General features: G+C 60.6%; 55 protein-coding genes (2 of these 55 running past the window's edge). 30 read left to right on the top strand and 25 right to left on the bottom strand.

Annotation, left to right across the window (positions count from 1 at the left end; genetic code table 11):
* Positions 1-15, bottom strand: partial view of an ATP-binding cassette domain-containing protein gene (locus AC1RR7_RS19520; protein ID WP_096818967.1) — the start only. Its footprint begins 795 nt before the window's first position; 15 of the gene's 810 nt are visible here — the first part of the coding sequence; its start codon is at positions 13-15; its stop codon lies off the left edge, out of view.
* A gap of 275 nt (positions 16-290) precedes the next feature.
* Between AC1RR7_RS19520 and AC1RR7_RS19515 the strand changes: the two genes are divergently transcribed.
* The 10 genes from AC1RR7_RS19515 (at position 291) to AC1RR7_RS19470 (ending at position 7317) form a co-directional block, all read left to right on the top strand.
* Positions 291-1265, top strand: a complete 975-nt coding sequence (locus tag AC1RR7_RS19515) for a KpsF/GutQ family sugar-phosphate isomerase (protein ID WP_085729618.1) — start codon at positions 291-293, stop codon at positions 1263-1265.
* A complete protein-coding gene (locus tag AC1RR7_RS19510) occupies positions 1266-1790 on the top strand; it encodes a KdsC family phosphatase (protein ID WP_011332476.1) in 525 nt (174 codons plus the stop codon).
* Between the two features lie 8 nt (positions 1791-1798).
* Positions 1799-2371: an LPS export ABC transporter periplasmic protein LptC gene (lptC, locus tag AC1RR7_RS19505; RefSeq protein WP_085711782.1), complete on the top strand. Its 573-nt coding sequence runs from the start codon at positions 1799-1801 to the stop codon at positions 2369-2371.
* Positions 2358-2903 carry a lipopolysaccharide transport periplasmic protein LptA gene (gene lptA / locus AC1RR7_RS19500; protein ID WP_096818965.1) on the top strand — a complete coding sequence of 182 codons (546 nt, stop codon included), beginning with the start codon at positions 2358-2360 and terminating at the stop codon, positions 2901-2903. Before lptC ends, lptA begins: the two co-directional genes overlap by 14 nt.
* Positions 2903-3628: an LPS export ABC transporter ATP-binding protein gene (gene lptB, locus AC1RR7_RS19495; protein ID WP_007953572.1), complete on the top strand. Its 726-nt coding sequence runs from the start codon at positions 2903-2905 to the stop codon at positions 3626-3628. Before lptA ends, lptB begins: the two co-directional genes overlap by 1 nt.
* Positions 3629-3814: 186 nt before the next feature.
* A complete protein-coding gene (locus AC1RR7_RS19490; RefSeq protein WP_011332472.1) occupies positions 3815-5308 on the top strand; it encodes an RNA polymerase factor sigma-54 in 1494 nt (497 codons plus the stop codon).
* 73 nt (positions 5309-5381) lie between these two features.
* Entirely contained in the window at positions 5382-5690 is a 309-nt protein-coding gene (gene hpf, locus AC1RR7_RS19485; protein WP_007953578.1) for a ribosome hibernation-promoting factor, HPF/YfiA family, read from the top strand.
* An 11-nt stretch (positions 5691-5701) separates the two neighbouring features.
* A complete protein-coding gene (gene ptsN, locus AC1RR7_RS19480; protein ID WP_096818963.1) occupies positions 5702-6166 on the top strand; it encodes a PTS IIA-like nitrogen regulatory protein PtsN in 465 nt (154 codons plus the stop codon).
* Between the two features lie 2 nt (positions 6167-6168).
* Entirely contained in the window at positions 6169-7026 is an 858-nt protein-coding gene (gene rapZ / locus AC1RR7_RS19475) for an RNase adapter RapZ (RefSeq protein WP_096818961.1), read from the top strand.
* A 15-nt stretch (positions 7027-7041) separates the two neighbouring features.
* Entirely contained in the window at positions 7042-7317 is a 276-nt protein-coding gene (locus AC1RR7_RS19470; protein ID WP_096818959.1) for an HPr family phosphocarrier protein, read from the top strand.
* 40 nt (positions 7318-7357) lie between these two features.
* Here AC1RR7_RS19470 and AC1RR7_RS19465 read toward each other — a convergent pair whose 3' ends face one another.
* The 6 genes from AC1RR7_RS19465 to pmbA form a co-directional block, all read right to left on the bottom strand.
* Entirely contained in the window at positions 7358-8251 is an 894-nt protein-coding gene (locus AC1RR7_RS19465; RefSeq protein WP_273539079.1) for a ZIP family metal transporter, read from the bottom strand.
* 30 nt (positions 8252-8281) lie between these two features.
* Positions 8282-8893: a superoxide dismutase gene (locus AC1RR7_RS19460; RefSeq protein WP_096818954.1), complete on the bottom strand. Its 612-nt coding sequence runs from the start codon at positions 8891-8893 to the stop codon at positions 8282-8284.
* A gap of 1 nt (position 8894) precedes the next feature.
* On the bottom strand, positions 8895-9335 hold the full coding sequence (locus AC1RR7_RS19455) for a DUF2753 family protein (protein WP_096818952.1): 441 nt from the start codon (positions 9333-9335) through the stop codon (positions 8895-8897).
* Between the two features lie 27 nt (positions 9336-9362).
* Positions 9363-10739: a class II fumarate hydratase gene (locus AC1RR7_RS19450; protein WP_096818950.1), complete on the bottom strand. Its 1377-nt coding sequence runs from the start codon at positions 10737-10739 to the stop codon at positions 9363-9365.
* Positions 10720-11127, bottom strand: a complete 408-nt coding sequence (locus AC1RR7_RS19445) for a FagA protein (protein WP_085608076.1) — start codon at positions 11125-11127, stop codon at positions 10720-10722. The genes AC1RR7_RS19450 and AC1RR7_RS19445 overlap by 20 nt, the downstream gene beginning before the upstream one ends.
* Positions 11128-11289: 162 nt before the next feature.
* A complete protein-coding gene (gene pmbA / locus AC1RR7_RS19440) occupies positions 11290-12636 on the bottom strand; it encodes a metalloprotease PmbA (RefSeq protein WP_096818948.1) in 1347 nt (448 codons plus the stop codon).
* 108 nt (positions 12637-12744) lie between these two features.
* Between pmbA and yjgA the strand changes: the two genes are divergently transcribed.
* Positions 12745-13269, top strand: a complete 525-nt coding sequence (gene yjgA, locus AC1RR7_RS19435; RefSeq protein WP_096818946.1) for a ribosome biogenesis factor YjgA — start codon at positions 12745-12747, stop codon at positions 13267-13269.
* A gap of 51 nt (positions 13270-13320) precedes the next feature.
* On the opposite strand, the gene tldD is transcribed toward yjgA, so the two are convergent.
* The 8 genes from tldD to mreB form a co-directional block, all read right to left on the bottom strand.
* Positions 13321-14763 (bottom strand): metalloprotease TldD, encoded by a 1443-nt coding sequence (gene tldD / locus AC1RR7_RS19430; RefSeq protein ID WP_085711794.1) that lies wholly within the window; start codon positions 14761-14763, stop codon positions 13321-13323.
* A 5-nt stretch (positions 14764-14768) separates the two neighbouring features.
* Entirely contained in the window at positions 14769-15629 is an 861-nt protein-coding gene (locus AC1RR7_RS19425) for a carbon-nitrogen hydrolase family protein (protein ID WP_493158211.1), read from the bottom strand.
* A gap of 58 nt (positions 15630-15687) precedes the next feature.
* On the bottom strand, positions 15688-19491 hold the full coding sequence (locus tag AC1RR7_RS19420; RefSeq protein WP_493158209.1) for a YhdP family protein: 3804 nt from the start codon (positions 19489-19491) through the stop codon (positions 15688-15690).
* A 75-nt stretch (positions 19492-19566) separates the two neighbouring features.
* Entirely contained in the window at positions 19567-21024 is a 1458-nt protein-coding gene (rng, locus tag AC1RR7_RS19415; RefSeq protein ID WP_096818937.1) for a ribonuclease G, read from the bottom strand.
* 58 nt (positions 21025-21082) lie between these two features.
* Positions 21083-21679 carry a Maf family protein gene (locus tag AC1RR7_RS19410; protein WP_493158207.1) on the bottom strand — a complete coding sequence of 199 codons (597 nt, stop codon included), beginning with the start codon at positions 21677-21679 and terminating at the stop codon, positions 21083-21085.
* Between the two features lie 63 nt (positions 21680-21742).
* On the bottom strand, positions 21743-22234 hold the full coding sequence (gene mreD, locus AC1RR7_RS19405) for a rod shape-determining protein MreD (protein ID WP_085711798.1): 492 nt from the start codon (positions 22232-22234) through the stop codon (positions 21743-21745).
* On the bottom strand, positions 22234-23379 hold the full coding sequence (gene mreC, locus AC1RR7_RS19400; RefSeq protein WP_096818934.1) for a rod shape-determining protein MreC: 1146 nt from the start codon (positions 23377-23379) through the stop codon (positions 22234-22236). The genes mreD and mreC overlap by 1 nt, the downstream gene beginning before the upstream one ends.
* Before the next feature lie 141 nt (positions 23380-23520).
* Positions 23521-24558, bottom strand: coding sequence for a rod shape-determining protein MreB (gene mreB, locus AC1RR7_RS19395; protein ID WP_002555108.1), 1038 nt, complete (start codon positions 24556-24558; stop codon positions 23521-23523).
* A gap of 211 nt (positions 24559-24769) precedes the next feature.
* On the opposite strand from mreB, the gene gatC reads away from it, so the two are divergent.
* The 6 genes from gatC to AC1RR7_RS19365 all read left to right on the top strand — a co-directional run bounded on the left by gatC (position 24770) and on the right by AC1RR7_RS19365 (position 29929).
* Positions 24770-25057 carry an Asp-tRNA(Asn)/Glu-tRNA(Gln) amidotransferase subunit GatC gene (gatC, locus tag AC1RR7_RS19390; RefSeq protein WP_096818932.1) on the top strand — a complete coding sequence of 96 codons (288 nt, stop codon included), beginning with the start codon at positions 24770-24772 and terminating at the stop codon, positions 25055-25057.
* 16 nt (positions 25058-25073) lie between these two features.
* Positions 25074-26525 carry an Asp-tRNA(Asn)/Glu-tRNA(Gln) amidotransferase subunit GatA gene (gene gatA / locus AC1RR7_RS19385; RefSeq protein WP_273537988.1) on the top strand — a complete coding sequence of 484 codons (1452 nt, stop codon included), beginning with the start codon at positions 25074-25076 and terminating at the stop codon, positions 26523-26525.
* 10 nt (positions 26526-26535) lie between these two features.
* A complete protein-coding gene (gene gatB, locus AC1RR7_RS19380) occupies positions 26536-27981 on the top strand; it encodes an Asp-tRNA(Asn)/Glu-tRNA(Gln) amidotransferase subunit GatB (RefSeq protein WP_493158205.1) in 1446 nt (481 codons plus the stop codon).
* Between the two features lie 88 nt (positions 27982-28069).
* Positions 28070-28444, top strand: a complete 375-nt coding sequence (locus AC1RR7_RS19375) for a septal ring lytic transglycosylase RlpA family protein (RefSeq protein WP_085711801.1) — start codon at positions 28070-28072, stop codon at positions 28442-28444.
* 46 nt (positions 28445-28490) lie between these two features.
* Complete coding sequence (locus AC1RR7_RS19370; protein ID WP_096818926.1) at positions 28491-29552, top strand: calcium/sodium antiporter; 1062 nt, start codon at positions 28491-28493, stop codon at positions 29550-29552.
* Complete coding sequence (locus AC1RR7_RS19365) at positions 29549-29929, top strand: carboxymuconolactone decarboxylase family protein (protein WP_085685699.1); 381 nt, start codon at positions 29549-29551, stop codon at positions 29927-29929. The genes AC1RR7_RS19370 and AC1RR7_RS19365 overlap by 4 nt, the downstream gene beginning before the upstream one ends.
* 10 nt (positions 29930-29939) lie before the next feature.
* On the opposite strand, the gene AC1RR7_RS19360 is transcribed toward AC1RR7_RS19365, so the two are convergent.
* The 5 genes from AC1RR7_RS19360 to kdgD all read right to left on the bottom strand — a co-directional run bounded on the left by AC1RR7_RS19360 (position 29940) and on the right by kdgD (position 36417).
* Positions 29940-30881 carry an AEC family transporter gene (locus AC1RR7_RS19360; RefSeq protein ID WP_096818922.1) on the bottom strand — a complete coding sequence of 314 codons (942 nt, stop codon included), beginning with the start codon at positions 30879-30881 and terminating at the stop codon, positions 29940-29942.
* A 95-nt stretch (positions 30882-30976) separates the two neighbouring features.
* Positions 30977-32530, bottom strand: coding sequence for a galactarate dehydratase (gene garD, locus AC1RR7_RS19355; protein ID WP_192559779.1), 1554 nt, complete (start codon positions 32528-32530; stop codon positions 30977-30979).
* An 11-nt stretch (positions 32531-32541) separates the two neighbouring features.
* On the bottom strand, positions 32542-33906 hold the full coding sequence (locus tag AC1RR7_RS19350; RefSeq protein ID WP_102619615.1) for an MFS transporter: 1365 nt from the start codon (positions 33904-33906) through the stop codon (positions 32542-32544).
* Between the two features lie 98 nt (positions 33907-34004).
* Positions 34005-35444, bottom strand: a complete 1440-nt coding sequence (locus AC1RR7_RS19345; RefSeq protein WP_493158203.1) for an aldehyde dehydrogenase family protein — start codon at positions 35442-35444, stop codon at positions 34005-34007.
* A gap of 61 nt (positions 35445-35505) precedes the next feature.
* Entirely contained in the window at positions 35506-36417 is a 912-nt protein-coding gene (gene kdgD, locus AC1RR7_RS19340; protein ID WP_007953624.1) for a 5-dehydro-4-deoxyglucarate dehydratase, read from the bottom strand.
* A gap of 236 nt (positions 36418-36653) precedes the next feature.
* Here kdgD and AC1RR7_RS19335 point away from each other — a divergent pair, with 236 nt between their 5' ends.
* The 3 genes from AC1RR7_RS19335 to AC1RR7_RS19325 all read left to right on the top strand — a co-directional run bounded on the left by AC1RR7_RS19335 (position 36654) and on the right by AC1RR7_RS19325 (position 38632).
* The gene (locus tag AC1RR7_RS19335) at positions 36654-37952 is read left to right on the top strand and encodes a phospholipase (protein ID WP_493158202.1); all 1299 of its coding nucleotides are present in this window, start codon (positions 36654-36656) and stop codon (positions 37950-37952) included.
* An 11-nt stretch (positions 37953-37963) separates the two neighbouring features.
* The gene (locus AC1RR7_RS19330) at positions 37964-38155 is read left to right on the top strand and encodes a hypothetical protein (protein ID WP_493087581.1); all 192 of its coding nucleotides are present in this window, start codon (positions 37964-37966) and stop codon (positions 38153-38155) included.
* A 102-nt stretch (positions 38156-38257) separates the two neighbouring features.
* A complete protein-coding gene (locus AC1RR7_RS19325; protein WP_493158200.1) occupies positions 38258-38632 on the top strand; it encodes a hypothetical protein in 375 nt (124 codons plus the stop codon).
* Between the two features lie 4 nt (positions 38633-38636).
* Here the strand turns inward: AC1RR7_RS19325 and AC1RR7_RS19320 are convergent, their stop codons facing one another.
* The 4 genes from AC1RR7_RS19320 to AC1RR7_RS19305 all read right to left on the bottom strand — a co-directional run bounded on the left by AC1RR7_RS19320 (position 38637) and on the right by AC1RR7_RS19305 (position 43128).
* Positions 38637-39383 (bottom strand): FadR/GntR family transcriptional regulator, encoded by a 747-nt coding sequence (locus tag AC1RR7_RS19320; protein ID WP_096818913.1) that lies wholly within the window; start codon positions 39381-39383, stop codon positions 38637-38639.
* A 105-nt stretch (positions 39384-39488) separates the two neighbouring features.
* Complete coding sequence (locus AC1RR7_RS19315; RefSeq protein ID WP_273540226.1) at positions 39489-41216, bottom strand: ABC transporter ATP-binding protein/permease; 1728 nt, start codon at positions 41214-41216, stop codon at positions 39489-39491.
* A 96-nt stretch (positions 41217-41312) separates the two neighbouring features.
* A complete protein-coding gene (locus AC1RR7_RS19310) occupies positions 41313-41873 on the bottom strand; it encodes a response regulator transcription factor (protein ID WP_003221630.1) in 561 nt (186 codons plus the stop codon).
* Positions 41866-43128, bottom strand: coding sequence for an ATP-binding protein (locus AC1RR7_RS19305; RefSeq protein ID WP_096818909.1), 1263 nt, complete (start codon positions 43126-43128; stop codon positions 41866-41868). Before AC1RR7_RS19305 ends, AC1RR7_RS19310 begins: the two co-directional genes overlap by 8 nt.
* Positions 43129-43354: 226 nt before the next feature.
* Between AC1RR7_RS19305 and AC1RR7_RS19300 the strand changes: the two genes are divergently transcribed.
* On the top strand, positions 43355-44071 hold the full coding sequence (locus AC1RR7_RS19300) for an SIMPL domain-containing protein (protein WP_096818907.1): 717 nt from the start codon (positions 43355-43357) through the stop codon (positions 44069-44071).
* A gap of 74 nt (positions 44072-44145) precedes the next feature.
* Here the strand turns inward: AC1RR7_RS19300 and AC1RR7_RS19295 are convergent, their stop codons facing one another.
* Positions 44146-44508 (bottom strand): DUF6124 family protein, encoded by a 363-nt coding sequence (locus tag AC1RR7_RS19295; protein ID WP_273540228.1) that lies wholly within the window; start codon positions 44506-44508, stop codon positions 44146-44148.
* A gap of 978 nt (positions 44509-45486) precedes the next feature.
* Between AC1RR7_RS19295 and AC1RR7_RS19290 the strand changes: the two genes are divergently transcribed.
* The 9 genes from AC1RR7_RS19290 to AC1RR7_RS19250 all read left to right on the top strand — a co-directional run.
* A complete protein-coding gene (locus tag AC1RR7_RS19290) occupies positions 45487-47088 on the top strand; it encodes an ABC transporter substrate-binding protein (protein WP_493158198.1) in 1602 nt (533 codons plus the stop codon).
* Positions 47089-47348: 260 nt separating this feature from the next.
* Complete coding sequence (locus tag AC1RR7_RS19285; RefSeq protein ID WP_493158197.1) at positions 47349-48971, top strand: ABC transporter substrate-binding protein; 1623 nt, start codon at positions 47349-47351, stop codon at positions 48969-48971.
* Between the two features lie 294 nt (positions 48972-49265).
* Positions 49266-50864: an ABC transporter substrate-binding protein gene (locus tag AC1RR7_RS19280; protein ID WP_493158195.1), complete on the top strand. Its 1599-nt coding sequence runs from the start codon at positions 49266-49268 to the stop codon at positions 50862-50864.
* A gap of 178 nt (positions 50865-51042) precedes the next feature.
* A complete protein-coding gene (locus AC1RR7_RS19275) occupies positions 51043-52455 on the top strand; it encodes an OprD family porin (RefSeq protein WP_096818899.1) in 1413 nt (470 codons plus the stop codon).
* A 78-nt stretch (positions 52456-52533) separates the two neighbouring features.
* Positions 52534-54129 carry an ABC transporter substrate-binding protein gene (locus tag AC1RR7_RS19270; protein ID WP_493065268.1) on the top strand — a complete coding sequence of 532 codons (1596 nt, stop codon included), beginning with the start codon at positions 52534-52536 and terminating at the stop codon, positions 54127-54129.
* 73 nt (positions 54130-54202) lie between these two features.
* A complete protein-coding gene (locus tag AC1RR7_RS19265) occupies positions 54203-55213 on the top strand; it encodes an ABC transporter permease subunit (protein WP_096818896.1) in 1011 nt (336 codons plus the stop codon).
* 11 nt (positions 55214-55224) lie between these two features.
* The gene (locus tag AC1RR7_RS19260; RefSeq protein ID WP_096818895.1) at positions 55225-56151 is read left to right on the top strand and encodes an ABC transporter permease subunit; all 927 of its coding nucleotides are present in this window, start codon (positions 55225-55227) and stop codon (positions 56149-56151) included.
* Positions 56152-56161: 10 nt separating this feature from the next.
* On the top strand, positions 56162-57130 hold the full coding sequence (locus AC1RR7_RS19255) for an ABC transporter ATP-binding protein (protein WP_085711820.1): 969 nt from the start codon (positions 56162-56164) through the stop codon (positions 57128-57130).
* Positions 57130-57209: the 5' end (the start) of a peptide ABC transporter ATP-binding protein gene (locus tag AC1RR7_RS19250; protein ID WP_096818892.1), read on the top strand. Its footprint extends 901 nt past the window's final position; 80 of the gene's 981 nt are visible here — the first part of the coding sequence; its start codon is at positions 57130-57132; the stop codon falls past the right edge of the window. Before AC1RR7_RS19255 ends, AC1RR7_RS19250 begins: the two co-directional genes overlap by 1 nt.

Genomic DNA, 57209 nt, shown 5'->3' with positions numbered 1-57209 from the left:
GTTATCGGCACTCATCTAAACTCCTTGCGATGCAGCCTCTCACTCGGACGCCTGGCTTTCTGAAGAAAGCCCCTACATCCCGGGCAGGCCGAACTGGCGGCGAACTATATCACTGCAAAGGCCAAGCGCCCAAGGCCTCTCCCCGGCCGCGTTCAGCGATATGACAGGCCCAGGGCTTCTATTAGAGGGTTTTGGTAACGAGGAATGACAAAGCACGACGAACTTGCGTGAGGCTTTTCAACATAACCGCTATAATCGCCGCCTTTTCATCGGGCTATACGATTTCTGACATGAGCCAAACCAGCGACCTGATTCAATCGGCACAACGCACCATCCGCCTCGAAGTGGAAGCCGTACAAGGCTTGTTGCCCCATATCGACGCCGATTTCGTACGCGCTTGCGAGATGATTCTGGCCAGCAAGGGCCGTGTCGTCGTGGTCGGCATGGGCAAGTCCGGGCACATCGGCAACAAGATTGCCGCGACCCTGGCCAGCACCGGCACCCCGGCATTTTTCGTGCACCCGGCCGAAGCCAGCCATGGCGACATGGGCATGATCACCCGTGACGACGTGATCCTGGCCCTGTCGAACTCCGGCTCCACCAACGAAATCGTCACCCTGCTGCCGCTGATCAAGCGCCTGGGCATCCAGCTGATCAGCGTGACCGGCAACCCGCAATCGCCTCTGGCAAAAGCGGCCGAGGTCAATCTCAACGTTCACGTCGAGCACGAAGCCTGCCCGCTGAACCTGGCACCGACCTCCTCGACCACCGCCGCACTGGTCATGGGCGACGCCCTGGCCGTGGCGCTGCTGGAAGCCCGCGGTTTCACCGCTGAGGATTTCGCCTTTTCCCACCCGGGTGGCGCACTGGGCCGACGCCTGCTGCTGAAAGTGGAAAACGTCATGCACGCCGGCCAGGAGCTGCCGCAGGTACAACGCGGCACCCTGCTCAAGGACGCACTGATGGAAATGACCCGCAAGGGGCTGGGCATGACCGTGATTCTTGAAGCCGACGGCAAACTCGCCGGGATCTTCACCGACGGCGACTTGCGCCGCACGCTGGATCGCAGCATTGATATACGCAGCGCCACCATCGACCAGGTGATGACCGTGCACGGCAAGACCGCCCGCGCCGAAATGCTCGCCGCCGAGGCCCTGAAAATCATGGAAGACCATCGAATCAACGCGCTTGTCGTCGTGGATGAGGACGATCGCCCGATCGGCGCCTTCAACCTCTCCGACCTGCTGCGCGCAGGAGTGATGTAAATGAGCACCGATCTGCTGCAACGCGGCAAAGCCATCAAGCTGGCGGTTTTCGACGTCGACGGCGTCCTCACCGACGGGCGCCTGTACTTCCTTGAAGACGGCAGCGAGTTCAAGACCTTCAATACGCTCGACGGCCAGGGCATCAAGATGTTGATGAACGCCGGCGTGCAAACGGCCATCATCAGTGGTCGCAAGACCCCGGTGGTCGAACGCCGGGCGAAAAACCTGGGCATTCCGCACCTGTTTCAGGGTCGTGAAGACAAACTCGTCGTCCTCGACGGCCTTCTCGAGCAACTGGGCCTAAGCTATGAACAGGTCGCCTATCTCGGCGACGATCTGCCCGACCTGCCGGTGATTCGCCGGGTGGGGCTGGGGATGGCGGTGGCCAACGCTGCCGCTTTTGTGCGCGAGCACGCCCATGGCGTCACTCAGGCCCGTGGTGGCGAGGGTGCCGCCCGCGAATTCTGCGAACTGATCCTGCGCGCCCAGGGCAGCCTCGATGCCGCCAATAACGCGTATTTGTGAGTCAAACCATGTTTAGCAAAAAGTTTCGCAACATACTGCTGTTCGGTTGCATCGCGGCCATTTTCGGCGCGGTCGGCTACTGGAACATCAGCCCGGAACGCTTCCTCGACAAGCCTCCTGTCTCGGCAGAAGAGAGCCCGATCGACTGGTATGCGACCAACACCCACACCTTGCAATACCTGGAAGACGGCAAGGTGCAGTACGAAATGACTTCCGACAAGGCCGAGCACGTCAAGGCGACCGACATTACACTGGTCACCAAGCCCGACCTGAACATGTATCGCGGCACCGACTTCCCGTGGCACGTGACCAGCGAGCGCGGTGAAGTGAATTCCGGTGGCACCGAGGTCGAGCTGATCGACTCGGTTCGCGTCAAGCGCACCGATGAAAAGAACCGCGACACCCTGATCACCTCCACTCGCATGACAGTGTTCCCGCAGCAACAATATGCGCAGACCCAGCAACCCGTTAGAATCGACGGCGCTGGCGGTGTATCGACCGGCGTGGGAATGAAAGCGTATTTGAAGGAAAGCAGGATACACCTGCTATCGAACGTAAGAGGACAGTATGAGGCTCGTTAAAACCCTCCCTATTTTGCTCAGTCTGGGCGCAGCACTGGGAAGCGTGAGCGCCTGGGCTCTGCCGAACGATCAAGAGCAGCCAATCCGCATTCAGGCCGACGATGCCCAGCTGGACGACAAGAATGGCGTTGCCACCTATAAAGGTGACGTGATCATCACTCAGGGTTCGATGATCGTCAAAGGCAACACCGTGACCATCACCCGCACCCCGACCGGCGATATCGACGTCGTGACCTCGGTGGGCAACCTTGCCTACTTCGAGCAGTTGCAGACGGCTGGCGACACCAAGCCTGTACAGGGCTGGGGCGTGACCATCCAGTACCACGCCGCGCAAAACCGCGTTGTGCTGATCGACAAGGCGAAAGTCGTCGACAAGGACAACAACACCACTCAGGGCGAGAAAATCGTCTATGACACGGTGAAAAAGCTGGCCAGCGCGGGTCGTGCCACCGGCAACAAGGTCACCGAAGCGCGTCCGCGCATTGACATGGTGATCCAGCCGAAGAAGAAAACCGACGAGAAATCCCAGTAATGGCAACTCTGAAAGCCCAGCACCTGGCCAAGGCCTATAAAAGCCGCCAGGTCGTGCGCGATGTCAGCCTGTCGATCGACAGCGGTCAGATCGTCGGCCTGCTCGGCCCCAACGGCGCCGGCAAGACCACCTGCTTCTACATGATCGTCGGCCTGGTGCAGGCCGATCAGGGTCGCGTGCTGATCGACGACCTGGACGTCAGCCACCAGCCGATGCACGGTCGCGCCAAGGCCGGTATCGGCTATCTGCCACAGGAAGCGTCGATCTTTCGCAAACTGTCGGTGGCCGACAACATCATGGCCATCCTCGAGACCCGTCAGGAGCTCGACAAGGCCGGTCGTCGCAAGGAGCTGGAAAGCCTGCTGCAGGAATTCCACATCAGCCACATCCGCGACAACCTCGGCATGAGCCTGTCCGGTGGTGAGCGTCGCCGGGTGGAAATCGCCCGCGCACTGGCCACCGCACCGAAATTCATCCTGCTCGACGAACCGTTCGCCGGTGTCGACCCGATCTCCGTGGGCGACATCAAGCAGATCATTCACCACCTCAAGGCCAAGGGCATCGGTGTGCTGATCACCGACCACAACGTCCGCGAGACGCTGGATATCTGCGAAACGGCCTACATCGTCAATGACGGCCAACTGATCGCCGAAGGCGACTCCGCGACCATCCTCGCCAACGATCTGGTGAAGGAAGTGTATCTGGGTCACGAGTTCCGCCTGTAAGCGCGACAGCATTCGACCAGCCGTCCGGGTGCTGTAACGTTGAAGCGCACTTTTATACGCTTTTATTGTTACAGCGCTCTAGGCAAACACGACAGTTTCAGGCATATAATTTGCTTAAGTTTGGCGCTTCGGCGCCCTGTAGTGGATGGCGCATAGCGCCGGCGAATAAGGTGTTAAGCCCCTGCCATGAAACCATCGCTAGTCTTGAGAATGGGCCAGCAGCTGACGATGACACCGCAGCTGCAACAGGCCATCCGCCTGCTCCAATTGTCGACCCTGGATCTGCAACAGGAAATCCAGGAGGCTCTGGAATCCAATCCGATGCTCGAACGCCAGGAAGACGGCGACGACTTCGACAACTCCGATCCCATGGCCGACAACGCCGAACAGAAGCCCAACACCGAGATCCAGGAACCCTCCTATCAGGAGACCGCACCGACGGTCGACAATCTAGAGGATGGCGAATGGAACGAGCGAATCCCCAACGAACTCCCCGTCGACACCGCCTGGGAAGACGTCTACCAGACCAGCGCCAGCAGCCTGCCGAGCAGCGATGACGACGAGTGGGACTTCACCACCCGTACCTCCGCCGGCGAGAGCCTGCAAAGCCACCTGCTGTGGCAACTGAACCTGGCGCCGATGTCCGACACCGATCGCCTGATCGCCGTCACCCTGATCGACTGCATCAACAATCAGGGCTACCTCGACGAAACCCTCGAAGAAATTCTCGACGCCTTCGATCCGGAGCTCGACATCGAGCTGGACGAGATCGAAGCCGTCCTGCACCGCATCCAGCAATTCGAACCTGCCGGCATCGGCGCACGCAACCTGGGCGAATGCCTGCTGCTGCAATTGCGCCAGCTGTCGGCCAAGACTCCTTGGCTGGCGGAAGCCAAGCGTCTGGTCACCGATTACATCGACCTGCTCGGCAGCCGCGACTACAGCCAGCTGATGCGCCGCATGAAGCTCAAGGAAGATGAACTGCGCCAGGTCATCGAACTGGTGCAGAGCCTCAACCCGCGCCCCGGTTCGCAGATCGAGTCCACCGAAGCCGAGTACGTGGTGCCTGACGTCATCGTGCGCAAGGACAACGAGCGCTGGCTGGTCGAACTGAACCAGGAATCGGTGCCGCGCCTGCGGGTCAACGCCCAGTACGCCGGTTTCGTGCGCCGCGCCGACACCAGCGCCGACAACACCTTCATGCGCAATCAGTTGCAGGAAGCCCGCTGGTTCATCAAGAGCCTGCAGAGCCGCAACGAAACCCTGATGAAAGTGGCCACCCAGATCGTCGAGCATCAGCGCGGCTTTCTTGAATACGGCGACGAAGCCATGAAGCCTCTCGTGCTGCATGACATCGCCGAAGCGGTGGGCATGCACGAGTCGACGATTTCCCGGGTGACCACGCAAAAATTCATGCATACCCCCCGGGGCATTTATGAACTGAAATACTTTTTCTCCAGCCACGTCAGCACCTCCGAAGGCGGCGAATGCTCGTCCACGGCGATCCGCGCGATCATCAAGAAACTGGTTGCCGCGGAAAATCAGAAAAAGCCGTTGAGTGACAGCAAGATCGCTGGTTTACTGGAGGCACAAGGCATTCAGGTGGCTCGCCGCACCGTCGCCAAGTACCGCGAATCCCTCGGGATCGCGCCTTCGAGCGAACGCAAGCGGTTGATGTAAGCCACGTTACAGCGTTCCAGTGGCAGGCTCTTCGGCCTGCCGCTTTATGCACTGGCAACGAAGGAGAAGCTGTATGCAAGTCAACATCAGTGGACACCAACTGGAAGTTACCCAACCTCTCCGTGAGTACGTTGAGCAAAAGCTCAAGAGGCTTGAGGGGCATTTCGACAAGATCACCAACGTGCAAGTCACGATGTGCGTCGAGAAGCTGAAGCAGAAAATCGAAGCCACGCTGCATATTCCCGGTAACGAGGTCGTCGCAAACGCGGAACATACCGATATGTACGCAGCGATCGACGCGCTGACCGACAAGCTTGATAAACAACTCAAAAAGCATAAGGAAAAGACCCAGAGCCTGCTTCAGGGCGCTACCGGTCGATAACCCCCACCCCCATGATCCGACTTGAAAGCATCCTGACCCCCGGCCGTTCCCTCGTGAACGTGCCGGGCGGCAGCAAAAAGAAAGCCCTCGAACAAATTGCCAACCTGATCGCCCGGGAAGTACCGGATCTGGAGATGCAAGATGTCTTCGAGGCACTGATTGCCCGTGAAAAACTCGGCTCGACCGGTTTTGGCAACGGCATCGCCATTCCCCATTGCCGCCTCAAGGGTTGCGAATCCCCCATCAGCGCCTTGATGCACCTTGAAGCGCCCATCGATTTCGACGCCATCGATGGTGCACCGGTCGACCTGCTGTTCGTGCTGCTGGTCCCGGAAGCCGCCACCGATGCGCACCTGGAACTGCTGCGCCAGATCGCCAGCATGCTCGACCGCAAGGACGTACGCGAAAAATTGCGTCGCGCCACCACCAACGAAGCCTTGTATCAGGTTGTCCTGGACGAGCAAAACGGGCACTAAACATGCGCTTGATCATCGTCAGTGGCCGCTCCGGCTCGGGCAAAAGTACCGCTCTGGATGTCCTCGAAGACAACGGCTACTACTGCATCGACAATTTGCCTGCCGGCCTGCTCCCGGAACTGGCGGAGCGCGCACTGATTCATACGGAACTGTCTCAGCCACTGGTCGCGGTATCGATCGATGCGCGCAATCTGCCCAGTCATCTCTCGCGCTTTCCGGAATTGCTTGAAGAAGTCCGCAGCCGGCACATCCAGTGCGACGTCCTGTATCTGGACGCCGATGAAGAAACCCTGCTCAAGCGCTTTTCGGAAACCCGTCGTCGCCACCCGCTGAGCAGCGCCAATCGTTCGCTGGCCGAAGCCATCAACGATGAAACGGCCCTGCTGGGCCCGATCGCCGATCTGGCCGACCTGAAGGTCAACACCACCAATCTGAACCTGTACCAGTTGCGCGACACCATCAAGCTGCGGCTGCTGAACCAGCCGGAGCCGGGCACGGCGTTTCTGGTGGAGTCGTTCGGTTTCAAACGCGGCATGCCGGTGGATGCGGATCTGGTGTTCGATGTACGCTGCCTGCCCAACCCGTACTGGAAACCGGAACTACGCGCGCAATCGGGGCTCGATGAGCCGGTGGCCGAATACCTGGCGGCACAGCCGGAAGTCGAAGAGATGTTCCAGGACATCTATGCGTATCTGTTCAAATGGCTGCCGCGCTTCGCTGCAAGCAATCGCGCCTACGTCACCATTGCCATTGGCTGCACCGGCGGACATCACCGTTCCGTCTACCTGACCGAACGCCTGGGTCAGGCCCTGCAGAAAACCCTGAAGAACGTCCAGGTTCGCCACCGCGACCTCAGCTAAAGGATTCACACCGCGATGCCTGCTCTGGAAATCGAAATCATCAACAAGCTGGGCCTGCATGCCCGGGCGTCGGCAAAGTTCGTTGGCGTGGCGGGGCAGTATCCCGACTGCACGATCAGAGTGGGTCGCACCCCGGAAACCACGGTAGATGGCAAAAGCATCATGGCGATGATGATGCTCGCTGCCGGCAAGGGCACCAAAATCTTCCTGAGCACCGAAGGGCATCAGGAACAGGAAGCCCTGGATGCCTTGGTGGCACTGATCAACAACTACTTCGACGAAGGCGGTTGAAAGCCTTTGGTGGCGAGGGAGCAAGCTTCCCTCCCCCCTCTCATCCCAACGCCGTGTCCATCACCATCATCAGACAGAACCCGATCAACAATCCCAGGCTCGCCAGTTTGTCGTGACCATTGCGTCGCGACTCCGGGATTACTTCGTGGGTCACCACCAGCAACATCGCCCCGGCCGCCAGCGCCAATCCGAGGGGCAACAGCAACTCCGCCAGGCTGACCAGCCATGCACACAGCAGTGCAAACACCGGTTCAACCAGCCCCGATGCCGCCCCGATCAGAAACGCCTTGACCCGCGACATCCCTGCTCCGGCCAGCACCAGCGCAATCACCAACCCTTCCGGCACATCCTGCAAGGCGATGCCCATCGCCAGGCTGTCAGCGTCCGGCATGCCGCCGCCCGCGGAGACGCCGACGGCCATGCCTTCCGGGATGTTATGGGCAATGATGGCAAACACGAACAGCCAGATCCGCGGGGGAATCACTGGATGCTCGACGGTGCCGATGAGCATTTCCGGTGAAGCGCCGGACACCTTGCGGTCCACCAGATACAGACCGAAAGCACCGAGCATGATGCCGAAACAGATCAGACCACTGGCACCCCAAGGGCTCAGGCCAAGGCTTTCTGCGGCGGCAATCCCCGGCACGATCAGCGAAAAAGCAGTCGCCGCCAGCATCACGCCGGCACCAAACCCCAGCAGCGTGTCGCCCAATGCCTGAGGCATGTTGCGGATCACCAGCACCGGAACCGCCCCGAGTGCCGTGCCGAGCGCGCAGATTGCACCGCCCTGCAATGCCCGGGACAGTTTCGGCTCCAGGTCCAGCCATTCGAGTCCGTGAGCCACCAGCAAGGCCATGCCCGCCAACAGCAGCAGCGACCCGAATGCGTAACGAAACATACGCCCACTTCCGATCGCCAGTGTTTCAGTGCCCATAGTCAGCCTTGGATTGTTTTTATAGGAGACTTAAACCAGTGCAGCCTGATAACGCGCAGCGACTTCAGGCCAATTGATCACGTTGTAGAACGCGCTGATGTATTCCGGGCGGCGGTTCTGATAACGCAGGTAGTAGGCGTGTTCCCACACATCAAGTCCGAGAATCGGCGTATTGCCGCCCATCAGCGGGCTGTCCTGGTTGCCGCTGCTTTCCACCACCAGTTTTTTGTCCGGGGTCACGCTGAGCCAGGCCCAGCCGCTGCCGAAACGGGTCAGCGCGGCTTTGGTGAAAGCATCCTTGAAGCTGTCGAGGCCGCCCAGTTGCTCATCGATCGCCCTGGCCAGCGCGCCGTCCGGCTTGCCGCCACCGCCTGGCACCATCACTTCCCAGAACAGCGAATGGTTGGCATGCCCGCCGCCCTGATTGATCACCGCCGCACGCAGTTTTTCAGGCAGTTGCTGGACGCTGGCCACCAGTTTTTCCACCGGCCATTCGGCGTACTCCGTGCCCTCGACCGCGGCGTTCAGGTTGTTGATATAGGTCTGGTGATGCTTGGTGTAGTGGATCTCCATGGTCTGCGCATCGATGTGCGGTTCCAGTGCATCGTAGGCGTAAGGCAAGGCTGGCAGGGTAAAAGCCATTTCAGTGGACTCCATGGTGATGTTGGGCAGGCACGCGACGCGCATTGCCGGTATCCGGGTGCAGCAGACGCTGGGTGCGCGGGTATTCGCCGTGTTCGCTGATGAAATTGAGCAGTTCGACATAGGTCTTGCTGCTCTGGCGCAACGCCGCCTCACGCAGGGCCGGGCGCAGGCGCTCGTTCTGCATGGTCTGCAACAGGCGCTGGTGGATCGCGCACAGATATTCGGCGCTCTCCTCCGGCTGGTTCAGGCGCAGATGCAGGTCGGCCAGGTTGTGATGGGAGATGACGCAGGCCGCCACCGCTTCGTCGGCATCGGCCCAGCGCTCGAACAGCACTTGAGCCAGGGCCAGCGCTTGCAGATAGGCCTCGCGGGCGTCGATCAGCTCGCCCAGCATGAAGCAGCGATTGGCCCGTTCGATCGTGCGTTTCCAGTGCTCCATGATGAGTCTCCAAAGCGGTTGCGGTGTTTACACGCCGCCGGCGGTGAGTTTCTCGGGATTGAGCAACTCTTCCAGTTGGCTGCGCGACAGGTCGGTGTGCTCCAGCGCGACGTCGATCACCGGACGGCCCTGTTTGTAGGCCTGCTTGGCGATTTCGGCGGCTTTCTGGTAACCGATGATCGGGTTGAGTGCGGTCACCAGAATCGGGTTGCGCGACAGCGCTTCCTTGAGGCGCGACTCGTTGACCTTGAAGCTGGCAATCGCCTTGTCACCCAGCAGACGGCTGGAGTTGGCCAGCAATTCGATGCTGCTCAACAGGTTCTGGGCGATGATCGGCAGCATCACGTTCAGTTCGAAATTGCCCGACTGACCGGCGATGGTGATCACCGAGTCATTGCCGATCACTTGCGCGGCGACCATGGCGGTGGCTTCCGGAATCACCGGATTGACCTTGCCCGGCATGATCGATGACCCCGGCTGCAGGCCTTCCAGCTCGATTTCGCCGAGGCCGGCGAGCGGGCCAGAGTTCATCCAGCGCAGGTCGTTGGCGATTTTCATCAGCGATACGGCGGTGGCCTTGAGCTGACCCGACACGGCCACGGCAGTGTCCTGCGAGCCGATCAGCGCGAACAGATCCTTGCCGGGGGTGAATTGCACGTTGGTCAATTGACTCAACTGGCGGCTGAATCGCGCGGCGAATTCCGGATGTGCATTGATCCCCGTGCCGACCGCCGTGCCACCCTGAGCCAGGGATTGCAGGCTTGGCAACAAGTCCTGCAGGTGACCGATGTTGGCCTTGAGCTGCTGCGCCCAGCCATTGAGCACCTGACTCATGCGCACCGGCATGGCGTCCATCAGGTGGGTGCGACCGGTTTTGACGTGGTGGTGGACTTGTTCAGACTTGCGTTCGATCACTTGCACCAGGTGCAGCAGCGCCGGCAGCAGTTGTTCATGCAGGGCCAGCGCGGCGCTGACGTGGATGGTGGTTGGGATGATGTCGTTGCTGCTCTGCCCGCAGTTGACGTGATCGTTGGCGTTCACCGGCTCGTCGAGCAGGCGGCTGGCCAGCGTGGCGATCACTTCGTTGGCGTTCATGTTGGAGCTGGTGCCGGAACCGGTCTGGAAGATATCCACCGGAAAATGCTGCATGAAGTCGCCTTCAAGCAGACCCTGGGCCGCGTCGCTGATGGCTTTGCCTTGCGCAGCGCTGATCTGGTTGAGTTCGACGTTGGCCCGGGCTGCAGCGGCCTTGGCCAGAATCAGGGCGCGAATGAACTGGGTCGGCATCGGCTTGCCGCTGATCGGGAAATTGTCCACTGCGCGCTGGGTTTGCGCGCCGTAGAGAGCGTCCACCGGCACCTGCAGTTCGCCCATGCTGTCGCGCTCAATACGTGTCTTGGTCATCGGTAAATCCTTGGACTAATTCAATGAGAGGAATCGAGGGTTGCAACTCGCAAGTGGCGAGCTGCCAGGTGTAGCTTTGCCAGCGTTTGAGCCGGCATTTGCACAGGGACAGGCGCTCCATTTCACGCAATGGACGCCAGGCTTGATCGAGACAGAGGCTGCGCCAGTGCCACGGCAACGCGATGTCGGTGGCCGTGTCGAGCAGCAGACGGAAAGAAGTTTCAGCGACAGTCCAGGGCGAGGTCGCCGTGCAGCAGGCCAGATACCGGCCTTCGGCCAGGTAGTGTTCGATCAGACGCGGTTCGTCGGGATCCATGGCGCAACGGATCTGGCGACTCATCCAGCGCCAGCTTTCGAGGTACGGCTGCTCGTGCAAGGCAGAACTCATGATCCTGGGCTCATCCGATAATGAGATTTATTATTAGATGATAATGAGAACCAAAACAAGAGCAGCTTTTTAGCTGGCCTGATCGGCCCGAAAGATTTGCGGACACAAAAAAAGGCGCGCCACCCAATCGGATGGCGCGCCTTTTGTGTACGTGCCTGGGGCTTAACTGCCCGCGACGGTCATCTTCTCGATCAATACCGAACCGGTGCGGATGTTGCTGCGCAGCTCCAGATCGTTACCGACCGCGACGATCTGCTTGAACATGTCGCGCATGTTGCCGGCAATGGTCACTTCCTGCACCGCGAACTGGATTTCACCGTTCTCGACCCAGAAACCCGCCGCACCACGCGAGTAATCGCCGGTGACCATGTTCAGGCCATGGCCCATCAGCTCGGTGACCAGCAACCCACGGCCCATACGTCGCAACAGTGCTGCCTGGTCTTCATCGCCATGGGTGACGAACAGGTTGTGCACCCCGCCCGCGTTGGCGGTGCTCGGCATGCCGAGTTTACGACCGGAATAAGTGCCGAGGATGTACGACACCAACTCGCCCTTTTCGACGAACGGTTTGGCATAGGTCGCCAGACCGTCACCGTCGTACGATGCACTGCCCATGGCGCGCATCAGGTGCGGACGCTCGTCGATGGTCAGCCATTCAGGGAACAGCTTCTGCCCCAGCGTGCCTTCGAGGAACGACGATTTGCGGTACAGGCTGCCGCCGGAAATCGCCGACAGGAAACTGCCAAACAACCCGCCCGCCAGCTCGGCGGAAAACAGCACCGGCACTTCGCAAGTCGGTACCGGGCGCGCGCCCAGTCGGCTCGCCGCTCGCTGTGCAGCGCGCTGACCGATGCTCACCGGGTCGGCCAGCAAACTGCCCTGGCGGTTCACGTCGTACCAGTAATCACGCTGCATCTGGCCATCGGCCTCGGCGATCATCACGCAGCTCAGGCTGTGTCGAGTCGAGGCGTAACCACCGATGAAACCGTGGCTGTTGCCATACACGCGGCAACCCTGATGAGTGCTGAGGGTGGTGCCATCGGCATTCTTGATCCGCGCATCGGTGTCGAACGCAGCGGCTTCACAGAGCAGCGCCTTCTCGATGGCTTGTTCCGGGGTGATGTCCCATTGGTGGAACAGGTCGAAATCCTGAATATCCCTGGCCATCAGCGCGGCATCGGCCAGCCCCGAAGCTTCGTCTTCGGAGGTGTGCTTGGCAATCGCCAGCGCCGCAGCGACGGTCTCGCGAATCGCATCGGGCCCGGTGGCGGAAGTGCTGGCAGAACCCTTGCGCTGGCCGACATACAGCGTGATGCCGAAGCCCTGATCGCGGTTGAACTCGACCGTTTCGACTTCACGTTGACGCACCGACGTCGACAGGCCCTGCTCCAGCGACACCGCTACTTCGCAGGCACTGGCACCCTGACGCTTGGCTTCGGCGATGATCTGCTCGACCTGTTCCTGCAGTGCCGGCAATGCCTGTGGGCCGACGCTTTCAACTGCACTCATGCTCATCTCCACTCAAATTCTGCTTTCGGCTGGGGCCTTCGAGCGACCGGGCCGGACAAGCGGCCCCCGACTGGTTATCATGGCGGCGTTTCTTTGCGGACTGCCACCATGGTTGATTCTTACGACGACTCCCTCGATACGGGAGAAAAAAGCAAATCCCAGGTCAAACGCGAGCTGCATGCTCTGGTTGACCTTGGCGAGCGCCTTACAACGCTCAAGCCCGACTTGCAGGCGAAACTGCCATTGACCGACGCCTTGCGCCGGGCCCTGGCCGATGCGCCCAAGCACACCGCGAACATCGCGCGTAAACGGCACTTGCAGTTCATCGGCAAACTGATGCGCGATCAGGACACTGACGCCATTCTCACCTTGCTCGATCAACTCGATGCCTCTACCCGTCAGTACAACGAGCGTTTCCACAACCTCGAACGCTGGCGTGACCGCCTGATCGGCGGTGACGATGCCGTGCTGGAGAAATTCGTCGTCGAGTACCCGGACGCCGACCGCCAGCAACTGCGTTCCCTGATCCGTCAGGCCCAGCACGAGGTTGCGCAAAACAAACCTCCTGCCTCGAGCCGCAAGATCTTCAAGTACATCCGTGAGCTGGACGAGACTCAACGCGGTCTGCGTTGATATTCGCCACCGGGTGGCCGCACTGCGCGCCACCCGAAGCTCCATCCCTTCTTATGCGCCCGTGCCACCCACGGTGATCGCATCGATTTTCAGCGTCGGCTGACCTACGCCCACCGGCACCGATTGCCCATCCTTGCCGCAAGTCCCCACACCGCTGTCCAGCGCCAGATCGTTACCGACCATCGACACCCGGCTCATCGCTTCCGGACCGTTGCCGATCAACGTCGCGCCTTTGACCGGCGCGGTGATCTTGCCGTCCTCGATCAGATAAGCCTCGCTGGTGGAGAACACGAACTTGCCGCTGGTGATGTCGACTTGACCGCCACCAAGGTTGGCGCAGTAGATACCCTTCTTCACCGACGCAATGATTTCCGCCGGATCGCTCTGGCCACCTAGCATGTAAGTGTTGGTCATCCGCGGCATCGGCAGGTGCGCGTAGGATTCGCGGCGACCGTTGCCGGTGCGGGCCACGCCCATCAGGCGCGCATTGAGCTTGTCCTGCATATAGCCCTTGAGCACGCCGTTTTCGATCAGCGTGGTGCACTCGGTCGGCGTGCCTTCATCGTCGACGCTCAGGGAACCGCGACGACCGGCCAACGTGCCGTCATCGACGATGGTGCAGAGCTTGGAAGCAACCATCTCGCCCATGCGCCCGCTGTAGGCAGAGCTGCCCTTGCGGTTGAAATCGCCTTCCAGACCGTGGCCGACCGCTTCGTGAAGCAGCACGCCGGACCAACCCGAACCCAGAACAACCGGCAAGGTGCCGGCCGGTGCCGGAATCGCTTCCAGATTCACCAGCGCCTGACGCAACGCTTCACGGGCATAACCCATGGCTCGGTCTTCGGCGAGGAAATAACGGTAGTCGGTACGCCCGCCGCCGCCATGGCCGCCTCGTTCGCGACGACCGTTCTGCTCGACGATCACACTGACGTTGAATCGCACCAAAGGACGCACGTCGGCAGCCAGGCCACCGTCGGTGGAGGCCACCAGAATCCGCTCCCAGACCCCGGCCATGCTCACGCTGACCTGCTGGATACGCGGATCGAGGGCGCGAGTGGCAACATCGATGCGCTTGAGCAGTTCGACTTTTTCGGCGCGGCTCAGCACTTCCAGCGGGTTGTCCGGCGCATACAACTGGGCGACGTCCTGCGTGCTGAACGCCTGCACGGTGCCGTTCTGCCCGGCACGGGAAATCGAACGGGCCGCACGGGCCGCCGCGCCAAGGGCTTCGAGGGTGATCGCGTTGCTGTAGGCAAAACCGGTTTTTTCGCCGGACTGCGCACGCACACCAACACCCTGATCGAGGTTGAAACTGCCTTCCTTGACGATGCCGTCTTCCAGCGACCAGGACTCGGAAATCTGCCCCTGGAAATACAGGTCGGCCGCATCGATGCCTGGACCCGCCAGATCACCGAGCACGCCTTGCAGGCTCTCGATCGTCACGCCGCCAGGCGCCAACAGGTGATCACTGACTGAGGACAACAACTCGCTCATAGGTTTTACGCCTTAAATTCGTGTTCTGAAGCAGGTCGCTGTGCGCCCTGCGAAAAAAACCGCCGATGACCCGTCACCGGCATTCGCGCCCGGATGGACGCCTGTTCGTCACTGTCGCGCTCGGCCAGCAACACGGCTTCGCCTTGTTCCTGTTGCGCCAGCACGCGGCCCCACGGATCGATAATCGCCGCACGGCCAAAGGTTTCCCGCGGCCCCGGATGCACCCCGCCCTGGGCCGCCGCCAGCACGTAGCACTGGGTTTCAATCGCCCGCGCACGGATCAACACGTCCCAGTGCGCCGCACCGGTCACCGCGGTGAAGGCCGACGGCGCGGTAATCAGTTCAGCCCCGGCAGCCCGCAATTCGCTGTACAGCTCCGGGAAGCGCAGGTCGTAACACACCGTCAGACCGATTCGACCGACCGGCGTGTCCGCAACCACCACGCCACTGCCATAAGCATAGTCATCGGATTCACGGTAACGGCCGCGATTGTCCGCAACATCCACATCAAACAGATGCAACTTGTCATAGCGCGCAACGATTTCGCCCTGATCGTCCACCAACAACGAGCAGGCATGGGACTTCGCCTCGGGTTGCCCCGCCGGCGGCAACGGCAAGGTGCCGGCCACTATCCATAACTTGAGGTCGCGCGCGGTCTGTTTCAACCACGGCAGGATCGGTCCTTCGCCAAGTGCTTCGGCACGGCCGATATCGGCGATGTCGCGACGCCCCATGGCGGCGAAGTTTTCCGGCAGCACCGCCAGCTTCGCGCCAGCGTTGGCCGCTTGTTCGAGCAAGCGTCGGGCATCGCGCAGATTGGCCAGCACGTCGCTCTGGCTGACCATTTGAATCACCGCTAAAGACATGGCGAACTCCGCAAGAGGTAGGCAGCCATGCTACTCCATCGGTTTGCGGCCTGGCTGATCAAAAAGGCTTGTCGAAGGTGATTTTCGGCTCTTTCCACGGGCCTTTGACGGTGTATTTGACGCTGGCGAACCGCGCGACGCGATCACCGATCAGTTTGTCGATCAGGAACAGCGCCCCGCCGACCGCCGGTGCACCGACGATCAACGCGGCAATCGGCAGGTTGTTGGTCACCGGCAAGGTCACCAGCAACCGGGCATCGACCTGATCGCCGACCAGATCCAGCGTGCCGTTGAGTTCAAGATTGCTCGATGGCCCGGTCAGTTTGATCGGCTCCTGCGTCACGTAGACGCCGTTGTTCGCTACCAGCAATCCCTTGACCCGGTCATAGCTCAAACCTTTGCCGAACAGGTCAGAGAAATCGAGGCGCAGACGCCGGCCGATGGAATTGAAGTTGAGCAGACCGAACACTCGCAGCGCCTGAGCACCGCCCTCGACTTCGACGAACTGCCCCTTGTTCAGCGACGCATCGAGCGTGCCGGAGAAGCGCTTGGTCGCCAGCCACGCCGGTGAACCCGGCCAGCGGCCGTCGACATCCATGTGGAACTCTTCGCTGGTCACGCTCGGCGCAAAGCCCCAGCCCTTGAGCACGTCGGCGAGATTCTTGCCGCCAATCCGGCCCTTGTACCAACTGCTGGTGGCACCGGGCGTCCCCTCCCAGCCACCGCTGCCCTGCAACAGAATGCCCTTGAGACCCAGATCGAGGTTGTTCAGGGCGATACCCTTGGCGGTCGGACGGACTTTCAGCGACCAGCCACCGACCAGGTCCTGTCCCTGGAACAGCTGATTGATGGTGATGTCCAGCGCCGGGATCTTGGTTGGATCGACCGAGGCCAGAGGGTCAGGTGCGTTATCGTCGGCCTGCACCGTCGGGTCCGGTGCCGGCAAACGCACGTATTGAAGGTTCACCACAATCGGCGCGCTTTTGGCGTCGGGAATGCCGACCGTGCCTTTGGCCTGTTGACTGTCGAGGGCCAGCGCCCAGGCGCCGGGCTTGCGATCCAGTTGCACCGCCGCCTGATCCAGCGTGGTGCCGAAGGCGGTGAGTTTGCCGATCTTGAAATCTGCGCTGCTGAGCAGTTGCTTGGCGCTGCCGCCCGGATCCTGACCGGCGTACTTGTCCACCAGATCCTGCCAGGGTTTGACGTCCAGTTCGGACAACACACCGCGTATCCGCAGGCCTTTGTTTCCCGGCAACACGGCCTCACCGGTACCGAGGAACAACTCGCCACGGCCATCGGCGAAATTGCTCGGTGGCGCGGCGAAGGTGAAGTTGGCCAGTTGATCGTAATTGACCCAGTAACGCCGCTCCTGACCTTGCAGCGTCATGCGGAACACCGTGTCACGCCCGACATCGGCGGTCATGCCGAACGGCGCGGGCAGATTCACCGCCACACCCTTCAGGTTGGAGCTGACCATCAATTGGCTGTCGGCACCGTCCAGGTTCACTTGCAATTGATAGGGAATCGTCCCGGACACCGGCAACGGCTGAGTCACGCCGAGCCAGTCGGTGAGTTTCTTGACTTCGACCTGCCCCGACGCCGCTACCCGGGTCTTGAGCTTGCCGGGGCCGCCATCGGCGAAGATCTGCGCGGTGACTGGTTTGTCGAAGGCCCGGGCACTGATGTTCTGCCCGCTCAGACCCTTGGCGCTGTCGAAGCGGAAGTCACCCTTGAGCTGGCTCAACTCCAGTTTCGGCTCAGCCAGTTTCAGTCGCGCATTGGCAGTCTTGAAGTCCACGAGGATCTTCGGCTGATCGCCCTTGGCCAACGGCACATCCAGTTTGAGTTTGCCTTGCAGGTCGCCCTCGCCTTCCCAGCCGGCGAAGGTGTCGGCGGTGCCGATCGGCGCCTCCTGGAGAATTTTCAAGCCGTCGCCCAGTCCGCCGGCAAACCCGCCGTCGAGGTACATATGGCTGTGCTCGCCGCTCGGCACGTGGGGGATATTGACGAAGACGTCGCTGACCTGAGTGTCGAGCAACTGGCCTTTGCTGGCGACGATCCGCACACCGCTGTCCTCGATGAACACATCACCGCTGACCTTGCTCACGTGCGGCCAGCCAGGCTGGAATGCGAGTTCGGCATCGTGCACCTTGAAAAACAGGCTGATGCTGCGATCCGCATCTGCGGCGCCTTTGTTCAGGGAACCCTGATACTGGAAGAACCCCTGATCCACCGCGCCTTTGAGAATCGCGGTACGCAGCCATTCGTCCAGAGACGGGCTCAGTACCTCGGGCAAGTACTTGGCGGTGTAGCGACCGTCGCCTTCCACCAGCCCGACCCGCAGGTCCATGTAGTCTTCCTGGGTATGGTCGAAATGCAGGCGGATCAGGAAGTCGCCGGCGATCTTGCCTTCCTCGCCGAGCACCTTCAGGTACGGTGCGATCAGCGTGAAACCTTCGCTATCGAGCTTCCAGGTCAATCGGGCATTGGCCTGGATGTATTGCCATGGCTTGGCAAAAATCGGATCGAGGTGCAGGACAAAGTCCTTGCTGTCCATGCGCAACTCACCGCCGCCGAGGTTGCCGGTCAGGCTGCCGCTGACATTCCGCGCGGCCGGCGCGCCGTGATAGGCGTCAAAACCGATCTGATCGAGGTTGGCGGCGAAACTGAATTTGCTGTCGTCGGTGGCGTTGGGCCGGAAATCCAGCAGCACATTGCGCAAGCCACCGGTCACTTTCAGATGCTCGACCACGGTGGCAAAGCCCTGCGGCAGCGGGCCCAATGCATTGAGCAACGGAGTGATCGGCGTCAGATCGAGGCGATCGGCCTGCAGATGCCAGAGCTCATCGACCTTGTCGGTGGCGGCGGTCTGCTTGACCTGAACACGGGACTCCCAGCGGGTCTCGCCAAAATTCATCGCCAGCGAATCGAGGGTGACAGTCGCGCCCTCGGCACTGCGCTGGAAGTAACCGTTGAGCGCCAGATTGTTGATCTGGATCGGCTTGCGCTCGGCGTAGGCACCAGTCAGTTGCGGAGCGTTGAGGCGAATGGCGGCGCTTTGCAACGCGCCCTCGCTCCAGTTGACCCACAACTCGCCGCCGGCCTTGATCTCGGAGAAATTCCACTGCTGGGTCAGGCGCTCGGGCAGCCATTTGGCCCAGTCGCTTTGCGGCAGGCTGACGTAGCCCTCGACCGCGCTGTCCTGCAACTGGCTGGCACGAATCCGCGTACGCAGGCTCAGTGCAACGGGTTGCCCGTCGGGCAAGGTCAGTCGCGCGTCGAGGCGCTGGCGATTGAGACCGGTCTTGAGATTGAGCCCGACATAAGTGAACGTCAGCGGCGCCTGCTCCCGCGGTTGCAAGGTCACCTGGCTGTCGAGCACCGACAGTTGCTGGACCATTTGCATACGGTTGAACAGTTGCTCGGGATCCATGGGCTGATCCTGCTGCACCGGCAATCCTTCGAGCGCCCATTGGCCATCTTCACCTTCCTTGAGGCTGATCTTCAGACCATTGAGTTCAAGGTGCGCGATACGCACTTCGCGAGCCAGCAGACTGGCCCACAGATCCGGCACGGCACGCACCCGATCCAGGCGCAGCGCATTGGCACCGTCGCCGACCATCACGTCGTGGGCCAGCAGGATCGGCGCAAATCCGCTCCAGTTGCCTTCCAGCTCACCGATCTGCAACGGCATGCCCAAGGCTGCGCTGGCCTTGTCTTCGATGTCGGTACGGTATTCGGCCACCAGTGGCGTGAGTTCCCGGCCGAGGCTGACGTACAACGCCATCAACACCAGAACCAACGCGCACAGGCCCAGACCCCAACGGGTCAGTGCGGCCAGAATGCGTGTCAGACGTTCCATGTCAGTTGGCTCCCATGGCAAAAATACTGCAAAAAGCTGAGGCCAGCCGTTTCAGGAAATAGGTGACGCAGGGGATCAGAGCAGCACCACGTCATATTGTTCCTGGGAATACATGGTTTCCACCTGGAAGCGTATGGTGCGCCCGATAAACCCTTCAAGCTCGGCGACGTTACCGGACTCTTCATCGAGCAGCCGGTCGACGACTTTCTGGTTCGCCAGCACACGATAACCCTCGGCCTGATAGGCCCGGGCCTCGCGCAGGATCTCGCGGAAAATCTCGTAGCAAATGGTTTCCGGCGTCTTCAGCTTGCCCCGCCCCTGACAACTGCTGCAAGGCTCGCACAGCACTTGCTCCAGACTTTCGCGGGTACGCTTGCGAGTCATCTGCACCAGACCCAGCTCGGTGATACCGATGATGTTGGTCTTGGCGTGATCGCGCTCCAGCTGTTTTTCCAGGGTACGCAGTACCTGGCGCTGGTGCTCTTCATCTTCCATGTCGATGAAGTCGATGATGATGATCCCGCCCAGATTGCGCAGGCGCATCTGCCGGGCAATCGCGGTGGCCGCTTCGAGGTTGGTCTTGAAGATGGTCTCTTCGAGGTTGCGATGCCCGACGAACGCACCGGTGTTGACGTCGATGGTGGTCATGGCTTCAGCCGGATCCACCACCAGATAACCGCCGGACTTCAGCGGCACCTTGCGTTCAAGGGCTTTCTGGATTTCGTCTTCGACGCCGTACAGGTCGAAAATCGGCCGTTCACCCGGATAGTGTTCCAGACGATCGGCAATTTCCGGCATCAGTTCGGCGACGAACTGCGTGGTTTTCTGGAAGGTTTCCCGGGAGTCGATGCGGATCTTCTCGATTTTCGGGCTGACCAGATCACGCAAGGTGCGCAATGCCAGACCGAGGTCTTCATAGATCACGCTCGGCGCGCCGATGGTCTTGATCTGTTCGCTGATCTGATCCCACAGGCGTCGCAGGTAACGGATGTCCATCAGGATCTCATCGGCCCCGGCACCTTCGGCGGCGGTGCGCAGAATAAAACCACCGGCCTCCTTGATACCTTCTTTGGCCACACAATCGCTGACCACCTGTTTCAGGCGTTCGCGCTCGGCTTCATCTTCGATCTTCAGGGAGATGCCGACGTGGGCGGTGCGCGGCATGTACACCAGATAGCGCGACGGGATCGACAGTTGCGTGGTCAACCGCGCGCCCTTGGAACCGATCGGATCCTTGGTGACTTGCACCACCAGGCTCTGACCTTCATGCACCAGGGCGCTGATGCTTTCCACTGCCGGGCCTTCGCGCAGAGAGATTTCCGAGGCGTGAATGAACGCCGCACGGTCCAGGCCGATGTCGACGAATGCCGCCTGCATGCCCGGCAATACCCGTACTACCTTGCCTTTATAGATGTTGCCGACGATCCCGCGTTTTTGCGTGCGCTCGACATGCACTTCTTGCAGCACACCGTTTTCGACCACCGCCACGCGCGATTCCATCGGCGTGATGTTGATCAGAATCTCTTCACTCATGGCAGGGTCTCGTTCAGGCATGTTCACGATAATGGCCGCATCTTGTTCCGTTCGACGCTTACTGCGCACTCAGGTTTTGCCAACAGGGTATGCCGAAATGGCCGAGCAGTTCTGCGCTTTCGCACACCGGCAATCCCACGACAGCCGAATAACTGCCGTTGAGACCGGCGACAAACACTGCGCCCAGCCCCTGAATACCGTAACCGCCGGCCTTGTCCCGAGGTTCGCCGCTGGCCCAGTAGGCGGCGGCTTCTTCGCGACTGATCTCCCGGAACCGTACCAGACTGCGTACCACTTGCGACTCGCAGCGCTCACCATCGAGCACGGCGATGGCGGTCAGCACTTCGTGCTCCTTGCCGGATAACATCATCAGCATGGCGCATGCATCGGCTTCGTCCACCGGTTTGCCGAGAATTTTGCCGTCCAGCACCACGGCAGTGTCGGCGCCCAGCACGCAAAATGGCGTGTCGCAGACGACAGAGCACCGCCCGGCCTCGGCCTTGCCGCGCGCCAGGCGCTCGACATAGGCCGTTGGGGATTCATTGGCTAAAGGGGTTTCATCGATGTCCGCACTGATGGCGGTGAACGGAACGCCGATCTGCGTGAGCAGCTCACGCCGACGCGGCGATCCAGAGGCGAGGTAAAGCGACTTCATCCAAACATCTCCCTGTTGAGTGCCCTGCCTCATGGCACCGGTACGGGCCCATGCCTGACCGAATCAGTTGATTTTGTAGCGTCGGCGCAATCCACGCAAAGCGAAGCTGACCCACGGCCAGAGCAAGGCGCTGACCAGTGCCGGCAGCACCAGCGCCAGGGTCGGCTGGCGATTGCCGGTCAGGGCACTGAGCCACAATTGCACAAGCTGCGCGAGACCGAAGATCACCAGGATGACCAGGCACTGCTGCCACATCGGGAACATCCGCAGGCGTTGCTGCAACGACAGCACCAGGAACGTGATCAGCGTCAGGATCAACGCGTTCTGTCCCAGCAGCGTGCCGTACAGCACGTCTTCAGCAAGCCCGAGGCAAAATGCGGTGACCATGCCGACCTTCTGCGGCAGGGCCAAGGCCCAGAATGCCAGGAGCAGGGCCAGCCAGAGCGGGCGCAGGATTTCCATGAATTGCGGCAGCGGCGACACGCTGAGCAGCATGCCGATCAGAAACGTCAGCCAGACGATCCAGCCGTTTCGGGAGGCTTTGACACCGACCATTATTCTCGTCCCCCAGTGGTAGCCGGCGCAGTGACAGGCGGTTTGGCGGCCGGCCGTGCGCTGGCAGGCTGAGCGGCTGGCGGCTTGCTGGCTGCCGGCGTCGCTGCGGGTGGTTTGGCCGGCGTCGCTGGCGGTTTGCTCGCGGCGGGTTTGGCTGGCGTAGCAGCAGCGGGTGCAGCAGGTGTGCTGGCCGCAGCAGGTGCTTGAGCCTGAGCCGGTGTATTCACCGTTTTCGGCACAGTGGCTGGAATGATCGGGCCACCACCAAACGCATCAAGGTTTTCCTGAGCCTGCGCCGCATCGTTGGCACGCTCTTCAGCTGTACGGTTGTCGCTGAACACCAGCAACAGGTAGCGGCTGCGGTTCAGCGCAGCCGTCGGTACGGCGCGGACAATGGCGAATGGCTGGCCGGAATCGTGGATCACTTCCTTGACCGTCGCCACCGGGTAGCCGGCCGGGAAGCGCTGGCCCAGGCCGGAGCTGACCAGCAGATCGCCTTCTTTGACATCGGCCGTATCGGCCACATGGCGCAGTTCCAGACGCTCAGGGTTACCGGTGCCGCTGGCAATCGCCCGCAGACCGTTACGGTTCACCTGCACAGGAATGCTGTGGGTCGAGTCGGTCAGCAGCAAGACACGGGAGGTGTACGGCATCAGTTCGACCACCTGCCCCATCAGGCCGCGTGCATCAAGCACCGGCTGACCGAGCACCACGCCGTCGCGCTCACCTTTATTGATGATGATGCGATGGGTGAAGGGATTCGGGTCCATGCCGATCAGCTCGGCCACTTCGACCTTCTCGTTGACCAGCGCGGAGGAATTGAGCAACTCGCGCAGACGGACGTTCTGCTCGGTGAGGGCGGCAAGCTTTTGCATGCGGCCCTGCAACAGCAGGTTCTCGGTCTTGAGTTTTTCGTTTTCGGCGACCAGCTCAGTGCGGCTGCCGAACTGACTGGCGACACCTTCCCACAGCCTGCCGGGCAGGTCGGTGATCCAGTAAGCGTCCATCAGCACCAGCGACATCTGGCTGCGGGCAGGCTTGAGCAGGCTGAAACGGGCATCGACCACCATCAGCGCGACCGACAGCACGGCCAGCACCAACAAGCGCACGCCCAGTGAGGGGCCCTTGGCGAAAAGCGGTTTAATAGGCCGCTCCTCCCAGGCAAATGTTCTGTTTATTCATACGGCATCAAACCGGCCTGGATGAAGACTGACAGAAGATAAACGCCAACAGGCAGCACTGCAAAGTGCTGCCTGCGCGCTCACCCATGTAATGCAATCCGCGACTTATTCGCTGGAGAGCAGGTCCATGGTGTGCTTGTCCATCATTTCCAATGCACGGCCACCGCCGCGAGCAACACAGGTCAGCGGGTCTTCGGCAACGATCACCGGCAGACCGGTTTCCTGGGCCAGCAACTTGTCGAGGTCACGCAGCAGCGCGCCACCACCGGTCAGCACCAGGCCACGCTCGGCGATGTCGGAAGCCAGTTCCGGCGGCGATTGCTCCAGGGCGCTTTTCACGGCCTGAACGATAGTTGCCAGGGACTCTTGCAGAGCTTCCAGCACTTCATTGGAGTTCAGGGTGAATGCGCGTGGAACGCCTTCGGCCAGGTTGCGACCGCGAACGTCGACTTCGCGAACTTCGCCGCCCGGGTAGGCCGTACCGATTTCCTGCTTGATGCGCTCGGCGGTGGATTCGCCGATCAGGCTGCCGTAGTTGCGACGCACGTAAGTGATGATCGCTTCGTCGAAGCGGTCGCCGCCAACGCGGACGGATTCGGCGTAGACCACACCGTTCAGGGAGATCAGCGCGATTTCGGTAGTACCACCACCGATATCCACGACCATCGAGCCGCGTGCTTCTTCAACCGGCAGGCCGGCACCGATCGCAGCAGCCATCGGCTCTTCGATCAGGAACACTTCACGCGCACCGGCACCAAGGGCCGATTCACGGATGGCACGACGCTCAACCTGGGTGGACTTGCATGGAACGCAGATCAGCACACGAGGGCTAGGCTGCAGGAAGCTGTTTTCGTGAACCTTGTTGATAAAGTATTGCAGCATCTTTTCGCAGACGCTGAAGTCGGCAATGACGCCGTCCTTCATCGGACGAATGGCAGCAATGTTGCCCGGCGTACGGCCGAGCATGCGCTTGGCCTCGGTGCCGACAGCAACGACACTTTTCTGGTTACCGTGTGTCCGAATGGCCACAACCGATGGCTCATTCAGGACGATACCGCGCTCGCGCACGTAAATAAGGGTGTTGGCAGTGCCCAGGTCAATGGAAAGATCGCTGGAAAACATGCCACGCAGTTTCTTGAACATGGGAAAGGGACCCTAGGCAACGCGTGGGTAAAAAAGTGCGGCAAACTCTAACAACGACAGGGATTTTGGGCAAGGCGCCAATATGTTAAATTGGCCGCTTTTCTGTGCACCAAGCCCCACAATCGCGGCCTTATGACCGTAGAAGTGCGGTAGTGTTCCGACAATCTAACACACGGACGCCGTCCGTCCTGTTTTCCACTGGAGAAACCCGATGGCGCTAGAACGCTCCGACGTGGAAAAAATCGCTCATCTGGCCAGCCTTGGCCTTAATGATGCCGATCTTCCACAAATCACTTCGGCCCTCAACAGCATTCTCGGGCTGGTCGACGAAATGCAGGCGGTCAATACCGATGGTATCGAGCCGCTGGCCCACCCGCTGGAAGCCAGTCAGCGCCTGCGCGCCGACGTCGTGACCGAGACGAATAACCGCGAGGCCTATCAGTCCATCGCACCAGCGGTCGAAAACGGCCTGTATCTGGTTCCGAAAGTCATCGACTAAAGGGAAAGAGCCTGCAATGCATCAAATGACTCTGGCCGAGATCGCCCGCGGTCTCGCCGATAAAAAGTTTTCTTCCGAAGAGCTGACCAAAGTCCTGCTGGCGCGCATTACCCAGCTCGACCCGCAGCTCAACAGTTTCATCAGCCTCACCGAAGAGCTGGCCCTCGAGCAGGCGAAAGCCGCCGACGTGCGCCGGGCCAACGGTGAGAGCGGCGCGCTGCTTGGTGCGCCGATCGCCCACAAAGACCTGTTCTGCACCCAAGGCATCCGCACCAGCTGCGGCTCGAAGATGCTCGACAACTTCAAGGCTCCGTACGACGCCACCGTGGTTGCCAAACTGGCCGCCGCCGGCACCGTGACTCTGGGCAAGACCAACATGGACGAATTCGCCATGGGTTCGGCCAACGAGTCGAGCTGGTACGGCGCGGTGAAAAACCCGTGGAACCTGGAACACGTACCGGGCGGTTCGTCCGGTGGTTCGGCGGCGGCCGTTGCCGCTCGTCTGTTGCCTGCGGCTACCGCGACCGACACCGGCGGCTCGATCCGCCAACCGGCCGCGTTCACCAACCTCACCGGCCTGAAACCGACCTACGGTCGTGTTTCGCGCTGGGGCATGATCGCTTACGCCTCCAGCCTCGATCAGGGCGGCCCGTTGGCTCGCACCGCCGAAGACTGCGCGATTTTGTTGCAAGGCATGGCTGGCTTCGATCCGAACGACTCCACCAGCATCGATGAGCCGGTGCCGGACTACGCCGCCGGTCTGAATGGCTCGCTGCAAGGCCTGCGCATCGGCGTGCCGAAGGAATACTTCGGTGCCGGTCTCGACCCGCGCATTGCCGATCTGATCCAGAACAGCATCAAAGAGCTGCAGAAGCTCGGTGCCGTGATCAAGGAAATCAGCCTGCCGAACATGCAGCACGCGATTCCTGCGTACTACGTGATCGCACCGGCGGAAGCCTCGTCCAACCTGTCGCGTTTCGACGGCGTGCGCTTCGGCCACCGCTGCGCAGACCCGAAGAACCTGGAAGACCTGTACAAACGCTCCCGTGGCGAAGGCTTTGGTGCCGAAGTGCAACGCCGGATCATGGTCGGTGCCTACGCGCTGTCCGCCGGTTACTACGACGCCTACTACCTGAAAGCGCAGAAGATCCGTCGCCTGGTGAAGAACGACTTCATGACGGCCTTTAATGAAGTCGACATCATCCTCGGCCCGACCACGCCAAACCCGGCCTGGAAACTCGGCGCCAAGAACAGCGACCCGGTCGCTGCCTACCTGGAAGACGTCTACACCATCACCGCCAACCTCGCGGGCCTGCCGGGCCTGTCGATGCCGGCCGGTTTCGTCGACGGCCTGCCGGTCGGCGTGCAACTGCTCGCTCCGTATTTCCAGGAAGGCCGTTTGCTCAACGTTGCGCACCAGTATCAGTTGAACACTGACTGGCACACCCGCACCCCAACCGGCTTCTGAGGAGACACACATGCAATGGGAAGTCGTGATCGGGCTGGAGATTCACACCCAGCTCACCACCCGGTCGAAAATCTTTTCCGGTAGTTCCACCACGTTCGGTTCCGAGCCGAACACCCAGGCCAGCCTGATCGACCTGGGCATGCCCGGCGTGCTGCCGGTGCTCAACCAGGAAGCCGTGCGCATGGCGGTGATGTTCGGTCTGGCGATTGACGCCGAGATCGGTCAGCACAACGTGTTCGCCCGCAAGAACTACTTCTACCCGGACCTGCCGAAGGGCTACCAGATCAGCCAGATGGAATTGCCGATCGTCGGCAAGGGCCACCTGGACATCGCCCTGGAAGACGGCACGGTCAAACGCGTCGGCATCACTCGCGCGCACCTGGAAGAAGACGCCGGCAAGAGCCTGCACGAAGAATTCAGCGGTGCCACCGGCATCGACCTGAACCGTGCCGGCACACCGCTGCTGGAAATCGTTTCCGAACCTGACATGCGCAGTGCCAAGGAAGCCGTGGTCTACGTCAAGGCGATCCACGCGCTGGTGCGCTACCTGGGCATCTGCGACGGCAACATGGCCGAAGGCTCGCTGCGTTGCGACTGCAACGTGTCGATCCGTCCGAAAGGCCAGGTTGAATTCGGCACGCGCTGCGAGATCAAGAACGTCAACTCGTTCCGTTTCATCGAGAAGGCGATCAACTCCGAGATCCAGCGTCAGATCGACCTGATCGAAGACGGCGGCAAAGTGATCCAGCAGACCCGTCTGTATGATCCGAACAAGGACGAAACCCGTCCGATGCGCAGCAAGGAGGAAGCCAACGACTACCGTTACTTCCCCGATCCGGACCTGCTGCCGGTGGTCATCGAGGACTCGTTCCTCAACGACGTGCGCGGCACCCTGCCGGAACTGCCACCGCAAAAACGCGAGCGCTTCCAGAGTGCGTTCGGTCTGTCGGCCTACGACGCCAACGTGCTGGCCACCAGCCGTGAGCAGGCGGACTACTTCGAGAAAGTCGCAAGCATCGGCGGCGACGCCAAACTGGCGGCGAACTGGGTGATGGTCGAGTTGGGCAGCCTGCTCAACAAGCAGAACCTGGACATCGAGGATTCGCCGGTTTCGGCCGAGCAGCTGGGCGGCATGCTGCAGCGCATCAAGGACAACACCATCTCCGGCAAGATCGCCAAAGTGGTGTTCGAAGCGATGGCCAACGGCGAAGGCAGCGCAGACGAGATCATCGAAAAACGCGGCCTGAAGCAGGTTACCGACACTGGCGCGATCTCGGCAGTGCTGGACGAAATGCTCGCGGCCAACGCCGAGCAGGTCGAGCAATACCGTGCGGCAGACGAAGCCAAGCGCGGCAAAATGTTCGGCTTCTTCGTCGGTCAGGCCATGAAAGCCTCCAAAGGCAAGGCCAACCCGCAGCAAGTGAACGAACTGCTGAAAAGCAAGCTCGAAGGCTGATGAAAATGGGGCCAGTTCCAACGCCTGGCTCCATTCCCTGTGGGAGCCGGCAGGCTGGCTCCCACATCTGTTTTCGGGAAACCTTTGAATGAAGCGTCTATTCATCAGCTGCGCCCTGCTCTCTCTGCTGGCCGGTTGCGCCAGCACCGATGTCATCGACCCGCACGGTTACGACCAGACCGGCGTCGCCTCCTATTACGGAGCCAAACACCACGGTAAACGCACCGCCAGCGGCGAAGCGTTCAACCAGAATTCCCTGACCGCCGCCCATCGCCAGTTGCCCTTCGGCACGCGGGTGAAGGTCACCAACCTGAAAAACGACAAATCCTGCGTGGTGCGCATCAATGACCGCGGGCCGCACACCCGTGGGCGCATCATCGATGTTTCACGCGAAGCCGCCGAACGTCTCGGCATGATTGGCAGCGGCACGGCACGGGTTCGCGTGCAGGCCCTCGACGACTGATGGAGCGCCCGCCATTTTCGGACTGACCGATTTACCGCTGATCAACGTGATCGAACTGCTCTGTGGGCTGTTCCTGCTGATCGCCGGTGCCGAACTGATGGTGCGCGCCGCCGTGCGCCTGGCTGCGCGCCTGCATGTGCGGCCGCTGATCATCGGCCTGACCATCGTCGCCCTCGGCAGCAGTGCCCCGCAAATGGCGGTCAGCCTGCAAGCAACCCTGACGCACAACCCCGACATCGCCGTCGGCAGCGTGATCGGCAGCAGCATTTTCAACATCCTCGTGACCCTCGGCCTGTCGGCGCTGATCATTCCGCTGCGGGTTTCGCGACAACTGGTGCGTCTGGACATCCCGCTGATGATCGGCGCCAGCCTGCTGGTGTTCGTACTGGCCTGGAATGAGGAGATCGGCCGTTTCGACGGTGTTCTGCTGTTGAGCGCGTTGGGGCTGTATCTCGGCTTGCTGCTGCGCCAGTCGCGCCACTCGGCCCGGCCGCATTCCGATCATCCTCAGACTCAGCCGGCTCCCTGGTTCACCAGCCTGCTGATGATCGTCGCCGGTCTGGCCATGCTGGTGTTCGCCGGGCATTTGCTGCTGGGCGCCGCGGTAGCGGTGGCCACCGATCTCGGGTTCTCCGAGCGCGTCATCGGCCTGACCGTGGTCGCGGTCGGCACCTCGCTGCCGGAGCTCGCCACTTCGTTGATCGCCGCGTTGCGCGGTCAGCGGGACATTGCCGTGGGCAACGTGATCGGCGCCAACCTGTTCAACCTGCTCGGGGTCCTCGGCATCACCGCACTGATCGCACCAACGCCACTCTCCGTGTCGCCGAATGCACTGGATTTCGACCTGCCGGTGATGCTCGGCGTCGCGGCGCTGTGCCTGCCGGTGTTCTATTCCGGCTACCGCGTGACTCGGGCCGAAGGCTTGTTGCTGCTCGGTTTGTACCTGGCGTACGGACTGCACGTGGTGTCGTTCACCACCGGCATGCCGCTGGCCGGCAAGCTCGAACGGTTGATGCTGTTTTATGTCCTGCCGACGCTGCTGACGTTTCTGTTTATCACGTCGGTGCGCGCCTGGCGCCGCCAACACCACAAGAGGGATGTGCCATGACCGAATCGAAGAAATCCGGGGTCGAAATCCGCCGCCAGGTAATGGGCGATGCATTTGTCGACCGCGCGCTGGGCAACGCCACTGAATTCACCCAACCGCTGCAGGATTTCGTCAACGAACACGCCTGGGGCGGCGTGTGGAATCGCGAAGGTTTGCCGCTGAAAACCCGCAGCCTGATCACCCTCGCCGCGCTGACCGCGTTGAAGTGCCCGCAAGAGTTGAAGGGCCACGTGCGCGGTGCGTTGAACAATGGCTGCACGGTCGATGAGATCCGTGAAGCGCTGCTGCATTGCGCGGTGTATGCCGGCGTGCCGGCGGCGATCGATGCGTTTCGTGCGGCGCAGGAAGTGATCGACAGTTACCAGAAGCCTGAGTAACCGCCAGTCCTCAGATCCACCCGCCCCACTGCAAGAAGAAGATCCCGACGTTGGTGGTGATCGCCGCCATCAACGTGGTCAACACGATGATCGCCGCCGCCAGTTCATGATTGCCCTGGGCTGCACGGGCCATGACAAAACTCGCGGCCGCCGTCGGGCTGCCGAAGTACAGAAACAGAATCCCCAGTTCCGCCCCACGAAAGCCCCACAGCCACGCACCCAACGTCGCGAGCACCGGCAGGCCGATCATCTTCACCAGACTGGAACTCAGCGCCAGGCTGCCGCTCTTGCGCAACGCCGCCAGCGACAGCGTGCCGCCGATGCAGATCAGCGCTAGCGGCAATGTGGTTTGCGCCAGATATTGGCCCGACGTTTCCAGCCATCCCGGCAACCCGATCTTGAACCAGGCAAACGGCGCCGCCGCGATCACGCTGATGATCAGCGGATTGCTGATGACGCTTTTGCAGATGCTCCACGGATCGGACTTGATCACCGGGCTGTAGACCGCCAGCACAATGGTCGACAGCGTGTTGTAGAAGAGGATCACCAGCGCCGCGAGAATCGCCCCGAGGGAAATCCCGTAGTCGCCATACATGCTCGCCGCCAGCGCCAGACCGATCACCCCGTTGTTGCCGCGAAACGCACCTTGGGTGTAGATGCCGCGATCCTCACGCGGGCAGCGGAAAATCGCCCAGCCCCAGGCCAGGGCAAAACTGGCCAGCGTGGCAAGGGCGAAGTAGATCAGCAGCGCCGGTTGCAGCGCGGCGTGCAGGTCGGCATGCAGGATGCCGAGAAACAGCAGCGCCGGCATGGTGACGTTGAACACCAGCGACGACGCCGTGTGGATGAAGTTGTCGTTGATCCAGTCGATGCGCTTGAGCAACACCCCCAGAAACAGCATGGCAAACACCGGCGCGGTGATGTTCAGGGTTTCGAGGAAGATTGCCAGCATGCCGGGGAGCCTTGGAGGTGAGCGTCGTTAGGGGGCTAATGATAAGCCACTTTCACCCCGATCGTTCCCACGCAGAGCGTGGGAACGATCAACCATCAAGTAATCGGCGCCGGATTGAACAACGTAATGTCGTTATGCAGCTTGTGCTTCTCCGCCCACGTCTGCTGCTTGCCGCTCGCCACATCCAGATAGTAGTGGAACAACTCCCAACCCAACTCCTCGATGGTCGCGCGCCCAGTGGCAATGCGCCCGGCATCAATGTCGATCAGATCCGGCCAGCGCTGCGCCAGTTCGGTACGGGTCGAAACCTTCACCACCGGCGCCATGGCCAGACCATAAGGCGTACCTCGCCCGGTGGTGAACACATGCAGGTTCATCCCCGCCGCCAGTTGCAAAGTGCCGCAGACAAAATCACTTGCCGGTGTCGCGCAGAAGATCAAACCTTTCTGCTTGAAGCGCTCCCCAGGGCCGAGCACGCCGTTGATCGCACTGCTGCCGGATTTGACGATCGACCCCAGCGACTTCTCGACAATGTTCGACAACCCGCCCTTCTTGTTACCCGGCGTGGTGTTGGCGCTGCGATCCGCTTCGCCCTTGGCCAGGTAACGGTCGTACCAGTCCATCTCGCGCACCAGTTCCTCGGCAACGGTTTTGGTCTGGGCCCGTGAGGTCAGCAGGTAAATCGCGTCACGCACTTCGGTGACTTCGGAAAACATCACCGTCGCCCCCGCCCGCAGCAGCAAATCCGAGGCGTAACCCAGCGCAGGGTTCGCGGTGATCCCGGAAAACGCATCGCTGCCACCGCACTGCATGCCGAGGATCAGCTCGGACGCCGGCACGGTTTCCCGGCGGCGCTGGTCGAGTTTCTTCAGGCGAACTTCGGCCAGTTCCATGATCTGCTCGATCATTTCGGTGAAGCCGTGACTGGAATCCTGCAAGCGATACAGCCACGGCTCGCTCAGGTCGACCGACGCGTCATCCTCGTGCATCACCTGCCCGGCCTGCAATTTCTCGCAGCCCAGGCTGATCACCAGCGCCTCGCCCCCCAGGTTCGGGTTGCGCGCCAGATTGCGCACGGTACGGATCGGGATGTAAGCATCGGTGGCCGTGATGGCCACGCCGCAACCGTAACTGTGGGTCAGCGCCACCACGTCATCGACGTGCGGGTACTTCGGCAACAGCTCATCCTTGATCCGTTTTACCGCGTGATCCAACACCCCGGTGACGCATTGCACGGTGGTGGTGATCCCGAGGATGTTGCGCGTGCCGACGGTGCCGTCGGCATTGCGATAACCCTCGAAGGTGTAACCCTCCAGCGGTGCCTGCGCGGCCGGCACTTCGGTGGACAGCGGCAGGCTGTCCAGCGGTGGCGCGGTCGGCATGCGCAGTTGATCTTCCTTGACCCAACTGCCACGGGGAATCGGCTGCAACGCATAGCCGATGATCTGGCCGTAGCGAATCACCTGACCGCCCTCGGGAATGTCCTCGAGGGTGACCTTGTGGCTCTGCGGCACGAAATCCACCGTCACCAGGCCATCGGCGAATGCGGTGCCGGCCGGAACGCCCTGGTCGTTGACCACGACCACTACGTTGTCCCGCTCGTGCAGGCGGATGTAGCGCGGCGAGTCGGAATGTTCAATCAACTGCATGACGCCGCTCCTCAGGAATGCGCTTGAGACAATTTACCGGTGGCTTCGGAACCGCCATTGGCTGGCGGCTCTTTGAGTACCACACGTTTGATCGGGCCGACGATCACCAGGTAGCTGAACACCGCCACCAGTGCGTTGGCGCCAACGAACACCAGCGCCCATTTGAACGAACCGGTGGAGCTGATGATGTAGCCGATGACGATCGGCGTGGTGATCGACGCGATGTTGCCGAAGGTGTTGAACAGGCCACCGCTCAGACCGGCAATCTGTTTCGGCGAGGTGTCGGAGACCACCGCCCAGCCCAGCGCGCCCACGCCTTTGCCGAAGAAGGCCAGGGCCATGAAACCGACCACCATCCATTCCACTTCAACATAGTTGCACGCGACGATGCTGCTGGAGACCAGCAGGCCGGCGATGATCGGCGCCTTGCGGGCGAAGGTCAGCGAATGGCCCTTGCGCAGCAGGTAATCGGAAATCACCCCGCCGAGGACGCCGCCGATAAAGCCGCAGATCGCCGGCAACGAAGCGATGAAACCGGCCTTCAGAATAGTCATGCCGCGTTCCTGCACCAGGTACACCGGGAACCAGGTCAGGAAGAAATAGGTGATGCCGTTGATGCAGTACTGGCCCAGGTAAACACCAAGCATCATGCGGTTGGTCAGCAACTGACGGATGTAGTCCCATTTCGGGCCGTCAGCCTTTTTGCCTTGCTTCTGGTCCATGTCGACCATGCCGCCGTTGTCGGCGATGAACTTCACTTCCGCTTCATTGGCCATCGGGTGCTGGCGCGGGCTGTGGATAACCTTCAGCCAGATCAGCGAGAACACGATGCCGAACAGGCCCATGACAATGAACACGTGCTCCCAGCCAAAGGTGTAGACGATCCAGCCCATCAGCGGAGCGAACAGTACGGTGGCGAAGTATTGGGCCGAATTGAAAATTGCCGAAGCGGTGCCGCGTTCAGCAGTCGGGAACCAGGCCGCCACGATACGCGCGTTGCCGGGGAACGATGGCGCCTCGGCCAGCCCCACCAGGAAGCGCAGCATGAACAGCGCGACGATGGCCGTGGACATGCCGAACTCACCGACGAAGCCTTGCAGCACGGTGAACAGCGACCAGGTGAAAATGCTCAGGGCATAGACTTTTTTCGAGCCGAAGCGATCGAGCAGCCAGCCACCGGGAATTTGCCCGGCCACGTAGGCCCAACCGAAAGCAGAGAAGATGTAGCCGAGGGTGACCGCGTCGATGCCGAGGTCTTTTTGCAAACTGGAACCGGCGATCGCGATGGTGGCGCGGTCGGCGTAGTTGATCGTGGTCACCAGGAACAGCATGAGCAGAATCAAATAGCGGACGTGAGTCGGCTTGGACGATTGCATGTAGATGTACTCCCACTGATTATTTTTATGCGGGTAAAACATTCTTTGGTCTTGTGCCGCGCAGGGCCTTGGCAATAACCCTGCGCGGGTGCAGCGACTTACGAACCGATGTAGGCGGTTTTCACCACGGTGTAGAACTCTTGCGCATAGCGGCCTTGCTCACGTGAGCCATAGGATGAACCCTTACGGCCCCCGAACGGAACGTGGTAATCGACACCGGCGGTCGGCAGGTTGACCATCACCATCCCGGCCTGGGAATGACGCTTGAAGTGGTTGGCGTACTTCAGCGACGTGGTGGCGATACCCGCCGACAGACCGAACTCGGTGTCGTTGGCCATGGCCAGCGCGGCGTCGTAGTCGGCGACGCGGACGATGTTGGCCACCGGGCCGAAGATTTCTTCGCGGCTGATGCGCATCGACGCTTCGCTATCGGCAAATAGGGTCGGCGCGAGGAAGTAGCCCTCGGTGTCACAGGTCACCAGACCGCCACCGCTGACCACGCGCGCGCCTTCGGACTGGCCGATGTCGATGTATTTCAGGTCCTGCTCAAGCTGCGCCTGGGAGACCACCGGACCAATGTCGGTGCCGGCCTTCAACGCGTGACCGACCTTGATCGACTTCATGCGCTCGGCCATGGCTTCAACGAACTTGTCGTGAATCCCGGCGGTGACAATCAAGCGGCTCGACGCCGTGCAACGCTGGCCGGTGGAGTAGAACGCGCTCTGCACCGACAACTCGACCGCTTGCTTGAGGTCGGCGTCGTCGAGAATGATCTGCGGGTTCTTGCCGCCCATCTCCAGCTGAACCTTGGCCTGGCGCGACACGCAGCTGACCGCGATCTGACGGCCGACGCCGACAGAGCCGGTGAAGCTGATGCCGTCGACTTTCGGGCTGTTGACCAGCGCTTCACCCACTACGCGTCCGCTGCCCATCACCAGGTTGAACACGCCGGCCGGGAAGCCTGCGCGGGAGATGATTTCGGCCAGGGCCCAGGCGCAACCCGGCACCAGATCCGCCGGTTTCAACACCACGCAGTTGCCGTAGGCCAGGGCCGGGGCGATTTTCCACGACGGGATGGCAATCGGGAAATTCCACGGGGTGATCAGGCCGACCACGCCGAGGGCTTCGCGGGTGACTTCGACGTTGACGCCCGGGCGCACCGACGGCACGTAATCGCCAGACAGACGCAGGCATTCACCGGCGAAGAACTTGAAGATGTTGCCGGCGCGAGTCACTTCGCCAATGGCTTCCGGCAGGGGCTTGCCCTCTTCCCGGGCCAGCAGGGTACCGAGCTCTTCGCGACGGGCGAGGATTTCAGTACCGACCTTGTCCAGCGAGTCGTGGCGAGCCTGAATGCCTGAGGTCGACCACGCCGGGAACGCGGCGCGAGCAGCGTCGATGGCGGCATTGACCTGAGTCAGATCAGCCTTGGCGTAGTCGCCGATGGTGTCGCTCAGCTCGGACGGGTTGATGTTGACCGAATAATCGTTGCCGGCGATCCACTCACCGTTGATGTAGTTGTCATAGCGCTTGGTCACGAATCATTCTCCTGACGCAAAAGGCCGCTGATTGCTCAGCGGCCTTGTTTAGAGGGTTGGGTTACTGCGCACCTTGCTTGTCGATCAGCGCGGCGAGCATTTCGTACTCTTCGCGGGTCAGGTCGGTCAGCGGCGCCCGCACCGGGCCTGCGTCATAGCCGGCGATCTTGGCGCCTGCCTTGACGATGCTCACGGCGTAACCGGCCTTGCGGTTGCGGATGTCCAGGTACGGCAGGAAGAAGTCGTCGATGATTTTGCCGACGGTGGCGTGATCTTCGCGGGCAATCGCGTGGTAGAAATCCATCGCGGTTTTCGGGATGAAGTTGAACACCGCCGACGAGTAGACCGGCACGCCCAGGGCCTTGTAGGCAGCGGCGTAGACTTCGGCGGTCGGCAGACCACCGAGGTAGCTGAAGCGATCACCGAGGCGACGACGGATCGACACCATCAGCTCGATATCACCCAGACCGTCCTTGTAACCGATCAGGTTCGGGCAGCGCTCGGCCAGACGTTCCAGCAGCGGCGCGGTCAGGCGGCAGACGTTGCGGTTGTAAACCACCACACCGATGTTCACCGATTTGCACACCGCTTCAACGTGGGCGGCAACGCCGTCCTGGCTGGCTTCGGTCAGGTAATGCGGCAGCAACAACAGACCTTTGGCGCCCAGACGCTCGGCTTCCTGAGCGTATTCGATGGCCTGGCGGGTCGAACCACCGACACCGGCGAGGATCGGCACGCTGCTGGCACAGGTGTCGACGGCAGTCTTGATGATTTCCGAGTATTCGCTGGCAGCCAGGGAGAAGAATTCACCGGTACCACCGGCGGCGAACAGGGCCGAAGCACCGTACGGGGCCAGCCATTCCAGGCGTTTGATGTAGCCCGCGCGGTTGAAATCGCCCTGGGCATTGAAATCGGTGACCGGGAACGACAGCAGGCCGGCGGAGAGGATGGACTTCAGTTCTTGTGGATTCATTATTCGAACACCCTGGTAGCAACGTTTTTTTGTGAGTGGACCGTTCAGCCTTCGCCGAAGTTGTAGGTCATCGTACAACTTAAAAGATAACCGTCAACTGCATTTCATCGCTGGGGGGCATTTTTTGTCGGACAGGATTTCTTTTTGACGTAGGCGTTTTCTCGACTAGGCTCGAATTGACTGTATATACATACAGCTAAATAAGAATCCACCGACGACATATCAAGGAGAAAGAAATGTCCGGTCTACAAACAAAATGCCTTGAAAAACCCACACCGGTAATCGCCCGTTTCGATGATCTTTTTACCCCCAACGGCATCGCCTTCAGTGCTGAAAATCCGCATCTGTTGCTGCACATTGCCGACTCGCACAGCGATGTCGAACCCGCCCCTGCCCTGCCCGGCAAGGCCATGAAAGCTCGGCCGCCGCTGCGCTTCGAAGGTGCGGAACACACGGCTATCGGCGACAACACCCTGCTGCGCTTCGTTGAAAACGCCGAGCCGGTGCTCGCGCAAAACGTGCCCTTGCATCTGCCGAACGGACTGGCTCTGACCTATGGCCAGGTGCTGGCGCTGGGCGGTGATTTCTACGGAGTCGTCGACCGGCCGATCAACGAAGGCGCCACCCCGGCGGATCGTCTGCTGCGCTTCACGGCAGCTTTCGACACCCTCGCCGCCGTGCCGGCTTCCAAGGCCGAAGCGCCACAGATTCTCGCGATCATGCAAAAAGAGATCGACGCCGTTAAACAGGCGATCAAGGACGGCAAACCACCCCACGAAGCCTACGACGCACTGGGAGATACGTTGTCGGAAGAGTGGAACAAGATCACCGGCGGCGGCAGTTTCGTCTCGGCGCTGTTCCCGCTCGGTCGCTACCTGAAACTGGCGGCGAACAATGCCGACCACTTCGGCGAATGGGCCCGCCAAGCCTACATCGCCGGGCACACCGCCGCCCTGCAAACTGCCGCTGCCGCCCACGCCAGTCAGGACGAGCTGCAACTGGAACGGGCCTACGCGATGAACGCGTTCGCCGATCACTACCTCACTGACCTGTTCTCCTCCGGGCATTTGCGAGTGCCCCGCAAGGCCATGGCCGCCGCAGTGACGCCGAGCGATCTGGGCTCACTCATCACTCGCTTCATGCACGATGAAGACAGCAAATTCGGGCTCAAGGTGCGCAACGGACATGGCGAGCAATGGCGTGCATTCGGCGACAAGCGCTACTTCGACACCACGGACGCCGACAACCGCAATCAGGTGAATCAGGCGGTACAGGATTCGGCGGACGAGGTGTACGTCGCGTATTCCAGCGGCAACGTGCCGACCACCTTCAACGCGCTGCAACGGTTGCCGGACCTGACTTTCGTGATGAGTCTGACGAACAACTTCTCGCCACTGTTCCGCCTCCAGGGCAACAAAGTCCTGCGGCGCAAGGACGTGAACAACCTCAACGACACCGCCACCGTCGACGACTGGTGGGGCTGGAGCACTTACCTGCTGCTCAAGGACTATCACCCAACCGGCAACACGAATTAAGGAGCGATTCGATGACGATCAAATTGAAAGTGGAACTGGCTTCCGGCCAATCGTTGAAAGGTGCGCCGCTGCAATTGCTGCGCGACGGCGTGGCCATCGCCCGGGCGTCGGTGGACGCCCAGGGTCAGGCGACGTTCGACGTCAGGCCCGGCCCGGGCAAACTCGCCGTCAGGGTCGATCGTTCGATTCTGCCCAAGAGCTGAAATGCCCGGACAAGATTGCCCCGGCGCGCCTCACCGATTCGCCGGGTAAAGTGCGACGACTGCCGCGAAGGATCGCGGCAGATCTTTCAAGGAGAACGAAGCATGACGTTTGCCGCTGCACACCTTCCGCAATTTCCCGATCACGCCAGCGATTCGATCATCCTGCACCTGTCTGCCCTGGATGACGACCTGATCATCCGCGTCCCCGATGGACAGGACACACCGCCGAACTGGGATGTATATCCGATCCTCGGTGATGATCCAGAAGAGCCTGAATGGCTGGGTCTGTCGGAGCCGACCGGCGTCTGGGATGACGCACTCGACGACATGGTCGGCCTGACCGGGATCGAACTGAGCATCCCAAGATTCGAGCTGGAAAAGTACCTGAACAGCACCGTCGAACTGCGTTACAAGTTTGCCGATGAGTCCAGCCTGGAACCGTGTTCGGAGCCGCTGAAGCTCTACGTCGAAGCCTGATTCCTCAACCCTGCGCCTGCGCTTCTTCATGCGCCTGACGCAGCCGTTCGCGGCTGTTGGTCAGGTGCAGGCGCATGGCCGCGCGGGCGGCATCGGAATCCTGGCGGGCGATGGCCTCGTAGATTTCCTCGTGCTCGCGGCTCAGGCGATTCATGTAGTGCTGCTGGTCGTCATGGGCCAGGCGCGCGGAGTTCAGCCGCGTGCGCGGAATGATGCTGGTGCCCAGGTGGGTCATGATGTCGGTGAAATAGCGGTTGCCGGTGGACAGCGCGATTTGCAGGTGGAACTGGAAGTCCGACGCCACTGCATCGCTGGCATGGGCCACGCTTTCGTTCAATGCATCGAGGGCGGCACGCATGGCGGCCAGTTGTTCGGTGCTGCGACGTTGTGCGGCGAGACCGGCGGACTCTACTTCGAGGCTGATACGGAATTCGAGAATCGCCAGCACGTCACGCAGGGTGACCACGGTTGCCGGGTCGATCCGGAAACCGCTCGGGCTCGGTGTGTCGAGCACGAAGGTACCGATACCGTGACGGGTTTCGACCTGCCCTGCAGCCTGCAGTCGGGAAATCGCCTCGCGCACCACAGTACGGCTGACACCATTGGCTTCCATGATCGCCGACTCGGTGGGCAACTTGTCGCCACGCTTGAGCAGACCGTCGCGGATCTGCTCGGTCAGCACCGTCACCAGTTCCTGTGCCAGGCTGCGGCGCTTGCGAGGGAGGCGCGGGGTGTCGATCGGGTTTTCCATGGTCTGCGTTTATCTCGAAAATTCGGCTAGAGGGGCATCATAGCCCAAGGGAGTTGTACGATCACCGTCCTCTGTGGGAGCAGGCTCCCACAGATTCAGTACACATCAAGCCGTGACGGTCTGCTCGACCAGATGCCCGCTGTCGATCCGTACATGCCGTGGATGGAAGCGCTTGAGGCTGCTGCGATGGCCGACGCTGACGATGCTCAGGCCCGGCAACTGATCGATCAGTGCCTGATACAGCGTGGCCTCGTCTTCTTCGTCCATCGCCGACGTCGCTTCGTCCATGTACAGCCAGTGCGGTGCGTAGAGCAGCGCACGAGCAAAGGCCAGACGTTGCTGTTCACCCGGCGAGAGCATGCGCTGCCAGTGATTGGCTTCGTCCAGTCGTGCCACCAGATGCGGCAGACGGCAGGTTTCCAGCACTTGTGCATAACGCTCTGGCGAGTAGGTGTCGCCCGGTTGTGGATAACTCAAGGCTTCACGCAGGGTGCCGATCGGCAGATACGGTTTTTGTGGCAGAAACAGGTAGCGCGATACCGGCAAACGGATGCTGCCGTGGCCGGCCGGCCACAAATGCCCCATCGCCCGCAGCAGTGTCGACTTGCCGCTGCCGGAGCGGCCGCTGAGCATCACTCGATCACCCGCCTCCACGGTCATGTCGGCGCTGGTCAGCAGGTGACGACCGTCAGCCAGGTCCAGACCGAGGTTGTGTACTTTCAGTTCATCACCGTGATTCTGTACATCGATGGCCGGTGCCCGGTCTTCGTTGTCGCTCATGGCCTGACGGAAGCTCAACAAACGATCACAAGTCGCTCGCCATGCGGCGAGGTCCGAGTACGCGGAGATGAACCAGCTGAAGTTCTCCTGCACGTTGCCGAATGCCGAGTTGATCTGCATCAGCTCACCCAGTTCGATCTTGCCGGACAGGTAACGCGGTGCCGCGACGATGAAGGGGAAGATGATTGCGATCTGGCCGTAACCCGAAGTGAAGAACGTCAGGCGCTTGGACACCCGCATGATGTCCCAGAAGTTGTGCCAGACCAGACCGAAGCGGCTGCTCAGACGACGATTTTCGTTGGGCTCGCCGTTGTACAGCGCAATGCTCTCGGCGTTCTCGCGCACCCGCACCATCGAGAAACGCAGGTCGGCTTCGAAACGTTGTTGTTGGTTGTTCAGGCCGATCAGGCGTCGACCGATCAGGTGCGTCAGCCAGCTGCCGACCGCCGCATACAGCAGCGCACACCAGAACATGTAACCGGGAATCTCGACGCCGAACACCTCAATGCTGCCCGACACTCCCCACAGAATGATCGAGAACGACACCAGGCTGACCACCGTGCGGATCAAGCCCAATGCGAGGCTCAAGGTGTTGCTGGTGAAGGTATTCAGGTCTTCGGAAATCCGTTGGTCAGGGTTATCGGTGTAGCCGCCCTGCTCCAGTTGGTAGTAGTTCTTGTGCCCGAGCCAGCGCTTGAAATGGTTTTCGGTGAGCCACGCCCGCCAGCGGATGGTCAGCATCTGCGTCAGGTACTGGCGATACACCGCGCCGAGAATCGCCACGGCCGCAATGCCGCAGAAATACAGGATCAACTGCCAGAACGCCGCCTCGTCCTTCTTTTGCAGGGCGTTGTAGAAATCCTTGTACCAACTGTTGAGCCACACCGAGATGCCGACGCTGAACAGCGACAGCGCGATCACGGCGATCAGCAACGTCCAGGCCTTGCCCTTCTCTTCGCTACGCCAGTACGGCGTGGTCATGGCCCACACCTTGCGAAAAAACTGCCCGCGCACAGCATCGTTGACCGCGGAATATTCAGCGTTCTGATTCATGGATAAGGCTCGATAAAGAAAAGAACAGACACGCACCGATCATAGTTGATCGGTGCGCTTTATCGCGAGGGCTGGCGATGGCCGTTCAGCGCAGGTTCAGCGACGAACCGGGCGCTTCTGCAGTTTGCGCTGCAGGGTGCGGCGGTGCATGCCCAGAGCACGTGCAGTGGCGGAGATGTTGCCTTCGTGCTCGGTCAGCACGCGCTGAATGTGTTCCCATTGCAGGCGATCCACCGACATCGGGTTTTCCGGCACCAGGCTGTCGAGGTCGGCGTGTTCGGACAGAAGCGCCGCCAGCACGTCGTCGGCGTCGGCCGGTTTGCACAGGTAATTGCAGGCGCCGCGCTTGATCGCCTCGACCGCCGTGGCAATGCTCGAGTAACCGGTGAGGATCACCACGCGCATTTCCGGGTCCAGCTCCAGCAGCTTCGGCAGCAGGACCAGACCGGAGTCGCCGTCCATTTTCAGGTCCAGCGCGGCATAGTCCGGCAGATCGGCCTGGGCGATGGTCAGGCCTTCTTCGGCGGAACCGGCGGTGCTGACGCGGAAACCACGGCGAGCCATGGCGCGGGCCATCACCCGGGTGAAGGTCGCGTCGTCATCGACCAACAGCAAATGCGGCAGTTCTTCGCCTTCGACTTGGATTTCGTCACTCATGTTGCTCTCCTCGGGCGCCGTGGGGCAGGCGCAGCTCGGTGAGCGTGCCGCCTTCCTCATGACTATAGAGTTTCACTGAGCCGCCGGCGCGTGTCACGCTGGCCTTGCTCAAAAACAGGCCCAGGCCGAAACCTTTGCCCTTGGTGGTAAAAAACGGTTTGCCGATCTGCTCGGCGATGGCCAGCGGCACACCGGCGCCATGATCGCGGATGCTGATGGTCAGGTCTTCAGCGGTCCAGTCCAGCGTCACCTGAAGGTTTTCCGGGCAGGCATCGGCGGCGTTGTTCAGCAGATTCAACAAGGCCTGGGTCAGATCCGGCGGCGGTGCTACACGCGGCAACGTGCCCTGGCCCAGGCGCTGGAAGCGGTAACTGGCCTCGGGACGCATCAGGTGCCAGCGGTTGAGCGCCTCGTCGAGCCATTCGGTGACGTCCTGCATCTCCACCGCCATCCGGCGATTGGCTTCGGCGGCGCGCACCAGTTGCTGCAGGGTCTCCTTGCAGAGCTTCACCTGATCCTTCAGCACCTTCAGGTCTTCCTGAAGCATCGGGTCGTGATGATCCTGCTGCATTTCGTTAAGCAATACGCTCATGGTCGCAAGCGGTGTGCCCAGTTCATGAGCGGCACCGGCGGCCTGAGTCGCCACGGCCAGCAATTGCTGATCGCGCAAGCCTTCTTCGCGGCGGATCGCGCGCAATTCTTCCTGACGGCGCAGCTCTTCGGCCATCCGCGCGGCGAAGAAGGTGATCACCGCTGCCGCCAGCGCGAAGCTCAGCCACATGCCGTAGATCTGCAGGTTCTCCCGGGCCACCGGCAGGGTTTCCAGCGGATAAAAGTGCGTCAGCATCAGGGTGTACAGGGCCAGCGCAATGCCGGACAGCACCACCGAATAACGCCACGGCAGCGTCACCGCGGCAATGGTCAGCGGCACCAGATAATACGAAACGAACGGGTTGGTCGAACCACCGGAGAAATACAGCAAGGCACTGTGGATAAACAGATCGCAGGCCAGTTGCAGCGCGTATTCAAGTTCGGTGACCGGCCACGAAGTGCGCAGGCGCACGGCGGTGAACACACAGAGCAGAATCGAACAGCCGAGGGTCATCACCAGTTGCACCCACGGCAACGGCAACAAATCCAGCCAGTAGGCCAGGCCCACGGAACCGGCCTGCGCGGCGAGCACCAGCGTGCGGATGAAAGTCAGCCGCCAGAGGTTCTGGCGAGTGGCGGAAGTCAGTTGTACGGGGGCGAGCATGAGCTCTCCTGATGAGCGCTCCAGGCGGATCGCACGGAGTATAACCAAGGCGCGGGCTTGAGAGGCGAAAGTGCGGCAAACGACCACATGGCAAAAAGCTTCGCGGCGGCTATAAGGCCCATCTGTATAGAAGTTGTAACTGGGCGAACCGGATCATAAAAGCTACAGTCTGATGGTTTCACGCAGGCCCCCGAACCATCACCTGCGCCCTCATCAAGGAGCTTTCATGCACACATTTCGCCGCAGCGCCGCCCTTCTCGCCCTGACCGTCGGCAGCGTCGCCAGCCTTCCGGCCCTGGCCGCCGATGAGCTGCACTACAACCAGATTTCCCTGCGCGCCGAAGTCAGCCAGGAAGTGGCCCGCGACCTGATGATCGTGACCCTCTACACCGAAGAGCAAAACACTGACCCGGCCAAACTCGCCGCCGACGTCAGCACCACCATGAACAAGGCCCTGGCCCAGGCCAAGCAAGTCAAAGACATCACCCTGCGCCAGGGCAGCCGCAACAGCTACCCGATCTACGACACCAAGGGCCAGAAAATCACCGGCTGGCGCGAGCGCGCCGAACTGCGTCTGGAAAGCGCCGACTTCGCCGCCCTGTCCAAACTCACCGGCGAACTGCTGACCGACCTGAAAATGGGCGGCATGGACTTCGCCATCGCCGACCCGACCCGCAAGGCGAGCGAAGACAAACTGCTGAAAGAAGCCGTCACCGCCTTCAAGGCCCGCGCCCAACTGGCGACCGACGCCCTGGGCGGCAAGGGCTACAAAATCGTCAACCTGAACCTCAACAGCAACGGCTTCCCACAACCGTACATGCGCGCCCCGATGATGATGAAAGCCGCCGGCATGGACGCAGCACCGGTCACACCTGAAGTCGAAGCCGGCACCAGCCAGGTCAGCCTGACGGCCGATGGCTCGATTGAAGTGCTGATGCAGTGATTGAATGACGGCTGAATGAAAAACCGGCGATCAGAAAATGATCGCCGGTTTTTTTATGCCCGGGATTTGGGTTATCAGGTTTGCGGATCAACCCGGTCCAGCGCGCGGTTCACTGCGAGCTCGGCCAGCATGATGATCTGCTGGATACCGAGCGCCGTACTGCGCTGCGGGCCCGAAAGCTCATTGGCGAAATTGCTGGCGATGGTACTGGCCGACGCCAGGGATTCGCAGGCGTTGGCCAGCAGGCTTTCGGTATCGACGTTGGGAGTGACCATGTACATCGTGCTCGGCGGGCGTGGTTTGGAAAGGTTGGGGCAGAGATAGAAATCGAGGGCGCGTTTGATGGCTTCGCGGTTGCGAGCGAGGTCTTCGGCACGCATGGCTTCTTCGAGGGGCGTGGGTGTTTCGAGGGGTGGGTCGGGTATCAGCTTATCCATGTAGCAATTTCTCCAGGTTATGGAGCCACTTTTTCCCGATCTCACTCGAAGAAGAGGTGGCAGCTATGTACGGGGTGAGATCACCGGTATGGACACCCGGCAGGACATTCGTCCACCCGCACACAGCCGCCATAGAGAATCGCTGACAGTCTAAGCTGGCGGCGATTATGAAGGGGCTCGCACAAGTATCCAAATGAATAGCCGGGATCTCACTCCCGGTCGCTGAATTGGCAGCGACAACCAAAGACTAGAGAGCGTGCTTCCGACGGACAACCTGAAAACCTTGTGGGAAGGATCCTGGGTTGTTGTTGAGATTTAAACGGCTTCAAAAGCAGCCCTCTCCCGGAGGGAGAGGGGACTGACCGCGGTGTTTGGGGGAGGTACGCCGACGTGAGATATCGAGGTGAATTCGGGTTTTGAAACACACACGATTTCACTTCTGCCTCTGCCTCTGCCTCTGCCTCCAGAACTAGATCTAGATCCACATCCACACCAACATCAGCTCCCGCTTCTGCTTCTGCTTTTGCTTTTGCTTCCACCACTCAACAGGATGAGCGTTAGCTCGGCTGCAGCTTTTGATCTTGATCCACAGGCGACGTCGGAAGGCTGAGTGGAGGGATTTATCCGGGGGTGGGAGCGCAGCGACCGTTTGGCGAAGCCAAACACATCGAGAGGAGGTGCAGCGAAGCAAACCGTAGGCGATGCCCCCCGGATGAATCCCGGAGCGAAGGAACCCCGAGCCTCAGCGAGCGGGCCGAACGTAGGAGCAAGCGTTTTTGGTTACTTTTTAGGCGTTTGTAAAAAGTGACCCGCCGTAAGGGCGGAACCCTAAGTGGCCGTTACCGCAACAACGGATATGTACCCAACCACCCCAGATATACCGAACTAGACACCTCACCTAGAAAAACGATATTTCCGCGCCCACCACCACCCAGCTAACCTCCCCCGCCACAACCACCTCCAACATCCGGGGCAGACATGCAAAGACTCACCCTAAAACCACTACTGATAACCCTCGCCCTGGCAACCACCACACCCTTCGCAAACGCAGCAACGACCTTGGTCTACTGCTCCGAAGCCAGCCCCGCCGGCTTCGACCCCAGCCAGTACACCAGCGGCACCGACTTCGACGCCTCCGCCGAAACCCTCTTCAACCGCCTCACCCAATTCAAACGCGGCGGTACCGAAGTCGAACCCGGCCTGGCGACCAACTGGGACGTAAGCCCGGACGGCCTCCAATACACCTTCCACCTGCGCCAGAACGTAAAATTCCACACCACCGACTACTTCACCCCGACCCGCACCTTCAACGCCGACGACGTCCTGTTCACCTTCCAGCGCCTGCTCGACCCGGACAACGACTTTCGCAAGGCCTACCCCGCCGAGTCCCCGTATTTCACCGACATGGACCTGAACACCACGATCAAATCCGTGGAAAAACTCGACGAAAACACCGTGCGCTTCAACCTGAACAACATCGACGCCGCGTTCGTGCAAAACCTCGCCATGAGCTTTGCCTCGGTGCAATCGGCCGAATACGCCGCCCAACTGCTGAAGGAAGGCCACGCCGCCGACCTCAACCAGAAACCGGTCGGCACCGGCCCGTTTGTGTTCAAGCGTTATCAGAAGGACTCGCAGATCCGCTACGCGGCGAACAAGGACTACTGGAAACCCGAGGACGTGAAAATCGACAACCTGGTGTTCTCGATCACCCCGGACGCCGCCGTGCGTCTGCAGAAGCTCAAGACCGGTGAATGCCAGGTCAGCGGCTACCCGCGCCCGGCCGATATCGAAGTGATGGAAAAAGACCCGAACCTGCGCGTGTTGAAGCAGGCCGGTTTCAACCTCGGTTTCCTTGCCTACAACACCACTCACCCGCCTCTGGACCAATTAAAGGTGCGTCAGGCCCTGGACATGGCCATCGACAAACCGGCGATCATCAAGGCGGTTTACCAGAGTGCCGGGCAGCTCGCACAAAACGCCTTGCCGCCCGCGCAATGGTCCTATGACCCGAATATCAAGGACGCGCCGTACGATCCCGTGAAAGCAAAGGCGCTACTCAAGGAAGCCGGGGTTGCGCCGGGTACAACCATCAACCTCTGGGCGATGACAGTGCAGCGCGCATCCAACCCGAATGCGCGGATGTCGGCACAGATGATCCAGCAGGATTGGGAGAAGATCGGCATCAAAGCCAACATCGTCAGCTATGAATGGGGCGAGTACATCAAGCGCGCCAAGAATGGTGAACACGACGCGATGATCTATGGTTGGACAGGTGACAACGGCGACCCGGACAACTGGCTGGGCGTGCTTTACAGCTGCGCGGCAGTGAAAGGCAGCAACTACGCCAAGTGGTGCGATCCGGCCTACGACAAACTGGTGCAGCAGGCCAAGGTGTCCACCGATAAATCGCAACGGGTAAAACTGTATCAACAGGCGCAACTGATCCTTAAACAGCAGGTGCCGATCACGCCGATCGCCAACTCCACGGTGTTCCAGCCGCTGCGCAAGGAAGTCACCGACTTCAAGATCAGCCCGTTCGGTCTAACCCCCTTCTATGGCGTGGGTATAAATAAGTAACACCGAGCCCCAAGGCGGCGCGCAAATCGTGACCAATGCACCGTTTTGGGGCTTCGTTTGCACCGTAAAAACCGACCGCAAACGGTCAAATGCGTCAGAAGTTATACAGATGCGACATTAAGGTACGTTCGTGCCACCGTTTGATGCCGCCGGGCGCTCTGGATCTTGCATTGGGTATGGGCCCTGCATAAGTATCCGCAGGCACGACTCACGAGGTCGTACCTCAATATTAAAAAATGACAACAAATCATGAGGCCAACATGCTTAAACACGCGGTCATTCCGTTTTTAGTCGGCGCAGGCTTGTTAGCCTCCGCACCTTTCGCTTCCGCTGCGACTAACCTGGTGTTCTGCTCCGAAGGCAGCCCGGCCGGTTTCGACCCAGGCCAATACACCACCGGAACCGACTTCGACGCCTCAGCCGAAACCATGTTCAACCGTCTGACCCAGTTCGAGCGTGGCGGCACTGCCGTGATTCCTGGGCTGGCGACCAGCTGGGACATTTCGACCGATGGCCTGACTTACACCTTCCACCTGCGTGAAGGCGTCAAGTTCCACACCACCTCGTATTTCAAGCCGACTCGTGAGTTCAACGCCGACGACGTACTGTTCACCTTCAATCGCATGATTAACAAGGATGACCCGTTCCGTAAGGCGTACCCGACCGAATTCCCGTACTTCACCGACATGGGGATGGATACCAACATCACCAAGATCGATAAAGTCGACGACCACACCGTCAAGTTCACTCTGAAAGAAGTCGACGCCGCGTTCATCCAGAACATGGCCATGAGCTTCGCGTCGGTTCAGTCCGCCGAGTACGCAGCCCAGCTGCTGAAAGAAGGCAAGGCTGCCGACATCAACCAGAAGCCGATCGGCACTGGTCCGTTCGTGTTCAAGAGCTACCAGAAAGACTCCAACATCCGTTACACCGGCAACAAGGACTACTGGAAGCCTGATGACGTGAAGATCGACAACCTGATCTTCGCCATCACCACCGACCCGTCGGTACGTATCCAGAAGCTGAAGAAGAACGAGTGCCAGGTCACCCTGTTCCCGCGTCCAGCCGACCTGAAAGCGTTGAATGAAGACAAAACGCTGAAGATGCCAAACCAGGCTGGTTTCAACCTGGGCTACATCGCCTACAACGTGATGGACAAGGTCAAGGGCAGCAACGAGCCGAACCCGCTGGCCGACCTGCGCGTTCGCCAGGCGCTGGACATGGCCGTCAACAAGCCACAGATCATCGACTCGGTTTACCAGGGCGCGGGCCAACTGGCCGTCAACGCCATGCCACCGACCCAGTGGTCCTACGACACCACCATCAAGGACGCCAAATACGATCCTGAGAAAGCCAAGCAGCTGCTCAAGGAAGCCGGCGTCAAGGAAGGTACCGAGATCGTCCTGTGGGCGATGCCGGTTCAGCGTCCGTACAACCCGAACGCCAAACTGATGGCCGAAATGCTCCAGTCCGACTGGAAGAAGATCGGTCTGAACGTGAAGATCACCAGCTACGAGTGGGGCGAGTACATCAAGCGCTCCAAAGGTGGCGAGAACCAGGCCATGATCATTGGCTGGAGCGGTGACAATGGTGATCCGGACAACTGGCTCAACGTGTTGTTTGGTTGCGACTCGCTGAGCGGCAACAACTTCTCCAAATGGTGCGACAAGAAATTCGACGGCCTCGTGAAAGAAGCCAAGCGCACCACTGACCAGGCCAAGCGCACCGAACTCTACAAAGAGGCGCAACACGTCCTCAAAGATGCAGTCCCTATGACACCTATCGCTCACTCGACGGTGTATCAACCCATGCGCGCCAACGTGCAGGACTTCAAGATCAGCCCATTCGGCTTGAACTCCTTCTACGGCGTCAGCATCAAGTAAAAAAACGGCGGCGACGTTTTCAGCGTCGCCGCTGTTTTTTTCTGCCGAATAGTCAGGAATTTGCCTACATCCATTTCCACTTGGTCTTACCAGGTTGGTTTAGGACGTGTCGCCTTTTCCTACGAGTCTTTAGGACTCAGCGCATTTACTGCCAGACCTGCGGCCCCTACCGTCAGGTTCTGACCAGTGACTGCGTGGGCTATCGGTTTGCTGTGGGTTTGAGCTCAATGCCGCCACAACTTCCCTGGAAGGGATCGCGGCGCATTGAAAAACACTGAGAAAAGAGGGAGCGTCATGCGCCACACCTTGGTTTTTTCCGCATTGCTGGGCGCCGGCCTGTTGGCCGCCACGTCCGCGAGTTTTGCCGCCAGCGACAGTCTGGTGTTCTGCTCCGAAGGCAGCCCGGCCGGTTTCGATACCGCGCAGTACACGACCGCGACCGATAACGACGCCGCCGAACCGCTGTACAACCGCTTGGCCGAGTTCGAAAAGGGCGCGACCAATGTCGTACCGGGCCTGGCAACGAGCTGGGATATTTCCGAGGATGGCCTCAAGTACACCTTTCACCTGCGTGAAGGGGTGAAATTTCATACAACGGCGTACTTCAAACCTACCCGCGATTTCAACGCCGACGACGTGCTGTTCACGTTTAACCGCATGCTCGATCCGCAACAGCCATTCCGTAAGGCTTATCCGACCGAGTTCCCGTATTTCAACGGGATGAGCCTGAACAAGAACATCGCCAAGGTCGAGAAGACCGGGCCGCTGACCGTGCAGTTCACGCTCAACAGCGTCGACGCCGCGTTCATCCAGAACATCGCCATGAGCTTCGCCGCCATTCTGTCTGCCGAATACGCCGACAAACTGTTGGCCGAAGGCAAGCCGAGCGACATCAACCAGAAGCCGATCGGCACTGGCCCGTTCGTGTTCAAGAGCTATCAGAAAGACTCGAACATCCGCTACACCGGCAACCCGCATTACTGGGATCAGAGCCGGGTGAAGCTGAAGAACCTGATTTTCGCGATCAATACCGACGCTTCGGTCCGCGTGCAGAAGCTCAAGGCTGGCGAGTGCCAGGTCACTCTGCATCCGCGCCCGGCCGATGTGCCGGCACTGAAGAACGACCCGAAACTGAAACTGATCGAAAAGCCGGGCTTCAACCTTGGCTACATCGCCTACAACGTGCGCCACAAACCGTTCGACCAGCTCGAAGTGCGTCAGGCGCTGGACATGGCGGTGAATAAACAAGGGATTCTCAACGCTGTTTACCAGGGGGCCGGTCAACTGGCGGTCAACGCCATGCCGCCGACCCAATGGTCCTACGACACCACGATCAAGGACGCCGCCTATAACCCGGAAAAAGCCAAGGAGTTGCTCAAGGCTGCCGGCGTCAAGGAAGGCACCGAGATCACCCTGTGGGCCATGCCGGTGCAACGTCCATACAACCCGAACGCCAAACTGATGGCCGAAATGCTCCAGGCTGACTGGGCCAGGATCGGTCTGAAAGTGAAGATCGTCAGCTACGAATGGGGCGAGTACATCAAGCGCACCAAGAATGGCGAACACGACATCAGCCTGATCGGCTGGACCGGTGACAACGGGGATCCGGACAACTGGCTCGGCACGCTGTACAGCTGCGACGCCATTGGCGGCAACAACTACTCCATGTGGTGCGACCCGGCTTACGACAAGCTGATCAAGGAGGCCAAGGTCGTCACCGACCGCGACCAGCGCACCGTGCTCTACAAACAGGCCCAGCAGTTGCTCAAGCAGCAAGTGCCGATCACGCCTGTCGCCCACTCGACGGTCAACCAGCCGTTAAGCGCCAGGATCGAAGGATTCAAGGTCAGCCCCTTCGGTCGCAACGTGTTTTCGGGTGTCAGCATCGATTAAACAAAAAACCGACTAGCCGCAACGCTGAGGAGGCCGTCTACCTCCTCACGCAAGCGCTTTGCCGAAATTCGCCAATCAGGCGTTTTGCAAACGTTTGCGATGTGTGAATGAGTTCTAAAACCAAAAACCGGCCAACCCAAAAAAGCCGGCATAAAAAGAAAGTAAAGGAGCTTCACCCATGAAACTGAGCAGCACCGCGATACTGGCTCTGGCCATCAGCAGCATCACCGCCACGGCTTATGCCGAGGAACAGAGCCAGGCGTACACCCCGGTTACCGTCAACGAGCAGAGCGCCCAGGCTGAAGCCACCGGTTTCCTCGAAGGCTCCAAGATCAGCGGCACGACCCGTAACTGGTACGCCAACGAGCAACTGAAACGTGGCGGCAAGTTCACCTACCGCAAAGACGGTGTCGCGACCCCGACCGATCGTCGTATCAACTGGGTGCAGGGCACCATCGTCAACTACACCTCCGGCTTCACCCAGGGCACCGTCGGTGTCAGCACTGAAGTGGCCGCGTACAACGCCGTTGCCCTGGAGCGCGATCGCAAGGATCTGGCCTCCAACAATGGTGGCGCACCGGGTTCGCGTCCAGGCGCAGGCAACAACCGTACGCTGACCAAAGAAGGCGGCGACGCTGAAGGCCAGTGGAGCAAACTGGGCCTGGCCAACGTCAAGTTCCGCGTTTCCAACACCACGCTGACCGCCGGTCGCCAGAACTTCAGCACGCCAATCGTCGACACCATCGGCAACCGTGCGCTGCCTTCGAGCTTTGAGGGTGTCAGCCTGCACAGCGAAGAGCTGAACAACCTGTCGTTCGACGCTGGCAGCTTCGACCGCGTATCGCCGCGTACCGAAGAGAGCCTGTCGAAATTCCGCTCCGAGTACACCAACAACAGCGCCGAGACCGATCGCGTGAGCATCGTCGGCCTGAACTACCAGCCGCTGAAAAGCCTGAAGACCAGCCTGTACGCTTCCAAGGTTGAAGACTTCTGGAACCAGTACTACTTCGGCGCCACCCACGAACTGGGTGACAGCAACGTCGTAAGCCTGACCACCGGCCTGAACTACTACAAAACTGTCGATACCGGCAAAAAAGAGATGGGCAACATCGACAACGACACCTACTCCCTGTCGTTCGGTCTGACCCACCAGGCCCACAGCCTGACCTTCTCGTACCAGGAAATTAACGGTAACGAGTACTTCGACTACCTGCACGAAACCAACGGCATCTACCTGGCCAACTCCCTGCTGTCCGACTTCAACGGCCCGAACGAGAAATCCTTCCAGGTCGCCTACGGTCTGAACATGGCCGAATACGGCGTGCCAGGCCTGAAGTTCAACATCTACCAGGCTCGCGGCTGGGGCATCGACGGTACTCACTACACCGGCACTGCGTATGACGTGAAAAACATGGACGGCGAGCACCACTACGAATACGGCATCGGTGCAACCTACGCCGTACAGAGCGGCCCACTCAAGGCCACCACCATCCGTGGTACCTACACCGCTCACCGCGCCAGCGAAAACCAGGCTGACGGCAGCATCAACGAGTTCCGTCTCGTGACCACCGTACCATTCAACATCCTGTAAAAACGCACGCCGACGGCTGACTCAGTGACGAGTCGGCCGTTCGGCCTTTTGTCTTCAACCGATTGCAGAGGGTTCTTGATGAAAATGCTTCCCCTACGTGCGGCCATCGCTGCCGCGTTGCTGAGTGTCGCTGTCGGCGTCTCGGCCAAACCCTTGGTGGTCTGCACCGAAGCCAGCCCGGAAGGCTTCGATATGGTCCAGTACACGACTGCAGTCACTGCCGACGCGGTGGCCGAAACCATCTTCAATCGTCTGGCCGACTTCAAGCCAGGCACCACTGAAGTGATCCCGGCGCTTGCCGAGTCCTGGGACATCAGCGACGACGGCCTGACCTACACGTTCCACCTGCGCAAAGGCGTCAAATTCCACACCACCGAATACTTCAAGCCGACTCGCGACATGAACGCCGACGACGTGGTCTGGAGCTTCCAGCGTCAGCTGGACCCGAATCACCCGTGGCACAAGCTGTCGAGCGTGGGCTTCCCGTACTTTGAAAGCATGGGCTTCAAGGAACTGCTGAAGAGCGTCGAGAAAGTCGACGACAACACGGTCAAGTTCACCCTGACCCGCCGCGAAGCGCCGTTCCTGGCCGACATCGCCATGGCGTTCTCCTCGATCTACCCGGCCGAATACGCCGACCAGTTGCTCAAGGCCAACAAGACCGGCGACCTGAACAACAAGCCGGTCGGCACTGGCCCGTTCGTCTTCCAGCGCTACAACAAGGACGCCCAGGTTCGCTTCAAGGCCAACCCGGACTATTTCCGTGGCAAGCCGCCGGCTGATGCCCTGATTCTGGCCATCGCCACCGACAACAACGTTCGCCTGCAGAAACTCAAGGCCAACGAGTGCCAGGTCGCGCTGTATCCGAAGCCGGACGACATCCCGAGCATCAAGAAAGACGACAAGCTGAAAGTCGATGAAATGGACGCGATGACCGTCTCCTACATCGCCATGAACACCCAGCACAAATACATCAGCGACGTGCGGGTGCGTAAAGCGATCGACATCGCCTTCGACAAGGAAGCCTATGTCAACGCGCTGTTCGGCAAGGGCAATGCGTCGGTCGCGGTCAACCCGTACCCGCCGACCCTGCTGGGCTACAACCACGACCTGAAGAACCCGCCACGTGACCTCGATGCAGCGCGCAAACTGCTCAAGGAAGCCGGCGTGCCGGAAGGCACCACGTTCACCCTGTTCACCCGCAACGGCGGCGGCCCGACCAACCCGAACCCGATGCTGGGCGCGCAAATGATGCAGGCTGACCTGGCGAAAGTCGGGATCAAGATCGACATCCGCGTGATGGAATGGGGCGAAATGCTCAAACGCGCCAAGGCCGGCGAACACGATATGGTTTCGGCCGGATGGGCGGGCGACAACGGCGACCCGGATAACTTCCTGACGCCTATGCTCAGTTGCGAAGCCGCCAAGAACGGCGAAAACTACGCTCGCTGGTGCAACGAGAAATTCCAGACCCTGCTCGACGAAGCACGGGCTAAAGTAGATCCGGCCGAACGCGCCAAACTGTACGAAGAAGCCCAGGCCATCTTCAATCAGGACCAGCCGTGGATCAGCATGGCCCACACCCGGATGTTCACTGCAATGCGCAACAACGTTGAGGGTTATCACATCAGCCCTCTGACAACCAATAACTTCGCCACCACCCAGGTGAAGTAGATAAGAAACTCCCGGCCTCCCTGACCCCAGGGTCGCCGGGCACGCCTAACCGGCCGATGAGGTACCACACAAGATGTTAAGTTTTATTGCCCGCCGACTGGGGTTGTTGATCCCCACGTTTTTCGGCATCACCTTGCTGACTTTCGCGTTGATTCGCATGATCCCCGGCGATCCCGTGGAAGTGATGATGGGCGAACGTCGGGTCGATCCCGAAATGCACGCTCAGGCAATGGAACGCCTCGGTCTGAACAAGCCGCTGTATGCCCAATACCTGGATTACATCGGCAAGCTTGCCCACGGCGACCTCGGCGAATCCCTGCGTACCCGTGAAAGCGTCTGGACCGAGTTCACGCAACTGTTCCCGGCCACCTTTGAACTGTCGATGGCTGCCCTGCTGTTCGCCGGTGTCTTCGGGCTGCTGGCCGGCGTCATTGCCGCCCTCAAGCGAGGGTCCCTGTTCGATCATGGAGTAATGGGCATATCCCTCACGGGATACTCGATGCCCATCTTCTGGTGGGGCCTGATTCTCATCATGTTTTTCTCGGTCAGCCTGGGCTGGACGCCGGTTTCCGGGCAGAACGACCTGTTGATCGACGTTGAGCGCAAAACGCACTTCATGCTGATCGATACCTGGCTCAGCGATGAACCGGGCGCCCTGCTCGACTACCTGCATCACCTGATCCTGCCCGCCATTGTGCTGGGCACCATTCCGCTGGCGGTGATCGCCCGGATGACCCGTTCCTCGATGCTCGAAGTGCTGCGCGAAGACTACATCCGTACCGCCCGTGCCAAAGGCCTGTCGCCAGCACGCGTGGTGTTCGTCCACGGCCTGCGCAACGCGTTGATCCCGGTGCTGACCGTGGTCGGCCTGCAAGTCGGCACCCTGCTGGCCGGCGCCGTCCTGACCGAAACCATCTTCTCCTGGCCCGGCATCGGCAAATGGCTGATCGAAGCCATTGGCGCCCGGGACTATCCGGTCGTGCAAAACGGCATCTTGCTGATTGCCTGCATTGTGATTCTGGTCAACTTCGTGGTGGACATCCTCTACGGCTTTGCCAACCCACGCATTCGTCACCAGCGCTGAGGTCAATACCCATGAGCACTCCAACATCCTCAGTAGCCACCGCCACCTCGAACGTGGATCAAAGCCTGCTGTATCCGTCGCCGTACAAGGAGTTCTGGCAAGCATTCGCCAAGAACAAGGGCGCCGTCGCCGGTCTGGCGTTCTTCACCCTGATCGTGTTCTGCGCGATCTTTGCCCCCTGGGTCGCGCCGCACAATCCGAGCGAGCAATACCGTGACTTCCTGCTCACCCCGCCGGTGTGGCTGGAAGGCGGGCAATGGCAGTTCATCCTCGGCACCGACGAACTGGGACGCGACTTGCTGTCCCGCCTGATCCAGGGTTCGCGCCTGTCGCTGCTGATCGGTCTGTCCTCGGTGGTGATGTCGCTGATCCCGGGTATCTTCATGGGCCTGCTGGCCGGTTTCTTCCCGAAGATCCTCGGTCCGACCATCATGCGTCTGATGGACATCATGCTGGCCCTGCCGTCGCTGCTGCTGGCCGTGGCGATCGTCGCCATCCTCGGCCCTGGCCTGATCAACACCGTGATCGCCATCGCCGTGGTTTCGCTGCCGTCCTACGTGCGCCTGACCCGTGCTGCGGTGATGGGCGAACTGAACCGCGACTACGTGACCGCCGCACGCCTGGCCGGTGCCAGCCTGCCACGCCTGATGTTCATCACTGTGCTGCCGAACTGCATGGCACCGCTGATCGTTCAGGCAACCCTGAGCTTCTCCTCGGCGATCCTCGACGCCGCCGCCCTGGGCTTCCTCGGCCTCGGCGTACAGCCGCCAACCCCTGAGTGGGGCACGATGCTGGCTTCGGCCCGCGACTACATCGAACGCGCCTGGTGGGTCGTGAGTCTGCCTGGCTTGACCATTTTGCTCAGCGTGCTGGCAATCAACTTGATGGGCGACGGCCTGCGCGATGCGCTGGACCCGAAACTCAAGAACGCCGCCTGAGGAGATTCCCATGTCACTGTTAGAAATCAAGAATCTCAACGTACGCTTCGGCGACAAGAACGCCACACCGGTGGTCGACGGCCTCGACCTCAAAGTGGACAAGGGCGAAGTCCTGGCCATCGTGGGCGAATCGGGTTCCGGCAAGTCCGTGACCATGATGGCGCTGATGGGCCTGATCGAGCACCCGGGGATCGTGACTGCCGACTCCCTGAGTTTCGACGGCAAAGACATGCTCAAGCTGAGCAATCGCCAGCGTCGGCAGATCGTCGGCAAAGACCTGTCCATGGTGTTCCAGGACCCGATGACCGCGCTCAACCCGAGCTACACCGTCGGTTTCCAGATCGAAGAAGTGCTGCGCCTGCACCTGAAAATGTCCGGTAAGGCCGCCCGCAAGCGCGCCATCGAACTGCTGGAAAAGGTTGAAATCCCGGGTGCCTCCAGCCGCATGGACGCCTATCCGCACCAACTGTCCGGCGGCATGAGCCAGCGTGTGGCAATTGCCATGGCGATTGCCGGCGAGCCGAAACTGCTGATCGCGGACGAACCGACCACCGCACTCGACGTGACGATTCAGGCGCAGATCATGGACCTGCTGCTGGCGTTGCAGAAAGAGCAGAACATGGGCCTGGTGCTGATCACCCACGACCTCGCCGTCGTGGCTGAAACCGCCCAGCGCGTGTGCGTGATGTACGCCGGTCAAGCCGTTGAAGTCGGTCAGGTGCCGCAACTGTTCGACATCCCGGCCCACCCGTACAGCGAAGCGCTGCTCAAGGCGATTCCGGAACACAGCCAGGGTGCCGAGCGTCTGGCCACCCTGCCGGGCATCGTTCCCGGCCGCTACGACCGTCCGCAAGGCTGCCTGCTGTCGCCGCGCTGCCCGTACGTGCAGGACAGCTGCCGCGCGCAGCGTCCGACCCTTGACCCGAAAAGCCACAGCCTCGCCCGCTGCTTCTACCCGTTGAACCAGGAGGTGGCGTAATGGCCGTCGTACTTACCGCCCGCGACCTGACCCGTCACTACGAAGTCTCCCGTGGCCTGTTCAAGGGCCACGCGACCGT

Source organism: Pseudomonas sp. GW821-FHT11G12, assembly GCF_058808055.1.
Note: the sequence above shows the minus strand (reverse complement) of the source record. Positions and strands in the feature narration are given on the sequence as shown.

Excerpts from the sequence above, each read along its gene's own strand:
- AC1RR7_RS19515 (WP_085729618.1), top strand. The coding sequence starts at position 291 with ATGAGCCAAACCAGCGACCTGATTCAATCGGCACAACGCACCATCCGC.
- AC1RR7_RS19510 (WP_011332476.1), top strand. The coding sequence starts at position 1,266 with ATGAGCACCGATCTGCTGCAACGCGGCAAAGCCATCAAGCTGGCGGTT.
- lptC (WP_085711782.1), top strand. The coding sequence starts at position 1,799 with ATGTTTAGCAAAAAGTTTCGCAACATACTGCTGTTCGGTTGCATCGCG.
- lptA (WP_096818965.1), top strand. The coding sequence starts at position 2,358 with ATGAGGCTCGTTAAAACCCTCCCTATTTTGCTCAGTCTGGGCGCAGCA.
- lptB (WP_007953572.1), top strand. The coding sequence starts at position 2,903 with ATGGCAACTCTGAAAGCCCAGCACCTGGCCAAGGCCTATAAAAGCCGC.
- AC1RR7_RS19490 (WP_011332472.1), top strand. The coding sequence starts at position 3,815 with ATGAAACCATCGCTAGTCTTGAGAATGGGCCAGCAGCTGACGATGACA.
- hpf (WP_007953578.1), top strand. The coding sequence starts at position 5,382 with ATGCAAGTCAACATCAGTGGACACCAACTGGAAGTTACCCAACCTCTC.
- ptsN (WP_096818963.1), top strand. The coding sequence starts at position 5,702 with ATGATCCGACTTGAAAGCATCCTGACCCCCGGCCGTTCCCTCGTGAAC.
- rapZ (WP_096818961.1), top strand. The coding sequence starts at position 6,169 with ATGCGCTTGATCATCGTCAGTGGCCGCTCCGGCTCGGGCAAAAGTACC.
- AC1RR7_RS19470 (WP_096818959.1), top strand. The coding sequence starts at position 7,042 with ATGCCTGCTCTGGAAATCGAAATCATCAACAAGCTGGGCCTGCATGCC.
- AC1RR7_RS19465 (WP_273539079.1), bottom strand. The coding sequence starts at position 8,251 with ATGGGCACTGAAACACTGGCGATCGGAAGTGGGCGTATGTTTCGTTAC.
- AC1RR7_RS19460 (WP_096818954.1), bottom strand. The coding sequence starts at position 8,893 with ATGGCTTTTACCCTGCCAGCCTTGCCTTACGCCTACGATGCACTGGAA.
- AC1RR7_RS19455 (WP_096818952.1), bottom strand. The coding sequence starts at position 9,335 with ATGGAGCACTGGAAACGCACGATCGAACGGGCCAATCGCTGCTTCATG.
- AC1RR7_RS19450 (WP_096818950.1), bottom strand. The coding sequence starts at position 10,739 with ATGACCAAGACACGTATTGAGCGCGACAGCATGGGCGAACTGCAGGTG.
- AC1RR7_RS19445 (WP_085608076.1), bottom strand. The coding sequence starts at position 11,127 with ATGAGTTCTGCCTTGCACGAGCAGCCGTACCTCGAAAGCTGGCGCTGG.
- pmbA (WP_096818948.1), bottom strand. The coding sequence starts at position 12,636 with ATGAGTGCAGTTGAAAGCGTCGGCCCACAGGCATTGCCGGCACTGCAG.
- yjgA (WP_096818946.1), top strand. The coding sequence starts at position 12,745 with ATGGTTGATTCTTACGACGACTCCCTCGATACGGGAGAAAAAAGCAAA.
- tldD (WP_085711794.1), bottom strand. The coding sequence starts at position 14,763 with ATGAGCGAGTTGTTGTCCTCAGTCAGTGATCACCTGTTGGCGCCTGGC.
- AC1RR7_RS19425 (WP_493158211.1), bottom strand. The coding sequence starts at position 15,629 with ATGTCTTTAGCGGTGATTCAAATGGTCAGCCAGAGCGACGTGCTGGCC.
- AC1RR7_RS19420 (WP_493158209.1), bottom strand. The coding sequence starts at position 19,491 with ATGGAACGTCTGACACGCATTCTGGCCGCACTGACCCGTTGGGGTCTG.
- rng (WP_096818937.1), bottom strand. The coding sequence starts at position 21,024 with ATGAGTGAAGAGATTCTGATCAACATCACGCCGATGGAATCGCGCGTG.
- AC1RR7_RS19410 (WP_493158207.1), bottom strand. The coding sequence starts at position 21,679 with ATGAAGTCGCTTTACCTCGCCTCTGGATCGCCGCGTCGGCGTGAGCTG.
- mreD (WP_085711798.1), bottom strand. The coding sequence starts at position 22,234 with ATGGTCGGTGTCAAAGCCTCCCGAAACGGCTGGATCGTCTGGCTGACG.
- mreB (WP_002555108.1), bottom strand. The coding sequence starts at position 24,558 with ATGTTCAAGAAACTGCGTGGCATGTTTTCCAGCGATCTTTCCATTGAC.
- gatC (WP_096818932.1), top strand. The coding sequence starts at position 24,770 with ATGGCGCTAGAACGCTCCGACGTGGAAAAAATCGCTCATCTGGCCAGC.
- gatA (WP_273537988.1), top strand. The coding sequence starts at position 25,074 with ATGCATCAAATGACTCTGGCCGAGATCGCCCGCGGTCTCGCCGATAAA.
- gatB (WP_493158205.1), top strand. The coding sequence starts at position 26,536 with ATGCAATGGGAAGTCGTGATCGGGCTGGAGATTCACACCCAGCTCACC.
- AC1RR7_RS19375 (WP_085711801.1), top strand. The coding sequence starts at position 28,070 with ATGAAGCGTCTATTCATCAGCTGCGCCCTGCTCTCTCTGCTGGCCGGT.
- AC1RR7_RS19365 (WP_085685699.1), top strand. The coding sequence starts at position 29,549 with ATGACCGAATCGAAGAAATCCGGGGTCGAAATCCGCCGCCAGGTAATG.
- AC1RR7_RS19360 (WP_096818922.1), bottom strand. The coding sequence starts at position 30,881 with ATGCTGGCAATCTTCCTCGAAACCCTGAACATCACCGCGCCGGTGTTT.
- garD (WP_192559779.1), bottom strand. The coding sequence starts at position 32,530 with ATGCAGTTGATTGAACATTCCGACTCGCCGCGCTACATCCGCCTGCAC.
- AC1RR7_RS19350 (WP_102619615.1), bottom strand. The coding sequence starts at position 33,906 with ATGCAATCGTCCAAGCCGACTCACGTCCGCTATTTGATTCTGCTCATG.
- kdgD (WP_007953624.1), bottom strand. The coding sequence starts at position 36,417 with ATGAATCCACAAGAACTGAAGTCCATCCTCTCCGCCGGCCTGCTGTCG.
- AC1RR7_RS19335 (WP_493158202.1), top strand. The coding sequence starts at position 36,654 with ATGTCCGGTCTACAAACAAAATGCCTTGAAAAACCCACACCGGTAATC.
- AC1RR7_RS19330 (WP_493087581.1), top strand. The coding sequence starts at position 37,964 with ATGACGATCAAATTGAAAGTGGAACTGGCTTCCGGCCAATCGTTGAAA.
- AC1RR7_RS19325 (WP_493158200.1), top strand. The coding sequence starts at position 38,258 with ATGACGTTTGCCGCTGCACACCTTCCGCAATTTCCCGATCACGCCAGC.
- AC1RR7_RS19320 (WP_096818913.1), bottom strand. The coding sequence starts at position 39,383 with ATGGAAAACCCGATCGACACCCCGCGCCTCCCTCGCAAGCGCCGCAGC.
- AC1RR7_RS19315 (WP_273540226.1), bottom strand. The coding sequence starts at position 41,216 with ATGAATCAGAACGCTGAATATTCCGCGGTCAACGATGCTGTGCGCGGG.
- AC1RR7_RS19310 (WP_003221630.1), bottom strand. The coding sequence starts at position 41,873 with ATGAGTGACGAAATCCAAGTCGAAGGCGAAGAACTGCCGCATTTGCTG.
- AC1RR7_RS19305 (WP_096818909.1), bottom strand. The coding sequence starts at position 43,128 with ATGCTCGCCCCCGTACAACTGACTTCCGCCACTCGCCAGAACCTCTGG.
- AC1RR7_RS19300 (WP_096818907.1), top strand. The coding sequence starts at position 43,355 with ATGCACACATTTCGCCGCAGCGCCGCCCTTCTCGCCCTGACCGTCGGC.
- AC1RR7_RS19295 (WP_273540228.1), bottom strand. The coding sequence starts at position 44,508 with ATGGATAAGCTGATACCCGACCCACCCCTCGAAACACCCACGCCCCTC.
- AC1RR7_RS19290 (WP_493158198.1), top strand. The coding sequence starts at position 45,487 with ATGCAAAGACTCACCCTAAAACCACTACTGATAACCCTCGCCCTGGCA.
- AC1RR7_RS19285 (WP_493158197.1), top strand. The coding sequence starts at position 47,349 with ATGCTTAAACACGCGGTCATTCCGTTTTTAGTCGGCGCAGGCTTGTTA.
- AC1RR7_RS19280 (WP_493158195.1), top strand. The coding sequence starts at position 49,266 with ATGCGCCACACCTTGGTTTTTTCCGCATTGCTGGGCGCCGGCCTGTTG.
- AC1RR7_RS19275 (WP_096818899.1), top strand. The coding sequence starts at position 51,043 with ATGAAACTGAGCAGCACCGCGATACTGGCTCTGGCCATCAGCAGCATC.
- AC1RR7_RS19270 (WP_493065268.1), top strand. The coding sequence starts at position 52,534 with ATGAAAATGCTTCCCCTACGTGCGGCCATCGCTGCCGCGTTGCTGAGT.
- AC1RR7_RS19265 (WP_096818896.1), top strand. The coding sequence starts at position 54,203 with ATGTTAAGTTTTATTGCCCGCCGACTGGGGTTGTTGATCCCCACGTTT.
- AC1RR7_RS19260 (WP_096818895.1), top strand. The coding sequence starts at position 55,225 with ATGAGCACTCCAACATCCTCAGTAGCCACCGCCACCTCGAACGTGGAT.
- AC1RR7_RS19255 (WP_085711820.1), top strand. The coding sequence starts at position 56,162 with ATGTCACTGTTAGAAATCAAGAATCTCAACGTACGCTTCGGCGACAAG.